The organism is Flavobacterium saccharophilum (genome assembly GCF_900142735.1).
Lineage (GTDB): Bacteria > Bacteroidota > Bacteroidia > Flavobacteriales > Flavobacteriaceae > Flavobacterium > Flavobacterium saccharophilum.
Genome location: NZ_FRBY01000001.1, coordinates 922,742 through 980,412, shown reverse-complemented (window position 1 = coordinate 980,412; position 57,671 = coordinate 922,742). Strand labels below are relative to the sequence as shown.

Annotated in this window: 55 protein-coding genes and 1 tRNA gene (2 of these 56 running past the window's edge); 38 read left to right on the top strand and 18 right to left on the bottom strand. The window is 34.0% G+C overall.

Annotation, left to right across the window (positions count from 1 at the left end):
- Positions 1 to 2,322, bottom strand: the 5' portion of a protein-coding gene (locus tag BUA98_RS04135) for a SusC/RagA family TonB-linked outer membrane protein (protein WP_072970341.1). 651 nt of this gene lie to the left of the window's left edge; the window shows 2,322 of its 2,973 coding nt (coding positions 1-2,322); its start codon is at positions 2,320 to 2,322; the stop codon falls past the left edge of the window.
- 235 nt (positions 2,323 to 2,557) lie between these two features.
- On the opposite strand from BUA98_RS04135, the gene BUA98_RS04130 reads away from it, so the two are divergent.
- From BUA98_RS04130 to BUA98_RS04060, 15 genes are all read left to right on the top strand, one after another.
- A complete protein-coding gene (locus BUA98_RS04130) occupies positions 2,558 to 3,589 on the top strand; it encodes a LacI family DNA-binding transcriptional regulator (RefSeq protein WP_072970340.1) in 1,032 nt (343 codons plus the stop codon).
- Positions 3,590 to 3,767: 178 nt separating this feature from the next.
- A complete protein-coding gene (locus tag BUA98_RS04125; protein WP_072970339.1) occupies positions 3,768 to 5,123 on the top strand; it encodes an MFS transporter in 1,356 nt (451 codons plus the stop codon).
- 15 nt (positions 5,124 to 5,138) lie between these two features.
- Positions 5,139 to 5,792 (top strand): beta-phosphoglucomutase, encoded by a 654-nt coding sequence (gene pgmB, locus BUA98_RS04120; RefSeq protein ID WP_072970338.1) that lies wholly within the window; start codon positions 5,139 to 5,141, stop codon positions 5,790 to 5,792.
- 244 nt (positions 5,793 to 6,036) lie between these two features.
- Positions 6,037 to 8,340: a glycoside hydrolase family 65 protein gene (locus BUA98_RS04115; protein ID WP_072970337.1), complete on the top strand. Its 2,304-nt coding sequence runs from the start codon at positions 6,037 to 6,039 to the stop codon at positions 8,338 to 8,340.
- 20 nt (positions 8,341 to 8,360) lie between these two features.
- Positions 8,361 to 10,475, top strand: coding sequence for a glycoside hydrolase family 97 protein (locus tag BUA98_RS04110; RefSeq protein WP_072970336.1), 2,115 nt, complete (start codon positions 8,361 to 8,363; stop codon positions 10,473 to 10,475).
- A 105-nt stretch (positions 10,476 to 10,580) separates the two neighbouring features.
- Positions 10,581 to 12,455 (top strand): glycoside hydrolase family 13 protein, encoded by a 1,875-nt coding sequence (locus tag BUA98_RS04105; protein WP_072970335.1) that lies wholly within the window; start codon positions 10,581 to 10,583, stop codon positions 12,453 to 12,455.
- A 282-nt stretch (positions 12,456 to 12,737) separates the two neighbouring features.
- The gene (locus BUA98_RS04100; RefSeq protein WP_072970334.1) at positions 12,738 to 14,405 is read left to right on the top strand and encodes an alpha-amylase family glycosyl hydrolase; all 1,668 of its coding nucleotides are present in this window, start codon (positions 12,738 to 12,740) and stop codon (positions 14,403 to 14,405) included.
- 179 nt (positions 14,406 to 14,584) lie between these two features.
- Positions 14,585 to 15,262: a glycerophosphodiester phosphodiesterase gene (locus BUA98_RS04095; protein WP_072970333.1), complete on the top strand. Its 678-nt coding sequence runs from the start codon at positions 14,585 to 14,587 to the stop codon at positions 15,260 to 15,262.
- Entirely contained in the window at positions 15,259 to 16,467 is a 1,209-nt protein-coding gene (locus tag BUA98_RS04090) for a BaiN/RdsA family NAD(P)/FAD-dependent oxidoreductase (RefSeq protein ID WP_072970332.1), read from the top strand. The genes BUA98_RS04095 and BUA98_RS04090 overlap by 4 nt, the downstream gene beginning before the upstream one ends.
- A gap of 3 nt (positions 16,468 to 16,470) precedes the next feature.
- Positions 16,471 to 17,118 (top strand): HAD family hydrolase, encoded by a 648-nt coding sequence (locus BUA98_RS04085; protein ID WP_072970331.1) that lies wholly within the window; start codon positions 16,471 to 16,473, stop codon positions 17,116 to 17,118.
- A gap of 9 nt (positions 17,119 to 17,127) precedes the next feature.
- Positions 17,128 to 17,700 (top strand): Crp/Fnr family transcriptional regulator, encoded by a 573-nt coding sequence (locus BUA98_RS04080; RefSeq protein ID WP_072970330.1) that lies wholly within the window; start codon positions 17,128 to 17,130, stop codon positions 17,698 to 17,700.
- Between the two features lie 62 nt (positions 17,701 to 17,762).
- A complete protein-coding gene (locus BUA98_RS04075) occupies positions 17,763 to 18,440 on the top strand; it encodes an MBL fold metallo-hydrolase (RefSeq protein ID WP_072970329.1) in 678 nt (225 codons plus the stop codon).
- Positions 18,441 to 18,513: 73 nt separating this feature from the next.
- On the top strand, positions 18,514 to 19,236 hold the full coding sequence (locus tag BUA98_RS04070) for a hypothetical protein (RefSeq protein WP_072970328.1): 723 nt from the start codon (positions 18,514 to 18,516) through the stop codon (positions 19,234 to 19,236).
- Complete coding sequence (locus tag BUA98_RS04065) at positions 19,237 to 19,959, top strand: peptidase associated/transthyretin-like domain-containing protein (protein WP_072970327.1); 723 nt, start codon at positions 19,237 to 19,239, stop codon at positions 19,957 to 19,959.
- The gene (locus BUA98_RS04060) at positions 19,960 to 20,706 is read left to right on the top strand and encodes a hypothetical protein (protein WP_072970326.1); all 747 of its coding nucleotides are present in this window, start codon (positions 19,960 to 19,962) and stop codon (positions 20,704 to 20,706) included. It abuts the gene before it with no gap.
- A gap of 83 nt (positions 20,707 to 20,789) precedes the next feature.
- Here BUA98_RS04060 and BUA98_RS04055 read toward each other — a convergent pair whose 3' ends face one another.
- Complete coding sequence (locus tag BUA98_RS04055; protein ID WP_072970325.1) at positions 20,790 to 21,266, bottom strand: TspO/MBR family protein; 477 nt, start codon at positions 21,264 to 21,266, stop codon at positions 20,790 to 20,792.
- A 151-nt stretch (positions 21,267 to 21,417) separates the two neighbouring features.
- Here BUA98_RS04055 and BUA98_RS04050 point away from each other — a divergent pair, with 151 nt between their 5' ends.
- The 5 genes from BUA98_RS04050 (at position 21,418) to BUA98_RS04035 (ending at position 25,926) form a co-directional block, all read left to right on the top strand.
- Positions 21,418 to 22,500, top strand: coding sequence for a diphosphomevalonate decarboxylase (locus BUA98_RS04050; RefSeq protein ID WP_072970324.1), 1,083 nt, complete (start codon positions 21,418 to 21,420; stop codon positions 22,498 to 22,500).
- 49 nt (positions 22,501 to 22,549) lie between these two features.
- A complete protein-coding gene (locus tag BUA98_RS04045) occupies positions 22,550 to 23,488 on the top strand; it encodes a mevalonate kinase family protein (RefSeq protein ID WP_072970323.1) in 939 nt (312 codons plus the stop codon).
- Between the two features lie 237 nt (positions 23,489 to 23,725).
- Positions 23,726 to 24,682: a geranylgeranylglycerol-phosphate geranylgeranyltransferase gene (locus BUA98_RS04040; protein ID WP_072970322.1), complete on the top strand. Its 957-nt coding sequence runs from the start codon at positions 23,726 to 23,728 to the stop codon at positions 24,680 to 24,682.
- 137 nt (positions 24,683 to 24,819) lie between these two features.
- Positions 24,820 to 24,951: a hypothetical protein gene (locus BUA98_RS22580; RefSeq protein ID WP_262987433.1), complete on the top strand. Its 132-nt coding sequence runs from the start codon at positions 24,820 to 24,822 to the stop codon at positions 24,949 to 24,951.
- Between the two features lie 66 nt (positions 24,952 to 25,017).
- Entirely contained in the window at positions 25,018 to 25,926 is a 909-nt protein-coding gene (locus BUA98_RS04035) for a pseudouridine synthase (RefSeq protein WP_072970321.1), read from the top strand.
- Between the two features lie 62 nt (positions 25,927 to 25,988).
- Here the strand turns inward: BUA98_RS04035 and BUA98_RS04030 are convergent, their stop codons facing one another.
- Entirely contained in the window at positions 25,989 to 26,591 is a 603-nt protein-coding gene (locus BUA98_RS04030; protein ID WP_072970320.1) for a DUF937 domain-containing protein, read from the bottom strand.
- Positions 26,592 to 26,874: 283 nt separating this feature from the next.
- Entirely contained in the window at positions 26,875 to 27,375 is a 501-nt protein-coding gene (locus BUA98_RS04025; protein WP_072970319.1) for a DUF456 domain-containing protein, read from the bottom strand.
- 46 nt (positions 27,376 to 27,421) lie between these two features.
- Here BUA98_RS04025 and BUA98_RS04020 point away from each other — a divergent pair, with 46 nt between their 5' ends.
- Positions 27,422 to 27,805: a hypothetical protein gene (locus tag BUA98_RS04020; protein WP_072970318.1), complete on the top strand. Its 384-nt coding sequence runs from the start codon at positions 27,422 to 27,424 to the stop codon at positions 27,803 to 27,805.
- Positions 27,806 to 27,849: 44 nt separating this feature from the next.
- Positions 27,850 to 28,335 carry a hypothetical protein gene (locus tag BUA98_RS04015; protein ID WP_072970317.1) on the top strand — a complete coding sequence of 162 codons (486 nt, stop codon included), beginning with the start codon at positions 27,850 to 27,852 and terminating at the stop codon, positions 28,333 to 28,335.
- 200 nt (positions 28,336 to 28,535) lie between these two features.
- Here BUA98_RS04015 and BUA98_RS04010 read toward each other — a convergent pair whose 3' ends face one another.
- Both BUA98_RS04010 and BUA98_RS04005 read right to left on the bottom strand, forming a co-directional pair.
- A complete protein-coding gene (locus BUA98_RS04010) occupies positions 28,536 to 29,639 on the bottom strand; it encodes a glycosyltransferase family 2 protein (RefSeq protein ID WP_072970316.1) in 1,104 nt (367 codons plus the stop codon).
- Positions 29,636 to 30,562: a hypothetical protein gene (locus tag BUA98_RS04005; RefSeq protein ID WP_072970315.1), complete on the bottom strand. Its 927-nt coding sequence runs from the start codon at positions 30,560 to 30,562 to the stop codon at positions 29,636 to 29,638. Before BUA98_RS04005 ends, BUA98_RS04010 begins: the two co-directional genes overlap by 4 nt.
- 119 nt (positions 30,563 to 30,681) lie before the next feature.
- Between BUA98_RS04005 and ruvC the strand changes: the two genes are divergently transcribed.
- The 8 genes from ruvC to BUA98_RS03965 all read left to right on the top strand — a co-directional run bounded on the left by ruvC (position 30,682) and on the right by BUA98_RS03965 (position 36,556).
- Entirely contained in the window at positions 30,682 to 31,236 is a 555-nt protein-coding gene (gene ruvC, locus BUA98_RS04000; RefSeq protein ID WP_035686340.1) for a crossover junction endodeoxyribonuclease RuvC, read from the top strand.
- Between the two features lie 154 nt (positions 31,237 to 31,390).
- On the top strand, positions 31,391 to 32,548 hold the full coding sequence (hemW, locus tag BUA98_RS03995) for a radical SAM family heme chaperone HemW (protein ID WP_072970314.1): 1,158 nt from the start codon (positions 31,391 to 31,393) through the stop codon (positions 32,546 to 32,548).
- Positions 32,549 to 32,623: 75 nt separating this feature from the next.
- Positions 32,624 to 33,409 carry a cyclase family protein gene (locus BUA98_RS03990; protein ID WP_072970313.1) on the top strand — a complete coding sequence of 262 codons (786 nt, stop codon included), beginning with the start codon at positions 32,624 to 32,626 and terminating at the stop codon, positions 33,407 to 33,409.
- 50 nt (positions 33,410 to 33,459) lie between these two features.
- On the top strand, positions 33,460 to 34,518 hold the full coding sequence (locus BUA98_RS03985) for a DUF4421 family protein (RefSeq protein WP_072970312.1): 1,059 nt from the start codon (positions 33,460 to 33,462) through the stop codon (positions 34,516 to 34,518).
- A gap of 90 nt (positions 34,519 to 34,608) precedes the next feature.
- Entirely contained in the window at positions 34,609 to 35,013 is a 405-nt protein-coding gene (locus BUA98_RS03980) for a GNAT family N-acetyltransferase (protein ID WP_072970311.1), read from the top strand.
- Positions 35,010 to 35,360, top strand: a complete 351-nt coding sequence (locus BUA98_RS03975) for a DUF4260 domain-containing protein (RefSeq protein WP_072970310.1) — start codon at positions 35,010 to 35,012, stop codon at positions 35,358 to 35,360. The genes BUA98_RS03980 and BUA98_RS03975 overlap by 4 nt, the downstream gene beginning before the upstream one ends.
- Before the next feature lie 9 nt (positions 35,361 to 35,369).
- Positions 35,370 to 35,738, top strand: coding sequence for an MmcQ/YjbR family DNA-binding protein (locus BUA98_RS03970; RefSeq protein ID WP_026982718.1), 369 nt, complete (start codon positions 35,370 to 35,372; stop codon positions 35,736 to 35,738).
- A gap of 98 nt (positions 35,739 to 35,836) precedes the next feature.
- Complete coding sequence (locus tag BUA98_RS03965) at positions 35,837 to 36,556, top strand: PH domain-containing protein (protein WP_072970309.1); 720 nt, start codon at positions 35,837 to 35,839, stop codon at positions 36,554 to 36,556.
- A gap of 130 nt (positions 36,557 to 36,686) precedes the next feature.
- Here the strand turns inward: BUA98_RS03965 and BUA98_RS03960 are convergent, their stop codons facing one another.
- Positions 36,687 to 37,787 (bottom strand): DUF4407 domain-containing protein, encoded by a 1,101-nt coding sequence (locus BUA98_RS03960; RefSeq protein WP_072970308.1) that lies wholly within the window; start codon positions 37,785 to 37,787, stop codon positions 36,687 to 36,689.
- 234 nt (positions 37,788 to 38,021) lie between these two features.
- Between BUA98_RS03960 and BUA98_RS03955 the strand changes: the two genes are divergently transcribed.
- Both BUA98_RS03955 and BUA98_RS03950 read left to right on the top strand, forming a co-directional pair.
- A complete protein-coding gene (locus BUA98_RS03955) occupies positions 38,022 to 40,832 on the top strand; it encodes a TonB-dependent receptor (protein ID WP_072970307.1) in 2,811 nt (936 codons plus the stop codon).
- Positions 40,833 to 40,904: 72 nt separating this feature from the next.
- Complete coding sequence (locus BUA98_RS03950) at positions 40,905 to 41,963, top strand: phytase (RefSeq protein ID WP_072970306.1); 1,059 nt, start codon at positions 40,905 to 40,907, stop codon at positions 41,961 to 41,963.
- A 122-nt stretch (positions 41,964 to 42,085) separates the two neighbouring features.
- On the opposite strand, the gene pckA is transcribed toward BUA98_RS03950, so the two are convergent.
- Both pckA and BUA98_RS03940 read right to left on the bottom strand, forming a co-directional pair.
- Positions 42,086 to 43,690: a phosphoenolpyruvate carboxykinase (ATP) gene (pckA, locus tag BUA98_RS03945; protein WP_072970305.1), complete on the bottom strand. Its 1,605-nt coding sequence runs from the start codon at positions 43,688 to 43,690 to the stop codon at positions 42,086 to 42,088.
- Between the two features lie 204 nt (positions 43,691 to 43,894).
- The gene (locus BUA98_RS03940) at positions 43,895 to 44,281 is read right to left on the bottom strand and encodes a DUF423 domain-containing protein (RefSeq protein WP_072970304.1); all 387 of its coding nucleotides are present in this window, start codon (positions 44,279 to 44,281) and stop codon (positions 43,895 to 43,897) included.
- A 194-nt stretch (positions 44,282 to 44,475) separates the two neighbouring features.
- On the opposite strand from BUA98_RS03940, the gene BUA98_RS03935 reads away from it, so the two are divergent.
- Positions 44,476 to 45,840 carry a saccharopine dehydrogenase family protein gene (locus tag BUA98_RS03935; RefSeq protein ID WP_072970303.1) on the top strand — a complete coding sequence of 455 codons (1,365 nt, stop codon included), beginning with the start codon at positions 44,476 to 44,478 and terminating at the stop codon, positions 45,838 to 45,840.
- A 366-nt stretch (positions 45,841 to 46,206) separates the two neighbouring features.
- Here the strand turns inward: BUA98_RS03935 and BUA98_RS03930 are convergent, their stop codons facing one another.
- The 5 genes from BUA98_RS03930 to BUA98_RS03910 form a co-directional block, all read right to left on the bottom strand.
- Positions 46,207 to 47,427 carry a M56 family metallopeptidase gene (locus BUA98_RS03930; protein ID WP_072970302.1) on the bottom strand — a complete coding sequence of 407 codons (1,221 nt, stop codon included), beginning with the start codon at positions 47,425 to 47,427 and terminating at the stop codon, positions 46,207 to 46,209.
- On the bottom strand, positions 47,424 to 47,795 hold the full coding sequence (locus tag BUA98_RS03925; protein WP_026982709.1) for a BlaI/MecI/CopY family transcriptional regulator: 372 nt from the start codon (positions 47,793 to 47,795) through the stop codon (positions 47,424 to 47,426). The genes BUA98_RS03930 and BUA98_RS03925 overlap by 4 nt, the downstream gene beginning before the upstream one ends.
- A gap of 186 nt (positions 47,796 to 47,981) precedes the next feature.
- Positions 47,982 to 48,953 (bottom strand): DUF6624 domain-containing protein, encoded by a 972-nt coding sequence (locus BUA98_RS03920; protein ID WP_072970301.1) that lies wholly within the window; start codon positions 48,951 to 48,953, stop codon positions 47,982 to 47,984.
- A 19-nt stretch (positions 48,954 to 48,972) separates the two neighbouring features.
- Positions 48,973 to 49,395 (bottom strand): toxin-antitoxin system YwqK family antitoxin, encoded by a 423-nt coding sequence (locus tag BUA98_RS03915; protein WP_072970602.1) that lies wholly within the window; start codon positions 49,393 to 49,395, stop codon positions 48,973 to 48,975.
- 268 nt (positions 49,396 to 49,663) lie between these two features.
- The gene (locus BUA98_RS03910) at positions 49,664 to 51,052 is read right to left on the bottom strand and encodes a dipeptidase (RefSeq protein ID WP_072970300.1); all 1,389 of its coding nucleotides are present in this window, start codon (positions 51,050 to 51,052) and stop codon (positions 49,664 to 49,666) included.
- A gap of 108 nt (positions 51,053 to 51,160) precedes the next feature.
- Between BUA98_RS03910 and BUA98_RS03905 the strand changes: the two genes are divergently transcribed.
- Positions 51,161 to 51,242, top strand: a tRNA-Leu gene (locus BUA98_RS03905).
- A gap of 132 nt (positions 51,243 to 51,374) precedes the next feature.
- Positions 51,375 to 52,220, top strand: a complete 846-nt coding sequence (locus tag BUA98_RS03900; protein ID WP_072970299.1) for a hypothetical protein — start codon at positions 51,375 to 51,377, stop codon at positions 52,218 to 52,220.
- Positions 52,221 to 52,287: 67 nt separating this feature from the next.
- On the opposite strand, the gene BUA98_RS03895 is transcribed toward BUA98_RS03900, so the two are convergent.
- Complete coding sequence (locus BUA98_RS03895; protein ID WP_072970298.1) at positions 52,288 to 52,521, bottom strand: hypothetical protein; 234 nt, start codon at positions 52,519 to 52,521, stop codon at positions 52,288 to 52,290.
- Between the two features lie 87 nt (positions 52,522 to 52,608).
- On the opposite strand from BUA98_RS03895, the gene BUA98_RS03890 reads away from it, so the two are divergent.
- From BUA98_RS03890 to BUA98_RS03880, 3 genes are all read left to right on the top strand, one after another.
- Positions 52,609 to 52,839 carry a helix-turn-helix domain-containing protein gene (locus BUA98_RS03890; protein WP_072970297.1) on the top strand — a complete coding sequence of 77 codons (231 nt, stop codon included), beginning with the start codon at positions 52,609 to 52,611 and terminating at the stop codon, positions 52,837 to 52,839.
- 64 nt (positions 52,840 to 52,903) lie between these two features.
- Complete coding sequence (locus BUA98_RS03885; protein ID WP_072970296.1) at positions 52,904 to 53,329, top strand: hypothetical protein; 426 nt, start codon at positions 52,904 to 52,906, stop codon at positions 53,327 to 53,329.
- 116 nt (positions 53,330 to 53,445) lie between these two features.
- A complete protein-coding gene (locus BUA98_RS03880) occupies positions 53,446 to 54,102 on the top strand; it encodes a 3-keto-disaccharide hydrolase (RefSeq protein ID WP_086065141.1) in 657 nt (218 codons plus the stop codon).
- Between the two features lie 190 nt (positions 54,103 to 54,292).
- Here the strand turns inward: BUA98_RS03880 and BUA98_RS03875 are convergent, their stop codons facing one another.
- From BUA98_RS03875 to BUA98_RS03865, 3 genes are all read right to left on the bottom strand, one after another.
- A complete protein-coding gene (locus BUA98_RS03875) occupies positions 54,293 to 54,949 on the bottom strand; it encodes an HAD family hydrolase (protein WP_072970295.1) in 657 nt (218 codons plus the stop codon).
- Between the two features lie 259 nt (positions 54,950 to 55,208).
- Positions 55,209 to 56,792, bottom strand: coding sequence for an MFS transporter (locus BUA98_RS03870; protein ID WP_072970294.1), 1,584 nt, complete (start codon positions 56,790 to 56,792; stop codon positions 55,209 to 55,211).
- Between the two features lies 1 nt (position 56,793).
- Positions 56,794 to 57,671, bottom strand: the 3' portion of a protein-coding gene (locus BUA98_RS03865) for an HlyD family secretion protein (RefSeq protein ID WP_072970293.1). The gene runs 175 nt beyond the window's last position; 878 of the gene's 1,053 nt are visible here — the last part of the coding sequence; the start codon falls outside the window, past its right edge — the gene reads right to left on this strand; the stop codon is at positions 56,794 to 56,796.

The following is a 57,671-nucleotide window of genomic DNA, read 5'->3' as shown; positions in this document are numbered from 1 at the left end:
AACTAATCCAGGTCCAGAAATATAACCTGTATTAATAAACGAATAATTATAACGGTCATTTCCTAAAGCAATAACTTCTTGTTTGTTTTGAGTATACACTACTGTTGTACTCCAGCTAAAGTCTTTACCATCAACTACTTTACCAGTCAAAGTTGCTTCAATACCAGTATTTTTCATTTCTCCACCATTAATAAAAGTAGTATTTGAGAAATTTGTTTCAGTTGGAACGTTTGTATTAGCAATCAACATATCAGTAATTTTTTTACTGTATAATTCAACTGACCCACTTAATCTGTTATTAAATAAACCAAAATCAAGTCCAAAGTTGGTCTCCGTATTTTGATCCCATTTTAAATCAGGATTAGCATTGTGATTATAACCATAAGCTACTAATCCACCTTGAATAGAAGGTCTAACTGCTAAATCTTTAGCATCAACTGGTAAATTACTATTTCCAGAAATACCCCAGCTTCCTCTGAATTTTAATAAATTCAATGCGCTTACGTTATCTCTAATGAAGTTTTCGTTAGCAATATTCCATGCAACCTGAACTGATGGGAAGTAACCCCATTGCTCGTTCTCTCCAAAAATAGATGAACCATCTCTACGAATCATTCCTGTCACGTAGTATTTAGATTGAAAGTCATAAGTTGCTCTTGCAAACATACCAATGTCTTTACGCTCATTTTTATATGAAGTCAAGTTACCCAAAACAATAGTTTCGAAATTTTGAAAATTATCAGAACCTAAAGTATTAGAAGTAGAGTTGTTAGCTTCCATAGCAAAACCATCACTTCCGGTCGTTCTATAAGAGTAACCTCCCAATAATGTCACATTGTGCGAATCAGCAAATGTAGTTTTGTACGTTAAAGTAGCCTCAACTAAACCTTGCTCCCAATTCGCATAAGATCTTTTTCCATATCCTAAATAAATTGGAGTTTCAGTAGTACCTGTAAAAACATAGTTGTAAGTAGGCTCAAAATAAGTACTTTCACTATCGTTTCTTAAATAACTACCAGAAACTTTACCTACTAACCCTTTTGCAAACTCATAAGACAAACCTAAATTACCAGAAAGGAATTTAGCATCTCTATTGTTCTCAATATTATTAATTGATTGCATTGGATTATAGTAATTATTTGTCCCCGGTGCTTCAAATAAAGCTCCATCAGCTCTGTAAACCGGATCGGTTGGTAGCCTTTGAAAAGCTTGATAAATCACCTGATCTTTTCCATCAGTTCCATAATTTACATAGTCATTGTGTTCTATAGTAGCCGAAAGCCCCATATCGAAAACTAACTTGTCGTTGAATGCTTTTTGAGTTAAGTTTAATCTACCAACAGTTCTCTTTTTTCCTGAGTTTCTAATAACTCCTTCAAAATCACTATTCGAAATAGATCCTCTGTAATTTCCTGTCTCACTTCCTCCAGAAACAGCTAAACTATTAACTTTAGTAAAACCGGTTCTGAAAATTTGATTTTGCCAGTCTACATTTCCACCATTATCAGTAAAATCGATACTTGGATGTGCTGCAATATAATCTCTATATTGACCTGCAGAAATAAAATCTTGCTCATTAGCAACCTGATCTGTAGCTATAGATGAATTAAATTCAATTAATGTTTTTCCTGATTTTCCTTTTTTAGTTGTAATGAAAACCACTCCATTTGCTCCATCAGCACCATAAATTGCAGTCGAAGCCGCATCTTTAAGGATATCATAAGAAGTAATATCATCTGGAGAAATCGTTGTAGGATCAACACCTCTAACGCCATCAACTACATATAAAGGTGAACCTCCGGCAGCAAAACCAGCAGCTCCACGAATACGAACATCAAAACCTTTATTTGGGTCACCCCCTTGTTTTGTGATCGAAACCCCTGCTGCTTTACCTTGTAATCCCTGGATAGGATCAACTAAAGTTCCCTGATTTAGGTTTTCAGCAGTAACTTTAGATACCGCACCTGTTACATCCTTCTTTTTTGTAGAACCGTAACCTACCTGAACTACAACTTCTTTAAGTTCATTTGCATCTTCTTGTAAGGTTACAGTTAAATTTTTCTGTCCATCATAGATAACGGAGTATGTTTTGTACCCAATGAAAGAAACTACAACTTTGTCTCCTTTTTTTACATTAGGTAACTGAAACTTCCCGTCGAAATCTGTAGAAGCACCTCCTGGCGTGCCCTGAACACTTATATTTACTCCTGGAATTGGTTGTCCGGACTTTTCGACAACAGTACCACTTAGCGTACTTTGAGCGAGTACAGTAAACGGCAGCAGTAGGAATAAAAATAACAACTTTTTGTAAATTGTTTTCATACTTTTTGTTTAAATTAGTTTGAGTTTGTGATTGTTAGTTAAGTTTTTAATTTTACTTCGAATTTCAAAATTAGGAATATTTTAACACGCCCAACAAGAGGCAATTTTAATTGGTTTACGAAAACGTGATAGTGTTGAAAACTTTCTATTTTTTGTAATCTTTTAAGTCAAAAAATGCTAAATCATAAAATAAAAGATATCTTTATTATTAATTAGATTTTTTTCAATACTACATATGAAACGTAAAATCACGCTAAAACAGATTGCAAAGGAACTGGACGTTTCTATTTCAACTGTCTCAAAATCACTAAGAAACAGCTTAGAAATAGGGGAAGAAACACGCTTAAAAGTGCAGGCTTTTGCCAAATTTTACAACTATAAACCCAACAATATTGCCCTTAGTCTAAAAAACCGGAAAACCAAAAGTATTGGTATTATCATTCCGGAAATTGTACATTATTTTTTCTCTACTGTAATCAACGGAATTGAGCAGGTTGCCAACGAAAATGGTTATAGTGTTGTGATTTGTTTATCTGATGATTCTTTCGATAAAGAAGTCCTAAATATGGAGATGTTGGCCAACGGAAGCATCGACGGTTTTATCATGTCACTTTCTAAAGAAACCCAGTATAAAGGTGACTTTCATCACATTACCGAGGTTATAAATCAGGGAATGCCGGTTGTAATGTTCGACCGTGTAACCAATGATATTTTGTGCGATAAAGTTATTATAGATGATAAAGCTGCGGCTTATGAAGCAGTTCAGAGCCTGATTGATAATGGACGAAAAAAGATCGCATTAGTCACTACTGTCGACTATGTAAGTGTTGGAAAATTAAGAACCGATGGTTACGAAAAAGCGCTTTTAGACAACGGATTACCTTTCAACGAAGATTTAATTATCAAAATTGAAGATGTAGATACTTGTGAAATTACAATTAGCCAGCTTTTGCATGACAGAGCATTTGATGCTGTTTTTGCTGTAAATGAACTTTTTGCAGTAACAATTATCAAGACTGCAAGCAAAATGGGACTTAAAGTTCCTGAAGATTTGGCTGTAATTGCTTTTACTGACGGAATTATTTCTAAATACTCAACACCAAGCATTACAACCGTAAGTCAAAGTGGTGAAAAAATGGGAAATAAAGCTGCTAAAATGCTAATTGAAAGGCTTGAAGCGGAACACGACGATGATGACGAGGAAAACGAAAATTACACTACAGAAGTTATAGAAACACATTTAATAAAAAGAGAATCTACTGACTAAAATTCTTAAAATCAACCCTTTCTAAAGCCATAAAAAATATTTATGGCTTTTTTGTTAGCATTTATCTAAAAATAATTTATACTTTTACGGCCGTCAAAGCTTTTACTTTTACTTCGAAAAAACAGTAAGTTTTGATAAGCAAAGCGCTTATCGTCTAATTAATGATTTAATTACGATAATGGAAAAGCGTAAATTAAGTTTCTGGGAAATTTGGAACATGAGTTTCGGTTTCTTAGGAATACAAATGGGGTTTGCACTTCAGAATGCAAATGCCAGTAGAATTCTCCAAATTTTTGGTGCCGACGTACATGAATTATCATGGTTTTGGATTATTGCTCCCCTTATGGGATTGATAGTACAACCTGTTATTGGTCATTACAGTGATAAAACCTGGGGACGATTTGGAAGACGAAAGCCCTTTTTTCTTGTTGGTGCAATTTTAGCTTCAGTTGGATTAATTTTAATGCCTCAGGCTAACATTTTTATTTCTGTATTACCAGCTTTATGGGTTGGAGCCGGAATGTTAATGATTATGGATGCTTCCTTCAACATCGCTATGGAGCCGTTTCGTGCTCTAGTTGGTGATAATTTAAGAACAGATCAACGTACTGCAGGTTTCAGTATTCAAACTTCCTTAATTGGTTTTGGAGCTGTAATTGGTTCAGCTTTGCCTTATGTTTTAACAAAGTATTTTCACATCTCAAACAATGCTGTTCCTGGAAGTATTCCTTTAAATCTGAAATTATCATTTATCATTGGAGCTGCAGTTTTAATTGGATCAATTCTGGTAACACTTTTTACAACAAAAGAATATACTCCGGAAGAATTAGCCAATTTTGAAGATCCGCAAAGTGAAATTGATATTCCTTCTGACGAAAAAGCAAAACTAACAGACATTTTTTCTGATTTTGCAAAAATGCCAACTACTATGCGTCAGCTTAGTTGGGTTCAGTTTTTTTCCTGGTTTGGATTATTTGGAATGTGGGTATTTACAACTCCTGCAATCGCACATCACATTTACGGATTGCCATTAAATGACACCTCAAGTCAAAAGTATCAAGATGCTGGTGACTGGGTCGGAATTTTATTTGGCGTTTACAATTTAGTTTCCGCTATTATCGCATTGTTTTTCTTACCGTATATCGCTAAAAAAATCGGTCGTAAATCTACTCACGCAGTATCACTTATCATTGGAGGAATCGGATTAATTTCTATTTATTTTATGCCGAATGAAGATTGGGTTGTACTTCCTATGATTTTAATTGGAGTTGCCTGGGCAAGTATTTTAGCTATGCCTTACGCTATTCTTGCAGGATCTATTGCTCCTAAAAAAATGGGCGTTTACATGGGGATTTTCAACTTCTTTGTTGTTATTCCACAAATTGTAAATGCACTTATTGGAGGTCCAATTGTAAAATATCTTTACAATGGCGATGCAATTTATGCCTTAATAACAAGTGGTGTAAGTTTTCTAATAGCCGCTCTTTTAGTCTACAAAGTGAAAGATGTAGACGACACTATTCAAAAATCATAAATAAGAATTTCCCTTATAATGAAAAAAGCATTCATATTCGATCTTGATGGCGTAATCGTTGATACCGCCAAATACCATTTTTTAGCCTGGCAAAAAATAGCTCAGTCTTTAAATATAAATTTTACGCATGAAGACAACGAACTTCTTAAAGGTGTGAGCCGTGTACGTTCGTTAGATATTATACTTGGATTAGGAAATGTTCAGGCTTCGCAGGAAGACAAAGACAAATGGCTAATTCAAAAAAACGAAGATTACTTATCTTATTTAGTTGATATGGACGAAAGCGAGATTCTTCCTGGAGTTTTTACAATTCTGCAACTATTAAAAGATAAAAACCAGGGAATTGCATTGGGTTCTGCGAGTAAAAATGCCCGACCAATTCTTGAAAAAACAGGAATCCTTTCGTATTTCGATGTTATTGTTGACGGAAATGATGTTACCAATGCAAAACCGGATCCGGAAGTTTTCTTAAAAGCGGCTCAATTATTAAATATTGATCCAAAAAATGCAATTGTTTTTGAAGATTCTGTTGCCGGAATTCAGGCAGCAAACATAGGAGAAATGGTAAGTGTTGGAATTGGTGAGGAAACAATTTTACATGAAGCTGATTATATTTTTAAAGATTTCACTGAAATAAACACAGCGTTTATCGAGAAACTAATTAATTAGAAAATGTGCCAATTAGAAAATGAGATAATTCTCCAAACTTGAATTTTCTAATTATCTAATTGACTGATTATCTATTTGGTTTGAAAATATAAATCAACTAATTAAAAAAGTAAAATAGTACAAACGAGCAATTAATCAGATAAATCGAAAAAGAGAGCCAAAGAGGTAATTATCTAATTATCAAATTGACACATTTTCTAATTAAAGAATTATCTAATTGCCCAATTATCTAATTAAAGAAAAAATGAATCAAGATTATATAAAACCAGACAATTGGTCCATCATAGAAGAAGGATTTGATGTAGAAAGAGTAAAATCGTCTGAGAGTCTTTTTAGTATCGGGAACGGTGCTATGGGACAACGTGCCAATTTTGAAGAAACATACTCTGGTGAAACTTTTCAGGGAAGTTATATCGCCGGAATTTATTATCCGGACAAAACTAAAGTGGGTTGGTGGAAAAACGGCTATCCAAAATATTTTGCAAAAGTATTAAACGCTCCAAACTGGATTGGAATTGACGTTAAAATCAACGAAGAAAACTTAGATTTAAATACTTGTACAGAGGTTAAAAACTTCCGTAGAGAATTGAATATGAAAGAAGGATGGTATAACCGTTCTTTTGAAGCGACATTAAAAAACGGAACTGAAATTGCAGTAAACATTCGCCGTTTTCTTTCTTTGGATTTAGATGAAGCCGGAATTATCAAATACGAAATTACGCCTTTAAACAAAGATGCTAAAATTGTTTACAAACCTTATATCGACGCAGGAGTTACCAATGAAGACGCCAACTGGGAAGAAAAATTCTGGGAACCTCTTGAAGTAAAAAAAGGTGCAAATGAAGCTTTTGTAACCGCGCAAACTTTTAAAACGCATTTTAAAGTTACGACTTTCATGCACAATACGATTTTTGCAAACGGAGAAAACGTAAACATTTCGCCTTCAACAATCGATTCAACAACAGATAAAGTTCAGTTTACTTACGGAACCATTATCGCTAAAGGACAAACCTCATCTATTCAAAAAATTGGTGGATATACCGTTTCTTTAAATCACGAAAATACTTTGGCTGCAGCCGAAAAAACAATTAAAGCTGCCGTTACTTTAGGATATGATGCCTTACTTCAAAATCAAATTGACTCCTGGAGCAAAATCTGGGAAATGTCAGATATTACCATTGATGGCGACGTAAAAGCACAACAAGGAATTCGTTTCAACATTTTCCAGTTAAATCAAACCTATTTAGGAAAAGATTCTCGTTTGAACATCGGGCCAAAAGGTTTTACCGGAGAAAAATACGGTGGTTCGACTTATTGGGACACTGAAGCTTATTGTATTCCGTTTTACATGGCGACAAAAGATCAGCAAGTTGCAAGAAACTTATTGACGTACCGTTTCAATCAATTGGATAAAGCAATTGAAAACGCAAAAGACAATTTAGGTTTCAAAAACGGAGCGGCGCTGTATCCAATGGTTACCATGAATGGAGAAGAATGCCACAACGAATGGGAAATCACACACGAAGAAATTCACCGAAATGGTGCGATTGCTTTTGCCATTTATAATTACCACCGCTTTACCGGAGATTACTCTTATATTCCTGAAAAAGGTCTGGAAGTTTTAATCGGAATTGCACGTTTTTGGCATCAGAGAGCTTCTTTTTCTAAAGAAAAAAATCAATATGTGATCTTGGGCGTTACAGGTCCAAACGAATATGAGAATAACATCAACAATAATTTCTATACCAATTATATTGCAAAATGGTGTATCGATTATGCATCGGAACAAATTAATAAAGTGGCGCTGGAATATCCTTCTGATCACAAACGTGTTCTTGAAAAAGTAAAATTATCTGCTAATGAAATTCAGGAATGGAAAAAAGTAGCTAATGACATGTACTTCCCTATTTCAAAAGAATTGGGTATTTATTTACAGCAAGACGGTTTCTTAGACAAAGATTTAGTTCCGGTAAAAGACTTAGACCGTTCACAAAGACCAATCAATCAAAAATGGTCTTGGGATCGTGTTTTACGTTCTCCTTATATTAAACAAGCCGATGTTTTACAATGTTTCTATTTCTTCGAAGATCATTTTTCTAAAGAAGAATTAGAACGTAATTTCGATTTTTATGAATCATTTACAGTTCATGAAAGTTCACTTTCGCCTTGCGTTCACTCGATTCAGGCTGCCCATTTAGATAAAATGGATATGGCCTATACTTTCTATTTAAGAACTTCTCGTCTGGATTTAGATGATTATAATAAAGAAGTAGAAGAGGGCTGTCACATCACGTCAATGGCGGGAACATGGATGAGCATTGTAGAAGGTTTTGGAGGAATGCGTGTTAAAAATGACCAGCTTCATTTTGCTCCGAAAATTCCAAAAGAATGGAAAGGCTATTCGTTTAAAATTAATTTCAGAAATCAAATTTTGAAAGTAGCTGTAAATCACAACGAAACAACTTTTACCGTAGACGGAGACCAGGATTTAACTATTGTAGTTAACGGGAAACCTGAAATTGCAGGTAAATTTGCACAAATAAATTAATACTCTTAAAATCAAAAAACATGAAAAACTTATTTTTCGCAAGTTTAATCTTGTTTGCTTTTAGCTCAATTGCAAAAGCACAACAATTAAAATCTCCCGAAGGAAAGTTCGTAATGGAATTTTCGCTTCAAAACGACGGAACGCCAACTTACAGCTTAAAATACAAAAACAAAGAGGTAGTAAAAACAAGTAAATTAGGTCTTGAACTTAAAGATGACAAAAAATCTTTATTGAATGACTTTACTGTTGCTGATACAAAAACTTCCACTTTTGATGAAACATGGAAACCGGTTTGGGGAGAAGTGGATAATATTAGAAATCATTATAATGAATTGGCTGTTACTTTAAATCAAAAAGGAACGGACAGACAAATCGTAATTCGTTTCCGTTTGTTTGATGACGGACTTGGATTTAGATATGAATTCCCAACACAAAAGAACCTTACGTATTTCGTAATCAAAGAAGAAAGAACCCAATTTGCAATGGCGGGCGACCACACGGCATTTTGGATTCCAGGGGATTATGATACGCAGGAATACGATTATACAAAATCGAAATTATCTGAAATTAGAGGTTTGTCTCAGAAAGCATATACAGCAAACGTTTCTCAAAAGAACTTTTCTCCAACAGGAGTTCAGACTTCTTTGATGTTGAAAACAAATGATGGTTTATACATCAACTTACACGAAGCAGCTTTGATTAATTATTCTTGTATGCATTTGAATTTAGATGACAAAAACATGATTTTTGAATCGTGGTTAACGCCAGATGCAAAAGGAGATAAAGGTTATATGCAGGCACCGAGCCATTCGCCGTGGAGAACGGTTATGGTTAGTGATGACGCAAGAGAAATCTTAGCTTCAAAAATGACTTATAATTTAAATGATCCATCAAAAATTGATAATACTTCATGGATTAAGCCCGTAAAATATATTGGTGTTTGGTGGGAAATGATTACAGGAAAAAGCTCTTGGTCGTACACAAACGATTTTCCAACAGTACAATTGGGCGTTTCTGATTTCTCAAAAGCAAAACCAAGCGGAACACACGGAGCGAACAATGCTAACGTAAAAAAATACATTGATTTTGCTGCTGCAAATGGTTTCGACGCTGTTTTGGTTGAAGGATGGAACGAAGGCTGGGAAGACTGGTTTGGACATTCAAAAGATTATGTTTTTGATTTCGTAACGCCTTACCCGGATTTTGATGTGAAAGGTTTGCACGAATATGCAAAATCTAAAGGAATCAAAATTATCATGCACCATGAAACTTCTGGATCTGTTCGTAACTACGAGCGTCATATGGACAAAGCGTATCAATTCATGAAAGACAACGGATACGATGCTGTAAAAAGCGGTTATGTTGGAGATATTTTACCTCGCGGTGAAAACCATTACGATCAATGGATTGTCAATCATTATCAATATGCAATCGAAAAAGCAGCTGATTATAAAATTATGGTGAATGCTCACGAAGCCGTTCGCCCAACCGGAATTGCGAGAACGTATCCAAATTTAATTGGAAACGAAGCGGCAAGAGGAACAGAATACCAGGCTTTTGGAGGCTCTAAACCCAATCACGTTACGGTATTGCCTTTTACGCGTTTAATTGGAGGTCCAATGGATTACACTCCTGGAATCTTCGAAATGGACATCAGCAAAATGAATCCTGATAACAAATCACATGTAAACAGTACTATTGCAAATCAATTGGCTTTATACGTTACGATGTACAGCCCATTGCAAATGGCGGCTGATACTCCAGAGAATTACAACCGTTTTCCAGATGCTTTCCAGTTCATTAAAGATGTGGCTGTAGATTGGTCTGAAAGCAAATATATTGAAGCTGAACCAGGCGATTTTATTACAGTTGCACGTAAAGCAAAAGGAACAAACAACTGGTTCGTTGGAAACGTAAACGGAGAAACTTCTCGTACTTCAAACATCGATTTCAGTTTCCTTGAAAAAGGTAAAAAATATACTGCAACAATTTATGCTGATGCAAAAGATGCGCATTACAAAACTAATCCGCAAGCTTATACGATTAAGAAAATTGCCGTAACAAATAAATCAAAATTATCACAGTTATCTGCTCCGGGAGGAGGTTATGCAATTAGCATAATTGAAACTAAATAATTTTAATTAACACTATAAGAATGTAAGTCCATTTAAATAGAAATCTCCCCAATTTTTATCTTAGATGTTCTTACATTTCTTATATAATACAAATTCATCTTTACTATGAACATCCAAAAAACAGCATTTCAAACCAACCACATTTTCTACAAAATACTCCTATTTGTTCTACTATTTTCCGCTTCCGCGAAAGCGCAAATTCAGAAAGTTGAACCGCCATTTTGGTACGCGGGAATGAAAAATCCGGAGTTACAGATTATGTTCTACGGAAAAAATATTGCACAATATGAAACTTCGGTTTCTAACAATGTGGCGATTAAAAATGTCGAAAAAACAGAAAATCCAAATTATCTTTTTGTTACAATTGACACTCAAAATTTAAAAGCTTCTGAATTGGTTTTCTCTTTTAAAGCCAATAACAAAGTCGCTTTTACTCAAAAATATTCCCTTAAAGAAAGAAGAGCGAATTCGGCTGACCGAAAAAGTTACGATTCTTCAGACCTGATTTACCTAATCATGCCGGATCGTTTTGCTAATGGAAATCCGAAAAACGACAGCAATGCTTCTTTAACTGAAAAAGCAAATCGCACAGAACCAGCAGGACGTCACGGTGGAGATATTGAAGGAATCATCAAAAACTTAGATTATATTTCGTCTCTGGGTGCAACCACAATCTGGAACACGCCTTTATGCGAAGACAACGACAAACAGCATTCTTATCACGGATATGCACAGTCTGACGTTTACAAAATAGATTCGCGTTACGGAACGAATGAAGATTACGTTCGTTTGTCATCAGAAATGCACAAAAAAGACATGAAACTGGTTATGGATTATGTTACGAATCACTGGGGAATTACCCACTGGATGATGAAAGACATACCAACAAAAAACTGGTTCAATCAATTTGAAAATTTCACGCAAACACACCACAGACGTGAGGTTATTACAGATATTCATGCTTCAAAAATAGATCAGGAAGTTTGTGTTGATGGATGGTTTGTACCTTCTATGCCCGATTTAAATTTGAGAAATCCTTTAGTGGCTAAATACTTAACTCAAAACGCCATTTGGTGGATTGAATATGCTAATCTTGACGGTTTTAGAGTAGATACTTATAATTACTCTGACCAAACGGCAATGGCCAATTGGGCAAAATCAATTACAAATGAATATCCTAATTTCAATATTGTGGGTGAAATCTGGATGCACAATCAGGCGAATTTAGCGTATTGGCAAAAAGACAGTAAAATTGGTGCCATCGAAAATTACAATTCGAATTTACCAAGTGTAATGGATTTTACACTTCAAAGTCAGGTTACTTCTGCATTTAATGAAAGTGAAGGAACTTGGGACAATGGAATGATTAAATTCTACAACAATTTTGCAATGGATTATTTATATCCAAATACGAATAACATTTTGGTTTTTGCTGAAAATCACGATACCGATCGTATGAATGATAAGTTTAAATACGATTTTCCTAAATACAAACTGGCAATGACTTTATTGGCTACAGTTCGTGGAATTCCACAAGTTTATTATGGTTCAGAAATTGGAATGGGCGGTGACAAAGGTAAAGGCGATGCAGATATTCGCAGAGATTTCCCTGGCGGATGGGGTGGCGACAAAAACAATGCCTTGACAAAAGAAGGAAGAACAGCTGAACAAGCGCAATATTTCGATTTTACTTCAAAATTATTCAACTGGAGAAAATCAAATGAAGCTATTCATACCGGTAAAATGACACATTATATTCCGGAAAACAACACTTATGTTTATTTCAGATATAATGATAAGAAAACCGTAATGGTGGTTTTCAATAACAATGCAAAAGCACAAACGGTGAAGACAAATCGTTTTAAAGAAAACATCAAAAATTTTAAATCAGGAAAAGATGTTTTAACCGGAAAAACATTTGATTTAGCTACTGAAATTACATTGGAACCAAAATCGGCTTTGGTTTTAGAATTGGAATAAATATTTATTTAAACACAGAGAGACATAGTTTTTGACAGTTTAAAAAAGGCATTTCACTTGCATCAAAACACATAGCTATGTGTGAAATGATTTGTCATTTTTTTCAACCTTTTCAAAAGAATGAAAACCTATGTTTCTATGTGTTTAAAATTTAAGCAACTATTTTTCCGCCACAAATTCACGAATTATTATTTACCATCTTAATGAAGAAAATAAATTCGTGAATTCGTGGCTATTTTTTTGCATTAATCAAATTATAAATCTTCGTTAAATTCAGAATAAATGAAAAAATACACTTTCCTTTTTTTACCTTTAGTATTCTTAATCACGAGTTGTTCTGGCTCAAAATCAGTTTCAATGAATAACGAAAATACTTCGAAAACACCTTTCGTTTGGGAAGGAGCAAATGTTTACTTTTTACTTACCGATCGTTTTTATAATGGAAATACCGCCAACGATGTAAATTTTAACCGAACCAAAACTCCCGCAAAACTACGCGGATTTGAAGGCGGAGATATCATCGGAATTACAAAAAAAATTGAATCAGGCTATTTTGAAAAACTAGGAATAAATGCCATTTGGCTTACGCCGATTGTAGAGCAAATTCACGATGGCGTTGACGAAGGGACGGGTTTGACTTATGGCTTTCACGGTTATTGGGCAAAAGACTGGACGGCTTTGGATCCTAATTTTGGAACTAAAGAAGATTTAGCAAAATTGGTTCAAAAAGCACACGAAAAAGGCATCCGAATTATCCTGGATGGCGTTATCAATCATACCGGCCCTGTAACGCCTGAAGATCCTGTTTGGCCTTCGGATTGGGTTAGAACCGGAGTAGTTTGCGATTATAAATCGTTTGAAAACACAACCATGTGCACTTTGGTTGATAATCTTCCGGATGTCAGAACAGAAAGTACACAAGAAGTTCAGCTCCCTCCTTTTTTAATTGAAAAATGGAAAAAAGAAGGCCGTTATGAAAAAGAAATAGCTTCGTTGGATGAGTTCTTCAAAAGAACGAATTATCCAAGAACACCAAAATATTACATCATAAAATGGCTGACAGATTATATTGTTGAATTCGGAATTGACGGTTATAGAGCTGATACTGTAAAACACACTAACGAAGACGTTTGGGCTGATTTTAAAAAAGAATGTGATTACGCTTTCGAAACCTGGAAGAAACATCATCCGTTACAAGTTTTAGATCAAAACCCGTTTTATACGATTGCTGAAGTTTATGGTTACGGAATCAGTGGTGGACAGGATTATGATTTTGGGGATAGAAAAGTAAATTACTTTCAGAATGGTTTCAACAGCATGATCAATTTTGAATTCAAATGGAACGCCGCTCAAAACAATTATGAAGGTTTATTTTCTAAATATTCGAATGCATTAAACAATGAATTAAAAGGATATTCTGTTCTTAATTATATGTCGTCACACGATGACGGTCAACCCTTTGATGCCAACAGAATGAAAGGTATCGAAGCCGGAACAAAACTATTATTGTCTCCGGGAATGTCGCAAGTGTATTACGGAGATGAATCTGGAAGATCTTTAGTTATAGAAGGAACTAACGGCGATGCAACTTTACGTTCCAACATGAATTGGGATGATATTCTGAACAATCAGGAAACCAAAAAAACACTTTTGCATTGGCAGAAATTAGGGCAATTCAGAAAAAATCATCCTGCAATTGGCGCTGGAATTCATCAGCAAATTAGTTCTGAATTTTATGTTTTCTCCAGAATTTTTATAAAAGGAACTTTCGAAGATAAAGTCGTTATTGGTTTAGATTTACCAAAAGGTAAAAAAGAAATTCCAGTAAATGCTATTTTCGAAAATGGTACAAAATTAAAAGACACTTATTCTGATCAAAACGTTGAAGTTATTGATGGAAAAGTTAGTATTGATAGTGATTTCGATGTCGTTTTATTGGAACGTACTTAACCGCAAGGAGCGCAAAGTTTTACGCTAGGTTCGCAAAGTTTTTTCGCCACGAATTCACGAATTTAAATCTTCAAAGATTTTCAAAAAATAATTCGTGAATTCGTGGCTATTTAATTTTTACATAATCCTTGCGACCTTTGCGTAAAACTTTGCGACCTTTGCGGTTAAACTCTCTAGACATGCTCAAGATTGCACATCGCGGTGCCAAAGGCTACGAACCCGAGAATACTTTACAAGCCTTTCAGAAAGCATTAGACTTAAATGCTGACGGAATCGAGCTCGATGTTCACTTAAGCGCTGACGGGCATATAATTGTCATTCATGACGAAACCATCAACAAAATGACCAACGGAAAAGGTTTTGTAAATACCTTATCTTTGCCGGAATTAAAATCGTTTTTAATTGCAGAAAAGCATGAAATTCCAACTTTAAATGAAGTTTTTGATTTGGTAAACAAAAAATGTTTCATCAATATAGAATTGAAAGATGCAAATACTTTAACAAAGGTTGTCTCTCTTATTGATGAATATGTTTCAGAAAAAAACTGGAGTTACGATCATTTTATCGTTTCTAGTTTTGATTGGAATGCTTTACAGGAAGTTCATAATTTCGATTCTAAAATTCCGATTGGCGTTTTGACAGAAACCAATCTTGATTTAGCTTTGGCTTTCGCCGAAACAATAAAAGCAAAAGCCATTCATCCTTATTATCATTTACTGAATGAGGAAAACACTAAGGAAATTCAAGCAAAAGGATTTCTGGTTTTACCCTGGACAGTAAATATTGAAGAAGACATTCAAAAAATAAAAAGTTTAAAAGTAAACGGAATCATTACTGATTTTCCAGATAAAATATGACTCAAAATTTCGACATCCTAATTGTTGGCGGAGGCGCTGCAGGTTTTTTTACCGCGATAAATATTGCAGAGAAAAACCCGAAACTGAAAATTGCCATTTTAGAAAGAGGAAAAGAAGTACTTTCTAAAGTCCGCGTTTCCGGTGGCGGAAGATGCAACGTAACGCACGCTTGTTTTGAACCAAATGAATTGGTCAAATTTTATCCGCGTGGAGAAAAAGAACTTCGCGGTCCATTTCATCAATTTTGTTCGGGAGATACGATTGAATGGTTCGAAAAACATGGCGTTGAATTAAAAATCGAAGACGACGGAAGAATGTTTCCGGTTTCTAATTCTTCTCAAACCATAATCGATTGTTTCTTGAAAGCAACCGAAAAATTAGGTGTAAAAGTATTGACGGGTCAAAGCGTACAATCGATTTACAAAGCAGAAGATCATTGGAAAATCGACACACAAAGCGATAAATTTATAGCTGAAAAATTAGTTCTGGCAACCGGAAGCAATCCTAAAATTTGGGAAATGCTTCAGGAGAAAGGGCATGCGATTATCAGTCCTGTTCCTTCCCTATTCACTTTCAACATCAAAGATTCTCGCATTAAAGAATTACCTGGTGTTGCGGCACAAGTTACCGTAAACGTAAAAGATACCAAACTGGAATCCACCGGACCTTTATTAATCACCCATTGGGGAATGAGCGGTCCTGCTATTTTGAAGCTTTCAGCCTGGGGCGCCCGCACTTTATTCGACAAAAATTATCAGTTTACGATTTTTGTGAATTGGCTTAATGATGTGGATACGGATGATGCAGAAAAAATTCTAAAAGACTTAAAACAAGAACACGCCAAAAAAGCCGTTTCAAAAAAATCTCCTTTCGACTTTCCGAATCGTTTATGGGAAAGTTTGGTTTTAGCTTCTGAAATTGAATCGGAAACCAAATGGGCTGATTTATCTAAAATTCAATTACAAAATTTAGCTTCCCAACTCACAAAAGCAAAATTTCAGGTCAACGGAAAAAGTACTTTTAAAGAGGAATTCGTTACAGCCGGGGGAATCGATTTAAAGGAAATCAACTTTAAAACCATGGAAAGCAAATTACATCAAAACCTTTATTTTGCAGGCGAAATTGTAAATATTGATGCCATTACCGGAGGGTTTAATTTTCAGAATGCCTGGACAAGCGGGTTTATTTTAGCCAATACTATTTAAGAGATGAAATACAAAGGAATTATTTTTGATTTAGACGGAACCTTAGTCAACTCATTAGAAGACATTTCAGATGCAATGAATACTGTTCTTACCAATCTAAATTATCCAACACATACTTATGATGCTTACCAATATTTTATTGGAAGTGGATTAAGAAATTTGGTCAGCAAAGCTTTGCCAGCATCAAACAATTCAGAGAATGAAATCGAAGTTTGTTTCGAAAATATGATTGCGGAATATCGTGAAATTTGTACGCTGAAAACAAAACCTTACGCAGGAATTGTTGAATTGCTAGATAATTTAGTTTCAAGAGATATCAAATTAGCCGTTTTCTCCAACAAAGCAGATGAACTAACGAAAAAGATAGCATCGGAAATATTCCCGAATTATTTTAACACTGCCGTTGGTTTAAGCAGTGAAACACTTAAAAAACCAAATCCGTTTGAAGCCCTTGAAATAAGCAAAAACTGGAACTTAAAAACAGAAGAAATTATTTTTATAGGCGACTCCGATATCGATATGTTGACAGCAACTAACGCCAATATGTTTCCACTTGGGGTTTCATGGGGTTATAGAACTGAAGATGAATTGCTTGCAAGCGGTGCCAAATTGGTAATAAATACACCTTCAGATTTAATTGAGATTTTATAGAAATTCATTATGAATCTTTCCCTAAAAAAACAAATAATAGCGATTGCCTCTTTTTCTGAAAATGAAATCGAAAAAATCAATTCTTGTTTTGAATATGAAAAATTTGATGCTAAAATGAATCTTTCGACCATTGGAAAAATCAGCAACAAGATTTTTTTTATAATTGAAGGTTTGGCACGTGTTTATTATTTAAAAGACGGAAAAGAAATCACCACTTATTTAAGCTGCGATGAAGGCTTTATCGCTTCGTATTCCAGTTTTATAAATCAATCGGCTTCTTTTGAAAACATACAATGTATAGAAGACTGCGAAGTTCTTTCCATCAGTTTTGAAAAAATGCAATATTTATATACTCAAATTCCGAATTGGGAACGCGTCGGGAGAATTCTTGCTGAACAAAATTATCTTTGTATGGCAGATCGGGTATTAAAACTTCAAATGATTCCTGCAAAAGAAAAATATCTTACTTTTTTAGCATCGGCTCCAGCCAAAATAATTCAGCGAACACCTTTAATTTATATTGCTTCATTTTTAGGAATAACCCCGGAATCTTTAAGTCGAATTCGACAAAATATTTCTTAACATTTATCAAGTAGATTTAAAATCTGAATGCAAATCTTTGTCAAAATAAAATTTGAAAAAAGATGAAGAATATTGCCAAAGACGTTTACCAAATCCCTTTATTTCCACGCAGCGGGATTAATTGTTATCTAGTTGAAGATATGTTAATTGATGCCGGAATAAGGAGTTCGGGAAATATAATTTTGAAAGCCTTAAAACACAAAGACGTCTCCAAACATGTACTCACTCACGCGCATGCCGATCATCAGGGAAGCAGCAAAATTATTTGCGAAACACTCAACATTCCTCTTTTCTGCAGTGAACTCGAAAAACAAGCTGCTGAAAACGGAAATGTCACTTTTGAATATCCAAATCCGAATCATTTTATATCTAAATTTCAAAAAAAATTCTGGGCAGGAAAAGGGCACCAAGTTTCTGATATTTTAAAAGAAGGCGATCAAATTGGCGAATTTACCGTTATTGAAACGCCAGGGCATTCTAGTGGTCATTTGTCTTTTTTCAGGGAATCAGATGGAGTTCTGATTGTTGGAGACGTTCTCACAAATATAAATTTGCTTACCACCAAAGTTGGCCTCCACGAACCACCAAATTTATTTACTGCTGACAAAGAAACCAATAGAAAATCCATTTTAAAATTAGCATCTTTAAAACCAAAAATACTTTGCTTTGGACATGGACCTGTTTTAAAAAACAATGGAGAATTCGAAAAATTTGTTCAAAAACTCAAATTACATTATTAACAAGAATTTACATATTCGGTAAGTTTTCATTAAGACTATTCTAATAATTTTACTCTCAACTAATTAACCATATATGAGAGTAAAATTACTTACCACAATTTCCTTTTTCACGTATCAGCTTAGTATTTCTCAAACCGAAAAAGTACTTCACGGAAAAGTTATTTCTCAAAATCTAGTTCTTAAAGATGTTGAAGTCATTAATAAAACGGCCCAAACAAGTACAAGAACAAACACTTTAGGAGAATTCACAATTTCAGTAAAAGTGCAGGACAGTTTAATTTTCTATTCGAAAGATTATTTCTTTACTAAATTAAAAATCACCACCAAAGATATTGATAGCAACAATTTCCTCGTTAACATGATTCTGAAACCTGAAGAATTGAATGAAGTTGTGATAAATCAGGTCGAATTTGATAAAGTTAAGATTAGCGCTGATGATGTTGCAGATGTATTAATCAGTAAAAAAGCCAAAGATTTATTCTGGAATACAGGAGTTAGTGATAATTCAATTAGAGAAGCGCTTCGAATTTCATTTCCTTTAAAAGGTAAGCAGAAGAAAACAATTGAAGTTGCCGACGACCGTCTTAAGAAACTGATTATTGCTATTTGTCCTCCTGATTTCTTTCTAAAAAATTTAAAAATAAAACCCGAAGAAAAAGAACTATTCATTGAATTCTGCGACGCTGATCCAAAATCTAAGACACTTTTAGAACATCCTAATGTTTTGGCAACAATGGATTTTTTGTATGCTAAAAATGAAGAATTTAAGAAATTGGAAACGAAAAACATTAATTAGATGAAAGTAAAATTACTCACCACAATTTCTTTTTTCACTTACCAGCTTTCTATTTCCCAAACCGAAAAATTACTTCACGGAAAAGTTGTTTCTCAAAACAACGCAATTAAAGGTGCTGAAGTCATTAATAAAACAGCAAAGACAAGTACCACTACCAATGATTTGGGAGAATTTTTAATTTCAGCAAACGTAAAAGACAGTTTGTTTTTTATCTCTAAAGATTTTTTTACTTCAAGATTAAAAGTGACCTCTCAAAATATTGAAACCAGCGATCTGGTAATAAATATGATTCTTAAACCTGAAGAATTAGAGGAAGTCGTGGTTTCAAATATAAAATTTAAACCGATCCAGCTTACATCTCAAGAAATTGAAGAAATTAAACTTAATTCTGGCAGACCTACAGGATTTGGAACAATCACAAACGGAATTGATTTTATCCATATCGGAAAAAAAATATACGCTCTCTTAGCAAAAGAAAAAGAAATCAAACCTAAAACGCCCGAAGTTGATTTTAAAAAACTCATTGCAATATCTGTCTCTCCCGATTTTTTCACAAAAGAACTTAATTTAAAATCCGAAGAAAAAGAACTTTTCCTTGAATTCTGTGACGCCGATCCAAAATCTAAGACACTTTTAGAGCATCCAAATGTTCTGGCTACAATGGATTTTTTATACGCTAAAAATGATGCTTTTAAGAAACTAAAAACAAAAAGTAATAACTAAATGAAAGTAAAACTACTCACCACAATTTCTTTTTTCACTTATCAGCTTTCTATTTCCCAAACAGAAAAACTACTTCACGGAAAAGTTGTCTCGCAAAACAATGTCCTAAAAGGTGTCGAAGTCATTAATAAAACAGCCAAAACAAGTACCACTACAAATGCGTTAGGAGAATTTGCTATTTTGGTAAATGTCAAAGACAGTTTGATTTTCTTTTCTAAAGATTATTTCTTTTCAAGATTAAAAGTAACCTCCCAAAACATTGAAATTAATAATCTGGTCGTTAATATGGTCTTAAAACCAGAAGAACTGGATGAAGTTGTCATAACCAAAATTAAATTCCCAAAAATTGAGTATGATGCAGAAGCGATTGCCGAAATAAACATGGAAAAACAGGCCAAAGATTTAAGACGCTTTATTCCGGTTTACGATGGCTCAATACCAAACGGAATGAATTTTGGAGCAATTGGTGGTGGGCTTTTTGGGTTATTAAAAAAAGACAAAGAAGAGCCTAAAAAGAAAATCCCTGAAATGGATTTCAAAAAACTCATTGCGACTACAGTTCCTGAAACTTTTTTTATAAAAGACCTAAAATTAACTTCCGAAGAAAAAGAACTATTTCTTCAATTTTGTGATGCCGATCTAAAATCTAAAATGCTTTTAGAGCATCCAAATATTCTGGCAACAATGGATTTTTTGACTGCTAAAAATGATGAGTTTAAGAAGTTGAAAACGGAACCCAAAAACTAAACATCTCATCTACAAAAGAATTCTAACACGAGCCTCAGCCGAATTATCAAAGTAAACCTAAAAACCTGAAACCTGAAACTAAACTATTTATTCAACCACCAAATACTCGCATTCAAAACCGCTGCAAAAGCAACCCAAGCCATATAGGGAATTAGTAAATAACCCGCTGTTTTATTGATTTTGATAAATTTCAAATACGTTTCATAAATCATCAGCCATAAAAGTGCAATTTCGATTAAAGCCAAAAGCGGATTTTTTAATCCGAAGAACAAATAAGACCAAATCGCATTCAGGGTTAACTGAATAATAAAGAAAAGAAGTGCTTTTTTTACGGCGTCATTTTGTTCTTTGATTTTATCCCAAACTAATCCGGCAGCAACTGCCATTAAAATATAAAGTAATGTCCACATTGGCATGAAAATCCAATTTGGCGGATTAAAAATTGGCTTTATTAAAGTTGGATACCACGTTTCTACACTTGGCCTTGTTACTGTACTGGCAGAATACCCTACTGCTAAACAAACCAATAAGGCTATTGCAATTTTTATGTATTTATTCATTTTATTAAATTTTGAATCAAAAATAGTCAAAAGAAAAATTGTACGCTATATAAGTATTACAAGTTCATTTAGAAAAGCAGCTTTATATTTTCTTATATAACTTATATGGTGAAAAAATTTAAAAACTATCTTTGCCAAAATTTTATAATTCATGTTTACAGCAGCTGATTTTATTCCAAATAAATATACTTCAACAATCGAAAACGGAAATTTTGAGTGGAGCGCTCCCAGCAATATTGCACTAGTAAAATATTGGGGAAAAAAAGACAATCAAATTCCGGCAAATCCTTCAGTAAGTTTTACTTTAAATAATTGCAAAACAATTACCAAATTAGGATTTGAAAAAAGAGAGAACCAAAATTCTTTCTCTTTTGATTTATTATTTGAAGGAAAACCAAAAGAAGATTTCAAACCAAAAATTCAGAAGTTTTTAGAGCGAATTGAAATTTATCTTCCGTTTTTGAAGGAATATCACTTTACAATTGATACTCAAAATACTTTCCCTCATAGTTCAGGAATTGCTTCTTCGGCATCTGGAATGGCGGCTTTGGCAATGAATTTTATGAGTTTAGAAAAAAAGCTGAACCCTGAAATGACAGAAGACTATTTCTATCAAAAAGCTTCTTTTTTGGCTCGTTTAGGCTCTGGAAGTGCTTGTAGAAGTGTAAAAGGAAATGTTGTAGTTTGGGGGAATCAGGCAAATATAGAAGGAAGTTCAGACTTCTTTGGGGTTGAATTTCCATACGCTATTCATGAAAATTTCAAGAATTACCAGGATACTATTTTATTAGTGGATAAAGGCGAAAAACAGGTTTCGAGCACGGTTGGACATGATTTAATGCACAATCATCCCTATGCTGAAAGACGTTTTGCGCAGGCACATGAAAATTTAGATCAGTTGATTACCATTTTTGAAAATGGAAATTTAGAGGATTTTATTAAAGTTGTTGAGAGCGAAGCGTTGACTTTACACGCGATGATGATGACTTCGATGCCGTATTTTATTTTGATGAAACCAAATACTTTGCAAATCATCAATGCGATTTGGAAATTCAGAAACGAAACCCAGATTCCGGTTTGTTTTACGCTTGATGCCGGTGCAAATGTTCATGTACTTTATCCCGAAAACGTTAGCGCTAAAGTATTACAATTTATTAAGGACGAATTAGTTGTATTTTGCCAGAATGGTCAGTACATTTGCGATCAAATTGGAGAAGGATCAATTGCATTGTAATTTTCCGTATCTTTAATTAAAATTTAGATTTTTAGACTTAAAATACATTATGAAAGGACCATTATTTTACTCAAAAATATTACTCTTTGGAGAATACGGAATCATTCGTGACTCTAAGGGACTTTCTATTCCTTATAATTTTTACAATGGTGCTTTAAAGAAATCTGAAGAACCTTCAGCAGAAGCTTTGGCATCTAACGCAAGTTTAAAACGATTCGCATCTTACCTTGAAACTTTACAGACAGAACAACCAGAATTGGTTGCTTTTGATTTGACTGCTTTAAAAAATGATGTTGAAACCGGAATGTATTTCGATTCTAGTATTCCGCAAGGTTACGGCGTTGGAAGCAGCGGTGCTCTTGTTGCTGCGATTTACGATAAATATGCGACTCACAAAATAACAGTTTTAGAGAATTTAACTCGTGAAAAACTATTACAACTAAAAAATATATTTTCTCAAATGGAGAGCTTTTTTCACGGAAAAAGTTCTGGTTTAGATCCTTTAAACAGTTATTTGAGCATTCCGATTTTAATCAATTCTAAAGACAATATTGAAGCAACTGGAATTCCGACTCAAAGTTTTGACGGAAAAGGTGCTGTGTTTTTATTAGATTCAGGAATTGTAGGCGAAACGGCTCCAATGGTAAACATTTTCATGGAAAACCTAAAAGACAAAGGTTTCCGTGCGATGCTTAAAAACCAATTCGTAAAACATACTGATGCTTGTGTAGAGAATTTTTTACACGGCGACATGAAATCTTTGTTTACCAATACTAAGAAACTTTCAAAAGTTGTTTTAAATAACTTCAAACCAATGATTCCGGAGCAATTTCACGGAATCTGGCAACACGGAATTGACACAAACGATTATTATTTAAAACTTTGTGGTTCTGGCGGTGGCGGTTATATTCTTGGTTTTACCGAAGACTTAGAACGTGCTAAAGCTTCTTTAAAAGACTATAAACTGGAAGTAGTTTATCAGTTCTAAAAATCAAAGTTTCATTGCGAAATAGGTTTCTTTAAATATTGTAAAAAGATATTTAAATAACATTTTATCGTGATTACTTCTTATAGATTTAATTGTTTTAGGACCAATAATTTTATTGCTTGGTAATTTAGAAACGAATTAGTAATCGTCTCCAAATTGTTAAAATTAACTTTAACTAAAATAGAACTTCAGCAAAAAGTCTTAAATTACGTCCTAATCCCAAACTTAAATTTTAAAATGTTAAGCAGACAGCACAAACTTTTAGTCATGAAAATTATTAGTTTGTTCTCTGTGGTAAGAGGTTACAACATTCCGATTATTGTTTTAGCGCAATATTTATCTGCTATCTTTATATTGGCGCCGGAGAAAAGGGCACTCGACATTTTACTTGATTTCAATTTATTTCTGATTGTTTTTGCTTCTGCAATTACCATTGCTTCGGGTTATATTATCAATAATTTTTATGACAGTCAGAAAGATCTAATCAACAGACCAAACAAATCAATGCTGGATCGTTTGGTAAGTCAGAAAACAAAACTTTCTGTTTATTTTACTTTGAATTTCGTTGCTGTTTTAATGGCATTCGTTGTTTCCTGGCGCGCCTTTTTATTCTTTTCGGCTTATATTTTCCTGATTTGGTTTTACTCGCACAAAGTAAAAAAATATCCGCTTGTTGGTAATTTGATGGCGGCGTTTTTGGCTGTTATTCCCTTTTTTGCGATTCTGCTGTATTTCTACAACAAGATTTCGTTTGAGGAAATTGAAGATCATATGAGTCATTTTATGGTGATTTCGGCACATGCGGTTTTCTTATTTTTATTATTGCTTATTCGCGAAATGATAAAGGACCTGGAAAACTTAAAGGGTGATTTAGCCAACGATTACAGAACGATTCCTATACTTTATAATGAAACGGTCTCTAAACAAATTATTACTGCATTGACCATTTTGACTGTACTTCCTGTCTATGTTTTAATCAACATTTATGATGTTGGTTATATGGACATTTACTTTTATGTATGCTTTGGTGTTTTGCTATTTTTCCTTCTTTATTTATGGAGATCAAATTCGAAAGGACAATATTTATTACTTCATAATGTTTTGAAATTCCTGATTGTGTCGGGCGTTTTTTGCATTGTTTTGATTAATCCTAGTGTTTTATGGCACGGAAAAGCTTTAATTTCTAAGTTCTAATAGGTTATTCCACAGAGATTCACGGAGAATTTCACAGAGGTACATCAAGAATTTTAAAAAAAGCTTTGCGTAGCTCTGCGTTAACTTTGTGTATCTCTGTAAAATAATTGTAATTCAAAATGTTTAAAAGGAGCCAATTGTTTGAAACTAGCCCTGATAGAGGCGATATCCTCGTAATGAAATGGAGAGATAAAGCCGAAAGCAGGAAACCATGCCTGAAAAAAGCCAATTGTGATGCTCCTGAAACCCCAAAAAACGATAGCTATTAATCTAAGAACAATGAACTTAAGATTATTTAGCAAGAATAAACTATCTTTGCACAAATTACAGAATTTATGAACAATAAGGAAGGCAATAATAAAAGAGGCGGTTCGAGACCAAACAGCTCGAAATCAAACTCTAGCAAGCCAAAACCTCCTATGGCGAAGCGTGCGCAAGGGCCAAAAAAAGTGAAGCCGGCTGTGAAAGCTGCTGAAGAAGAAAAAGCAGAAAAAATTAAAAAACAGAATCAGGCTCCTAAAAGACAGAAAGCAGCAGACGAGATACGTTTGAACAAGTACATCTCTAATTCAGGTGTTTGCTCACGTCGTGATGCCGATATATACATTCAGTCTGGAAACGTTAAAGTAAATGGCGTTCCGGTTACTGAAATGGGTTATTTAGTAAAATTAAACGATGTTGTCAATTTTGACGGTGTTACTTTGACTCCTGAAAAGAAAGAATACATCTTATTGAACAAACCTAAAAACTTTACAACTGCACTTGACGAAGGTCAGGAATATCGTAACGTTCTGGAACTTGTTCGCGGTTCTACAACAGCAAAGATTGCTCCGATTGGAAGAATGGACAAAAACACGACTGGTTTGTTGTTATTCACCAACGATACAGATATGATTCGTAAATTTACTTTACCGAGTCAGAAATCGTCTAAAATTTATCAGGTTTCTCTAGACAAAAACTTAAAATTTGAGGATTTAGAAAAAATCAGCAAAGGTTTGGTTCTTGACGGACACCGTGTATTTGTTGAAGAGGTTAGTTATATTGATAATGAACCAAAGAGCGAAGTTGGGCTTAAATTACGTTCATCGAATGTAAAAGTGGTTCGCGCTATTTTCGAAAACTTCGAATATGATGTTTTACGTATAGATCGTGTATCATTTGCAGGTTTAACCAAAAAGAATTTACCAAGAGGTAACTGGCGCTTTTTGACTGAGCAAGAAATTATCAATTTGAAAAACGTTTAATAAACGATTCAAATTCAATAATATAAATCCTGTTTTACTTTTGTAAGATGGGATTTTTTTATTTAGAAGCTGAAAAAGTTGTGTCCAAAAAGGGTAAAAATAGATCTTCCCATAGATTGGTTTTTGTCTTCCACTACTTCATGACATGAAAATCCTAAGATAATTTTGATTCCGGGTTGAATACTGTTTAAAATTTCTCTTTTTTGTTCTTCAAGAAGTAATTTTAAACTGTCTAGTAATTGCATGTTGTTCTTAAGGTAAGAAACTACTAGTAAAGCTGAGAAGTTAAGTATTTCTCTTGCGGTTTCGCTTTTGATTCCGACTTCGTTTGAGATCATTTCAGAGATTCTTCCTTTTTTTTCTGTGAAGATTCCTTTCAATAAAGCATTTCCTTCTATACGGTAACAGTCATCGACTGATAAAATTCTTCCTGATGTAAAATCGACTTCCTGGTAAAAAGTGGAGTCATCTGCGATCATTGAAGTTAATTCTTTATAAAAACCAGATTCGCCGGCCCTATTATACAATCCCATTAAAACGGTTCCGATCGAGACATCGATTCCTTTGATTAAGAGTGCATCATTTTCAAAATAAAACTTGTTCAACTTGGAAACAACATTAGAAGAAATAAAACGTCTAAGTTCAATTTGTAGGTTAGGAGTCATACTTAATTTATTTAAAAAATTATTTATACTTATTCAAAATAACCGACAAAAGGGGCGTTTTTATCGTTTATCAGGATAAAAATATAAAATATTTTAACATTTCCAAAGATTAAGTTAAAAATATAATGGTGGATTTAACATTTATTTTTGTCAAAAACTTCGCATCCCCACTAAACATAACCCTTTTGTAATCAAAATAAAAAGGAAATATTTTTAAAAAAAATCAAATTTTTCTGTAATAGTTCTCAAAAAATAAGAAAAAACTTAGCTCAATGTTACATAATTAAAACAATATGTTTCGATATTCCCATGTTACGCGTAAAAAAATACCTAGAAAAATAATACAAAACATAAAATTGATAAAACTCGAAGCCAGAAAACCAAGCAAAGATCCGGTTGCGGCTTTTAAGGCTCTTTTATGGTTTTTAGAATCATAAATAAGTTCGCCAATAAACGCACCAACAAACGGTCCGATGATAACACCAAACGGAATTGGAGCCAAAATTCCAACCACCAAACCAATATTGGTTCCCCAAATTCCGTACGAACTGCCGCCAAATTTTTTGGTGCCTTTTGCCGGAATTACATAATCGAGAATTGTGATTATAATGGTTATTAAAAGCGTAATTCCAAGAACCCAATAGTTGTTTTCGACCGCTTTTGTTAAATACAACAATAGCAATCCCACCCAACAACTTGACAAACCCGGTAAAACAGGCAAAAAACTACCAAAAATCCCAATAATAGCGCATATAAATCCAAGTGCGAACAGTAGTAAATCCATATATTTTTTTGTAAATTTGTCTTGCAACCGTCAGAAAAATTAGACAATGCATAGACTTTTAAAATTATCTTTTATTTGTTTTTTGATTTTTTCAATCAACGATAGTGCTTATGCACAAGTTAAAAAACTAGCTGTCGATGATCAAATACTTCAGGACAGTATTTATAAAAGTAATAAGAAAAAAGTATTAAATTTTTCCATGAAGGAATTTGACGAGCTTTTCTTCGAATATTTTAATCGAAAAAATGACCCGAATATTACTTTAACAAAAACCGAGTTTTACAATTATACGGTTCAGATTGCTACTTTTTCAGATCGTTTGGCTCATTTGTATCCTGATCAAAAGGAAATTGCTGCGACAAACAAAGAAAAATGGCTTTCAGAAAGCTACGAAGAATATTTGCAATACAAAGCTTCTCAAAAAAAATAATCGTATTTTTATAATCTAATTAGTTTACAATCAATATTAAAGCCTTGAAGCAGTTTCCTATTTTTTTAGTTTTCATTATTTTCAATTCTTGTCAATATTTTGACAAGCAGATTCCGTCTGAAAAAGAATTACTTCAAAAAGAGTTAAAAGCAATTAACTGGAAAGAAGTTGACGAATATCCGTCAGTTGCTGAATGCGAAAAAATAGCCGACAAAAAACTGCGCCAGCAATGTTTTTTTGAAGTTATGGGACAACTTATTGAGGCAAAACTAGACATTGATACTTTATCAATCCTTTATCCTGAATTGGATACCATCGAAGTAAAAGTAACCGTTTTCCCGAACGCAACGATGAAATTCGAACCGCAGTTTCCTAAAGATACTGTTGCTTACGATACCATTAAAATTGATAGTATTCTACACGCCCGTTTAGTCGATTTCCCAAAAGTAAATCCGGCAATCAAACGCGGCATTCCGGTAAAAACACAATTTATTCTGCCTGTTATTATTAAGGCAAAAGATCAGAAATAAATCATCAGAATTTTAAGGAGCTATTTCCTGCTGTCCTTCCAATCTTTTGCGCCGAACCCCGGCACAAAAGGATTTTCCCTCCCATCAGGGCTAGGGCACTCATTTTCAAAAGACGCTTTGTCTATTTTTATTCCAAGGAACGAGGTATCACAAAATTGAGATTACATATTTTGGAATTTGGAATTTGCAAAAATTGGAATTTATTTCCCAAACCTTCTTCCCTTCCATTCATAACTTCCAAACAAGCTATACAAAGCCACAGCCGAACTAAAAAAAGGATAAAGCAAACTACTCAAGAATAGACTTTTTATTCGGCTTCTTGTCAGGAATTGATTCGTGATGTAAAGCAAAACAAAGTCAATTCCAAACTTACAAAAGGCGAACAAGACAAATATTGGGTAAGACCAAATTCCGAACAGTAAAAAGATAAATCCAATTACAAAACTCAGATTTCCGAAGAAAACAATCAATCCTAAAAACTTTCCGAAAGTACTTTTGTACGAACTTGTTTTTGCCGCCCAACGCACTCTCTGATAGAATAAGGCTCTCCAGGTTTCTGTTGGTTTGGTTATTACAATCGCTTCTTCCGCTTTTAAATAATGGACTTCTTTCGGGAATTCTTCTACCGCTTTTTGCAATAAAAAAACATCATCGCCGCTGGCAATTTTATTATTTCCGTCAAATCCATTCAGTTTTTCAAACAAAGATTTGGTGTAGGCAAAATTGGCTCCATTGCACATAAAAGCTTTATTTAAACCAAAACTTCCTATTGTCGCGCCTTGTAAACTCGTTAAATCCAATTGCTGAAAATGATGCAAAAACGAATTCTCACATTCATATGAAACGGCTCCGGCCAACATCGAAACCTGATTTTCCTGTATATAATTATCAAACGTTAAAAGCCAGTTTTCAGGCACAATACAATCGGCATCTGTCGTAATTACCCAATTGGTTTTTACGTGCTGCATAGCTATTGTGATGGCGTCTTTTTTAGGTGAATTTGAAACGCGAAGGTTATTGACAATCCTTATTTGGAATTTGGAATTTAAAATTTGGAATTTTTCTGCAGAGCTATCATCAACTAAAATTACTTCGAATAAATCTGTTGGATAATTTAGATTTGAAAAGCTATTTAAAAGATTCGGAAGATTCTCGGCTTCATTCCGAAACGGAACTATAATCGTGAAATTTGTTTTTGGCTGTAAACCTTTCTCTTGATATTTTTTTATTCGGCTAAAGCCAAAAATCAACAGACTTATACTGACGAAATAAATGGCTAATATGGCAAATAAAGTCAAAATCATTCGGCAGCTTTAGTTTTAAAATTCAGCACATAATAACTTCCCCAAACCACTGGTAAAACCACGTTTAAAAACCACATTAAAGTAGTCACGAAAACCACAATCCATTCGTTTACATGTAAAACTCCGAAGAAATAAACCGCAACACTTCCTTTTACAGCAAAATCTAAAAACTGAAAAGTGGGTAACGACGAAGCCAAAAAGTAAACAACCGCAATCGTTGAAATCAAAGTCCAATAAGGCAAATCGACATCAAAAGCCAAAAACAAAAAGTAATATTGATGGGAGAAAACCAAATAACGCAAAACTCCTAAAAGAATATTTCTACGATGAATTGGTTTTGGAATTTCATTGATTTTCTGAATTAGCTTTTCAATTGAGTAGCCTTTGATTTTTATACTTTTTAAGAAGAAAGAGGCAAGAAGCAAGATGAAAGATACTGCGATAATTGTTAGAACCCATTTCCAGTATCCTAGAAAAAGTAAACCGATTGTTCCAAAAATCACTGTCAAGATCATTTGGATTCCGTTGCAGATTAAATTCAGAAATACGACATTTTTAGCCTCTGATTTTGGATAATACAACGCTTTTCCGGCGTACTCTCCTACTCCATTTGGCGTAAAAATTCCAGCAGTTAAAGCAGCTAAAACTTGTTTTGTGGCTTCTCCTAAAGAAATTTCGTGAATAACTTTTGCCAGGTTCTGCCATTTTAAAATCTCAAAATACCGATTCAAAACACTCAAAAGCAATATAAACCCAATTCCTAAAACCGATTGATTTTTACGAAATAAAATAAGGAACTTCTGCCAATCGAGTTTATCGTTGTTTGCGAGCTGATTGTAAATAAAATAAAATGCACCGCCTACAATCAAAAGTTTGATCAGAAGAACTAGGAATTGCTTAGCTTTGTGAGGAATTGAAATCATGCCGCAAAAGTAATCAATTTGAAAATGTGGCAATGAGAATGTGCCAATTAGAAAATTAGAAAATGAGTCAATTTTCTAGAGCTGAAACTTGAAACCTGAAACTTGAAACAAAAAACTCCTTGACAAAAGAACGCATCATATTAGGAATCGACCCCGGAACCACAATCATGGGTTTTGGACTGATTAAAGTCATCAACAAAAAAATGGAGTTTTTGCAGTTGAACGAACTGCAATTGTCCAAATATGATAATCATTACCAAAAACTAAAAATCATTTTTGAGCGTACCATCGAATTAATCGAAACGCATCATCCTGACGAAATTGCGATTGAAGCACCTTTCTTCGGAAAGAATGTTCAGTCGATGTTAAAGCTTGGACGCGCACAGGGTGTTGCTATGGCCGCCGGACTTTCCAGAGATATTCCGATTACAGAGTACGAACCAAAAAAGATAAAAATGGCGATTACCGGAAACGGAAACGCCAGTAAAGAACAAGTAGCCAAAATGCTGCAACAACTTTTAGGCTTGAAAGAATTGCCTAAAAACCTCGATTCAACTGATGGTTTGGCAGCGGCAGTTTGTCATTTCTTTAATTCAGGAAAAATCGTTGCCGGGAAAAGTTACTCGGGTTGGGATGCTTTTGTGAAACAAAATGAAGACAAAATCCGTAAATGAGAAAATGTGTCAATTAGACAATGTGTCAATTAGAAAATTAGATAATTCTTGGATTGAGAATATTACATTATCTCTTTATCAAATTTCTAATTTTCCCATTATATTGACCATTTACATCATTATCTAATTGTCACATTATCTAATTATCTAATTAATGAGCGGTATCTACATCCATATCCCTTTTTGCAAGCAGGCTTGCCACTATTGCGACTTTCATTTTTCGACTTCGATGAAAAAGAAAGATGAAATGGTTTTGGCTTTGGCCAAAGAAATAGGCATGCGTAAAAATGAATTTGAACTTCTCGACTCCGCTCGAAGTGACAATCAAATTGAAACCATTTATTTTGGCGGTGGAACTCCTTCAATATTATCAAATGAAGAAATAAACTTTCTAATCTCAGAAGTCTATAAAAATTATAAAGTCTCAGAAAATCCCGAAATTACATTGGAAGCCAATCCGGATGATTTGTCTTCAGAACGAATTTTAGAATTGTCAAAAAGTCCAATAAACCGTTTGAGCATTGGTATTCAGTCTTTTTATGAAGAAGATCTGAAAATGATGAATCGCGCTCATAATTCGGCGGAAGCCAAAAAATGTTTAGAAGAAGCGACTAAATATTTTGACAATATCTCGCTGGATTTAATTTACGGGATTCCAGGATTAACTGATGAAATGTGGAAACAAAATATTGAGACCGCTTTGAGTTTTGGTGTTCCGCATATTTCGAGTTATGCCTTGACCGTTGAACCCAAAACAGCTTTGAGAAAACTAATTGACACCGGAAAAATTGCTGAACCACAAGATGAAGTAGCTTCAAATCATTTTATGATTTTGGTCGACACCCTTCAAAAAAATGGCTTTATTCATTACGAATTGTCCAATTTTGGAAAAGAGAATTATTTTTCCAGAAACAATTCGGCGTATTGGCTGGGTAAAAAATATATCGGAATCGGACCTTCGGCGCATAGTTATGATGGCGAAAAAAGAGGCTGGAATATTGCCAATAATTCACTTTACTTAAAATCAATTCAGGATAATATTTTACCGATTGAAACCGAAGTCCTATCAAAGTCCGATCGTTATAACGAATATATTATGACGGGATTACGAACGATTTGGGGCGTTTCCTTAGAACGAATTGAAAAAGAGTTTGGTTTGGAATATTTGAACTATCTGCAAAAACAAAGTCAGAAATTCCTAAACGATGATTTACTTTCAATTGAGAATAATATTTTAAAACCAACTGCAAAAGGAAAATTCTTAACAGATGGAATTGCTTCAGATTTATTTTATTTAAATTTGGAAGACTAAATTCGCCACAAAGACACAAAGGCAGAAAGAATAAACTTTGTGACCTCGAGCCTTTGCGGCATAAAAACCTTATTTGTGTTAGCAAAAATCAACAACTTCGAAATCGACTTATCAAAACCCATTGATATCTCCATTTCGTTAACCAATACAGAAGAAAACCCGATTGCCTGGTATATCGAAAAACCAGTTATTGAACCTGTTGTTTTTGGTGATTGGATTGGGAAAGTTTCTGAAGGAAAATCTTCGACGAATTTTAATAATATATTTTTCAACCCGCATGGGCATGGAACGCATACGGAATGTCTGGGGCATATTACGAATGATTTTTACAGCGTCAATCAGGCTTTAAAACAATTCTTCTTTTTTGCCAAATTAATCACAGTTGAACCTGAAAAGATTGGTGAGGATTTAGTTATTACAAAAGATCACATTTCGACTTCGCTCAATGTGACAAATGCTTCAACTTTACTTACTGAAAAAACGGAAGCCATTATTATCAGAACTCTTCCAAATCAAAAAGATAAGAAATCTAGAAAATACTCCAATACAAATCCGCCTTATTTATCCGAAGACGCAGCGACTTTCATCCGCGAAAGCGAAATTCAGCATTTATTGATTGATTTACCAAGCGTAGACAAAGAACATGACGAAGGAAAATTATTGGCTCACAAAGCGTTTTGGAATGTAAAAGACACACATCAGTTAAATGCCGACGCACGCTTTGAAGCAACGATTACTGAAATGATTTTTGTTTCTGATGAAATTCCAGATGGAAACTACGTTCTAAATTTGCAAATTGCTTCTTTTGAAAATGATGCAAGTCCGAGTAAACCAATTTTATATTCTATAGTAAATTATTGATTATTAATTAGTAGTTTTATATTAGTACTAATTAAGTAACTATTTTTGAATTGAAAACAGCTACAAAACAAAGCACAAATCAGAACAATAAGTATACACTTATATGTGTTTTTCTGGTGACTTTTTTCCTGAATTTCTCCTCACTTTATAGCCAAAATGAGAAATCTCAGGACACCGCTAATTTCATCTATTATCCTGATAAAATAATGATCAGGACCAATTTGAGCACTCAAAGTGACAACTATTTGCTCAATAATAAAAAGGGAGCAAATCTTGACTTAGAAACCAATAATAGCTACAAACTATTCCTAAGTGTCGATTATAAATTTATAGGTTTTAGTTATGGTTTTTACCCAAAGTTTTTTGGCGGAAATAAAGACGAAGATTTAAAAGGAAAATCTACTTTCTCTGATTATAATTTCCGTTTCTTTTTAGGACGCTGGCTTCAAACGGTAAATTACAGCAAAACAAAAGGCTATTATGTAGCTAATATGAAAGATTTTGCACCGGATTGGGTGGAAGGAAAAGATCCTTATCTTCAATTTCCTGATTTTAAAACCTTGCAATTAGGAATGTCGACCTCTTATATTTTCAATCCTAAATTCTCTCTTAAAAGTATTACCACATTTACAGAATGGCAGAAAAAAAGTGCCGGAAGTTTCGTTCCGTCTTTAATTTATAGTTACAATACCATTCGGTCAAAATCAGACGATATTGACGGTAAACAAAAAGAATTTGATCTTCGTCTTGCCGCAGGATATTATTATAATTTCATTATAAACAAAAGATTTTATGTGGCTTCCCATTTATCACCTTCTTTAGGCGTAAAATTCATGAAGGACAAAAGCATAGATTCGGGAGTTGAAACTATTGAGAAAGACACTTATTTCACGAGAAACCTTGATGGTGGCTTAAAAATGGGATATAATTCAGACCGTATACTTTTTGGCGCCAGTTTAAATTTCAGTGTCAGTTCTTATAATCAGGATAAATCTACTGTTATCAGTAATGACAAAATTTTCGGATTGTTGTATTTTGGCTACCGATTTGATGCACCCGGCTTTATTGCAAAACCCGTTGAAAAAATTGACGACAAAATTAAAATGTAGTAAAATAAGTTGCTAAGGTTCTTAGATACTAAGAAGCTTAGTTTCCTTAGTATCTAAGAACCTTAGTACCTCAGAACCTATTCAAAAAAAATGAATCAAATTACCGTTTCTACTGATAAAAACAAACTTGATGTTCAGTTCATACAAAACTTTCTAAAAGATATTTATTGGGCAGCCGGCCGAACTATTGATGAAGTTCAAACTACTATTGATGCTTCGGTTTGTTTTGGAATCTATCTCGATGATAAACAAATTGGTTTCGCACGTGTCATTACAGATTATGTGGTTTTTGGATATGTAATGGATGTTTTTATTACTGAGGAACATCGCGGCAAAGGCTACTCCTCTATTTTAATTGAAAACATGATGAACGAACCCATTTTAAAAAACATTCAAATTTGGAGATTGGCCACAACAGATGCCCATTTTTTATATGAGAAATTCGGTTTTAAAACTTTAGAGCATCCTGAAAAAATGATGGAGAAGAAATTATGAAAACAATAATAAAACTTGAAGAATTAGGTTTATTTATATTTGGAATCTATTTGTTTAGTCTTTTAAATTATCAATGGTGGTGGTTTTTAGTCTTAATTTTAGCACCCGATTTTTCGATGCTTGGTTATCTCTTTGGAAATAAAAGTGGTGCTTTTTTATATAATATATTTCATCATCGGGGAATTGCAGTTTTGTTGTATATTTTAGGCTGTTATTTTAAAGTTGAAATATTACAACTTACAGGAATTATTTTATTTTCACATTCAGCAATGGATCGATTTTTTGGATACGGTTTAAAATATGAAAGTGGTTTTAAATACACGCATTTAGGCGAAATTGGTAAATAATAAGGAATTATGAATCTAGAAACGTATTACGAATATTGTCTTTCTAAAAAAGGTGTCAGCGAACATTTCCCTTTTGATGAAGACACTTTGGTTTTTAAAGTGGGCGGAAAAATGTTTGCTTTATCTTCCTTATCACAATGGGAAAAGAATGAGCCTTCAGTCAATTTAAAATGCGATCCGGAACGCGCACAGGAACTACGAGCCGAATATGATGAAATAAAACCAGGCTTTCATATGAGCAAAGTACACTGGAATACTATTGCGCTGAACGGCAGTTTATCGACCGCTTTTATAAAAGAACTTATCGATCATTCGTATGAATTGGTTTTCAAAAGTTTGACAAAGAAAATTCAGAACGAAATTATCGACCCGAGGTAATTTTTTACCGAACAGGCGGAGCAATTAGAAAATTAGGCATTACATTTGCAGCATCAGTCAAAAACTTAGCAACTCAGTTACTTAGCAATTTATCAAACATGAAAGAACAATTTAAAAAATTTCTAAACGAAGAACAAGATCCAAAAGCGATTGAAAAAATCACTTCAAAACTCAATGATTTATTGATGAAGGGTGAGGAAGTTGGATATATCGCGGTTCAAAAAAAACCTGCAATTACTGTTTTTCCAGATAGTATTGTATTAACAAACAAAAGAATTATTATCTGTAAACCTAAAAACTTAGGTCTTTCAATGGACTTTACGGATTATACCTGGGATGAAATCGTGGGGACTTTTGTAAAAGAAAATATATTAGGATCAGAGTTCTCTTTTTCTACAAAAACAGACATTCAGGTTTCAATAGATTATATTCCTAAAATTCAGGCAAGAAAAATTTATACGTATGCTAAAGAGCAATTGGATATCTTGAAAAACCCAGTTGTCACTGCAACACCAATTCAGGAAGTTATTGAACCAGAATACGAATATGAAGAGGTAGAAGAAGCAATTGAAGAAGTAGAAACTGAAGAAGTAACGAATTATGCTGAAATTATGCCAGCTGTTACCCCTTCTCCATCTTATGAAACATATGAACCAATTCAACCTACTCCAACTTCAACAGGAGAACGTAAATTAAGTGAATTATCCAAAGAAGAACTTTTTGATAAATTACAGAATTATAAAAAACTTCTTGATAACGGATTGATCATGCAAGGTGAATATGATGCTTATAAAAAAGAGATTTTAAGTTATATGTAATTTAGTCGAAAGTCATAAAGTCGAAAGTTTAAAAGTCATTCACTTTATATAAAAAAGAAAGCCAGAAATAGAAATTTCTGGCTTTTTAGTTTTTCAGACTTTAAGACTTTCGACTTTCAAACTTTATGACTTAGAGAGTAGCTTTCTGTTTTTCTACAAAACTATTCGACTGTAATTCTAATAATTCTTTTGCATTTTTACGTTGCAGATCGTATAAACTTTTATCCTCAGCAATATCAGCATAAACCCTGTCGTGCATTTGAGCACTCGTTTTCTTAAGTAATTCGCGTTGGTATTTGTTTTGTTCCAATGTCGCTTTCATCGCTGTTTCCGCTTCTTCCTGTTTAAAGTCGAATTCGCCTTTTGGCGCTAACAATTTGGCAATAATTGGAGAGGTTTCGATCGCCAAAAACAATAACATTATAAAGAAAGAAGGCAGCCATGGTAATTTATTCAAAGCGTTAATCCTGGCCATTAAACCATCAAAACCTTCAATAATCGGTTGTGTTTGTGAAACTTTTTTATCTAAATCGGCTTGCAATTGTTTGCCTGCTTTTTCTTTCTCGGCAATTTTTGCTTCGTTAGTTGTTTTTAAGGTTTCGAATTCTTTTAAGATGGCATCGTGTTTCTCGCGTTTCTCTTTATAGACAGGACCCTTCCCTAACTTTTTAGTTCCGGAAGTTCCTTCTGCTTCTGTAATGTAAGTTGAATATAAAGCGTTTACTTCTTTTTCTTTCTTTAGTATATCTGCCTTTAAAGCTACAATCTCAGCTTTATTTTTATCTAAATCCGATTTGAAATAGGTTCCAATTTGTTTTTTATTGGCCAATTCCATTTCGTTTTTTTCCTTCAATAAAACAGTATTGATTTCTTTTTCGAAAATTTTAATTTCTAATGGTTTTGAAATTACGATGGCAATAATAATCGCCAGCGCAATACGGGGAGTCGCTTGCAGAAATTCATCCATAAATCGATCTCTCTTTTTGATAGTCGAAACAATAAATCGGTCTAAATTGAAGATCAATAAACTCCAGACAAATCCAAAAATAAGGGCAGGATAAATAGAATCAAAAACAGTAAAAAGCGCATAAGCACTGGCCAGAAAAGCCATAACTGCAGTAAAAAAAACGGTGGCCCCAATACCAACATATTTGGTTTGTTCACCTTCTGAACAGCCTTCGAGTAGATCTCGGTCGGCTCCAGAACAAAGGATAAAAAATTGTTTTAACATGATTGATGATTTTTGATTGATTGATAAGGCAAATTTAACGCCAAAAAATTAATTCTGAGGTAAATAGTTGATTTGTTTTTACTTGACAATAAAAAATTTGTTCTAAATAAATGTTATTTAAACATTAATAACTTTCTCTTTTTCGCAAGAATCATAACAGTATGTTAATTTTTTTAAAGGCTTTTAGTAATACTAAGGTTCTAGTTTCGCAACCAAAATCAAACTAAAAAACTAATGAAAAAAATTTATTTATTACTAATGTTTGCATTATTAACCTTTTCCGGGTATGCTCAAAAAGCAATTATCTCAGGAAAAGCATTAGATGCAGACGACAAGCTTCCTTTACCAGGAGCAATGATTCAAATTGTGGGTGAAAACAAATACACCGTTTCGGACTATAATGGTCGTTTTGAATTGCTTAATATTAATGAAGGAACTTATCAAATACAAGTAAAATATATTGGATATACGACAACAACTCAGGAAATCAAAGTAGAAGCAGGCAAAAATAATGTTCTTGATTTTGCACTTAAAACTTCGGGAACTGAGTTAAATGAAGTGGTGGTTGGAGACATTTTAAAAGGTCAGGCCAAAGCGCTGAATCAACAAAAAAATAATAAAAACATCGGAAACGTAATTTCATCTGACCAAATGGGTCGTTTTCCTGATGCCAACGTTGGAGATGCTTTAAAACGTGTTCCAGGTATTACCATGCAAAATGACCAGGGAGAGGCTCGTAATATTATTATTAGAGGTTTGGCTCCGTCATTGAACTCGGTAACTTTAAATGGTGACCGAATTCCATCTGCAGAAGGAGACAACAGAAACGTACAAATGGACTTAATTCCGTCTGATATGATTTCGACTATCGAAGTAAACAAAACCTTAACATCAGACATGGATGCTGATGCCATTGGAGGTTCTGTAAATTTAATTACAAGAGCAACTCCAAACGGCGAAAGAATTTCTGCAACACTAGCGGGAGGTTATTTGCCAATTCGCGAGCATGCTTCTTATACAGCCGGATTGGTTTATGGAAATCGTTTTTTCGACAATAAATTAGGAGCAGTTTTCAGCGGATCGTATAATAATGTAGATTACGGATCTGATAATATTGAAAACGAATGGGTAAAAGATGATTTCGGAAATGAATATTTACAGGCTTCTGAAGTTAGAAAATATGATGTTCAACGTATTCGCCGAAGTGGTTCTGTTGCTTTAGATTATAAATTTGACGAAAACAATACCATTTTTGCCAATGCCATTTATAACTGGAGAGATGATAGAGAAAACCGTTTCAGAACTACTTATGATGATATTGAACCTCTTTACAATGGAGAAGAAATTATTGGTTTTGAAGGTCGTGTAAAACGCCAGACAAAAGGTGGGGTTGACAACGACAGAAACAAAAACAGAAGATTAGAAGATCAGCGTGTTCAGAATTACTCAATTCGTGGAGAACATTTGATCAACTCTAAATTAGATTTAGACTGGTCTGCGAATTATGCAAAAGCGAGAGAATATCGTCCGCAAGAGCGTTATATCGAATACCGTCAGACAGGTTTGGAAATGATGGAAAATTTATCTGATCCTAGATTTCCTTTAATGACAACGGTTGGTGAATCTACAGATGAATTCGAATTTGATTCGGTTACAGAAAATACAGATGAGACAAGCGAAAGTGAATTTGGTGCAAAAATCAACATTCGTTTCCCTTTCACCGTTATTCCTTCGGAAAAAGGAAGACTTAGAACGGGGCTTAGATTGCGTTTGAAAGAAAAAGAAAGAAATAATATGTTCTATTCTTATGAGCCAATCAATGACGGAATGGGATTATTATCTGAAGTCCCAACAAGTTATTATGACGGAAAAGGATTCAATTCAGGAAGCAAATATGTACCAGGAACTTTTGCATCTGCCAATTTCTTAGGAAGTTTAGATTTGAACAATTCAGCGTTATTTGACAAAGAAGCAGATCCGGCAGAATATTTAGCAGTTAATTACAATGCTAAAGAAAATATCTATGCGGCTTACGTAAGATGGGATCAGGATTTTAACGACAAACTTTCCATGGTTTTAGGTTTCCGTTTAGAGAATACTCATATCGATTATACAGGAAACAGAGTTTTGGATGAAGAGGAATTAGAAAGTGAAATCAACACTACAAACTCTTACACTAATTTATTACCAAGCATTTCATTTCAATATAATGCAACGAAAGATTTGGTTTTAAGAGCGGCTGCAACAACAGCTTTGGCTCGTCCAAACTATTATGCACTAGCTCCTTATGTAAACAATATTGCTGCAGATAAAGAAATTACAGCTGGAAATCCAGATTTGGATGCAACGTATTCTTATAACTATGATTTCATGGCTGAGAATTATTTCAAATCAGTTGGTTTGATTTCTGGTGGTGTTTTCTACAAAAGATTAAATGATTTCATTTACAATTACAGCGATAATCAATACGACAGCGTAAAATTTGCTAATGATTTTCCAAATCAGATCAACCCAATTCCGGTTGGAGAAAACTGGTCATTTGTACAATCAAGAAACGGGGATAAAGTTGACGTTTACGGATTTGAAGTGGCTTTTCAACGTCAGTTAGATTTCTTGCCAGGTAAATTCTTAAAAGGATTTGGAATCTATCTGAACTACACGTACACAAAATCAAAAGCAAAAGGAATTGCTGACGAAGATGGAAATGAAAGAAATGACATTAGCCTTCCGGGAACAACACCACATATGTTTAATGGTTCATTGTCCTGGGAAAACAAACGTTTTTCAGCCAGAGTTTCAACCAATTTCACATCAGATTATTTAGATGAATTGGGTTCTGAGTCTTACAAAGACAGTTATTATGACAAGCAGTTTTTCTTAGACGCCAATGCTTCTTTCAAAATTACAAAACAACTTCGCGTTTTTGCTGAAGCCAACAACTTAACAAACCAACCGTTGCGTTACTACCAAGGAGTTGAAGCGCACACCAAACAAGCTGAATACTATCAGGCCCGTTACAATTTGGGATTGAAATTTGACTTGTAATAACCAATTTTAAAATTCTTAAATTAGACAGGACTTTGGGGTTCTGTCTAATTTTATTAAATAAAAATCAGAATGAAAAATAATTCTATAATCGCTTTTTTACTTTTAAGTGTTTTATTCATTTCCTGTAAAGATGATAAATTAGCGCCCGTTGCTGCAAACGCAGTTAAACCAACAACCGTTACTGAAGCTTTGCCTCACGATACTGATGATCCTTCTATCTGGATTCATCCAACCGATTCTACAAAAAGCATTATTGTTGGAACCGATAAAGACACTGACGGTGGTTTGTATGCTTTTGATTTAAATGGAAAAATTGTCGGTAAATCAGAAGTTTTAAAACGCCCGAACAATGTTGATATCGCTTACGGATTAATCATCGATGGAAAAAAAGTTGACGTTGCCGTTACAACAGAACGCGAAAGCAACAAAATCAGAATCTTCAGTTTACCCGATTTAAAAGCCATTGATAACGGAGGAATTCCCGTTTTTGAAGGCGAAGAATTACGTGATCCAATGGGAGTTGCCGTGTACACACGACCAAGTGACAACAAAATTTTTGCTGTTGTAGGAAGAAAGTCAGGGCCATCAGGAAGTTATTTATGGCAATATGAACTTTCCGGAAACGGGAAATTTGCAACCGCAAAAGTAGTACGCAAATTTGGCGCTTACAGCGGAAAGAAAGAAATCGAAGCTATTGCGGTTGACAATGAATTAGGAACGATTTTATATTGCGACGAGCAATTCGGAATCAGAAAATACAAAGCTGATCCTGCTTTAAATGACAATAAAGAAATGGCTCTTTTCGGAAAAACGGGTTTCAAAGCCGATAATGAAGGAATCGCGATTTACAAAAAAACAGATTCTACCGGATATATTTTAGTATCAAACCAACAAGCCAATACCTTTATGGTTTATCCAAGAGAAGGCGCAAAAGGCGACCCGAATAATTATCCTTTATTGGCAGAAATTCCAACTTCAACAATTGAATGCGATGGTGCTGATGTCACCAGTATTAATTTAGGAGGAAAGTATAAAAATGGTCTTTTTGTAGCCATGAGCAACGGAATGACGTTTCATTATTACACCTGGGATTTGATGCAGCAACGTATTGATGCCGCTAAAAAATAATATTTTAGGTTTTCAGCCGCAGGTTTCAGTGTTTTATTTATTTTTTTTTACTGCGGTTGAATACCAAACAAAAAAGCTGTTCATAACGAACAGCTTTTTTTAGTTTGAATTAGTAATTTTCCTTATTCCGTTTTTGGCGCTCCGGCCAAGATTTCTTCGTTTGCAAATTCTTCAAATTTGGCAAAATTAGCTTTGAATTTCGCAGCTAATTCTAACGCTTTTTTATCGTATAAATCTTTGTCTTCCCAAGTGTTTCTCGGATTCAAAATTTCTTCTGGAACATTAGGGCAAGATTGTGGTTTTGCAATTCCAAATACGGCATGATTTTTAAATTCTACGTTATCCAGTTCTCCGTTTAATGCAGCAGTAATCATGGCACGAGTATATTTTAATTTCATACGACTTCCTGTTCCGTAAGGTCCACCTGTCCAACCTGTGTTGATTAACCAAACTTTTACGCCTGCATCTTTCATTTTTTTAGTTAGCATTTCTGCATAACGTGTTGGGTGCAAAGGCATAAATGGCGCTCCAAAACAAGCTGAGAAGTTAGGTTGTGGTTCTGTTACACCCGCTTCAGTTCCCGCAACTTTTGCAGTATATCCTGAAATAAAGTGGTAAGCAGCCTGACCTGGCGTCAATTTTGAGATTGGAGGCAAAATTCCGAAAGAATCTGCCGTTAAGAAAAATATATTTTTTGGATTCTGACCAATAGAACCTGGCTGAATATTATCAATATGTGTTATTGGGTAACTTACACGTGTATTTTGAGTGATAGAAACATCATCATAATCTACTTCGTTTGTTCCTGCTTTGAAAACCACATTTTCTAAAAGTGCTCCTTTTTTGATCGCTCTAAAAATGTCCGGTTCATTCTCTTCAGATAAGTTGATTACTTTAGCATAACAACCACCTTCAAAATTAAATACTGTATTTTCAGCAGTCCATCCGTGCTCGTCGTCACCAATTAATTTACGTGCAGGATCTGCAGATAAAGTAGTTTTTCCTGTTCCTGATAATCCGAAGAAAATAGCAGTATCTCCAGCTTCACCAACATTAGCACTACAGTGCATTGGTAATGTATTTTCGAAAACTGGTAAAATGAAATTCAAAGCAGAGAAAATACCTTTTTTCATTTCTCCTGTATATCCTGTTCCTCCAATAAGCGCTACTTTTTTAGTAAAATCTAAAATAGCAAAATTAGACTGACGTGTTCCGTCTACAGCAGGATCTGCCATAAAACTTGGTGCACAAATTACTGTCCATTCTGGAGTAAAGTTAGCTAACTCAGACTCTTCTGGTCTTAAAAACATATTGTAACAGAACAAATTAGACCAAGCCGTTTCTGTTACTACACGAACATTTAATCTATAATTAGCATCTGCACAAACGTATGAGTCACGTACAAATACTTCTTTATTAGATAAAAACTGTGTTACTTTATTATATAATTTTTCGAAAGCTTCTGATGAAAACGGAATATTTACATTTCCCCACCAAACCTTATCTTCAGTAATACTATCTTTTACGATAAAACGATCTTGTGGAGAACGTCCTGTAAACTCGCCTGTATTGATCGCCAATGCTCCTGTAGAGTTTTCGACACCTTGTCCTGATTGCACTGTAATAGCATGCAGTTCATCTGCAGATAATTGATAGTGAACTTTTGCATTTTCAATTCCTAATTCCTTTAACGAAATCGATTGCGAGAAAAGTGTGTTAGTGTCCATAAATTTGTAGTTGTGTATATTTATTTTTTAACTGAAAACATTTTTTACTCCTGATTTTTAATCACTTATATTTATGATATTGAATTGTTATATTTTTTATTGATACCAACAAAAAAGAATAAAAATTCACAGAAGTAAAGTTTTATGTTATTTATGAGACAAAATTAAAGATTAATTCTTAGATAGAATTTTTTATTCTGTATTTTATGATTTTTGCTTAAAAATATTAACAAATAATGCCAACCAAGCGAGAATTAATAAAAATCCACCCAAAGGTGTTGCGAATACGATAATTTTAGAATCGAATAATGTAAGGTTTTTTGTAGCTAATAAATAGATAGAACCACTAAATAAAATTACCCCTGCAATTGTTAAATTATAGATTGTTTTTAATGCTTTTGGAGTAAACTCTTTTCGGGTTGAAAGAAAAAGCAAAAAGAAAGCATGATACATCTGATAACGAACTCCGGTTTCAAAAGTAACCAACTGCTCTACTGATAAGTATTTTTTGAGAAGATGTGCTCCAAAAGCCCCTAAAATAATAGCCAGCATACCTATAAATGCACCAGTCAGTATAATTCTTCTTTTCATAATCTTCTAATACTTTTAATTTTAAAGCAAAAATACTTCAAAGTATTCAAAAAGCTTTTTACTTTCTACAATCTTTTTTTGAGAAAAGGAATTCTTTAAAGTTTTATCTGAAATAAAATACATTTCATTTTTTTAAATCAATTCAATTGTTATATTTGTAACAAATTAATATATTTGTGTTACATATTTAAAACATGAGAAGAATTTTAATTATCGGAGCTGGAAGATCAGCATCATCCTTGATACGTTATTTACTATCAAAGTCAGAAAGTGAAAATCTACATCTTATTGTAGCTGACCTTTCTTTGGCCCTGGCCGAAAAAAAGACAGAAAAACATCCCAATGCTACTCCTATTGCTTTAAACATATTTGATGCCGATGAAAGAAAAGCTGCGATAGAAAAAGCGTCTATCGTGATTTCGATGTTACCGGCTCATTTACATATAGAAATTGCAAAAGATTGCCTTCAATTCAAAAAACATCTTGTCACAGCTTCTTATATAAGCGATGCTATGCAGGCACTTGATGAGGAAGCCAAAAAGAACAATTTGATTTTTATGAATGAAATTGGTCTTGATCCCGGAATTGATCATATGAGTGCCATGAAGGTTATTGACGAAATTAGATCGAAAGGTGGTAATATGCTGCTTTTTGAATCGTTTTGTGGCGGCTTGGTTGCTCCTGAATCAGATAATAATTTGTGGAATTACAAATTTACCTGGGCACCAAGAAATGTAGTATTGGCGGGTCAGGGTGGCGCAGCAAAATTTATTCAGGAAGGTACTTATAAATACATTCCGTACGGAACTTTATTTCGCAGAACTGAGTTTCTTGAAGTAGAGGGTTACGATAAATTTGAGGCCTATTCCAACCGTGATTCGCTTAAATATCGTTCTATTTATGGTTTAGATGATATTCTGACTTTGTATCGCGGAACGATCAGAAGAGTTGGTTTTTCGAAAGCATGGAATATGTTTGTGCAACTCGGAATGACAGATGACAGCTACATTATGGAAGATTCTGAAAATATGAGTTACCGTCAATTTACAAACTCATTCTTACCTTATCATCCAACCGATTCTGTTGAAATTAAAACGCGATTGATCTTAAAAATTGATCAGGACGATATTATGTGGGATAAACTTTTGGAACTGGATTTATTTAATCCTGACAAAAAAGTGAATTTACCAAATGCTACTCCTGCTCAAATATTAGAAAAAATATTATCTGACAGCTGGACTTTAGCGCCAGACGATAAAGATATGATTGTGATGTACCATAAATTCGGTTATGAATTGTATGGTGAGAAATCGCAAATCGATTCAAAAATGGTTTGTATAGGAGACGATCAAACGTATACAGCAATGGCAAAAACAGTAGGGCTTCCGGTTGCTATGGCGACCTTATTGATTTTGAATGGAAAAATCACAACTCCCGGTGTACAGCTTCCTATTAAAAAAGAAGTGTATCTGCCTATTTTAAAAGAATTAGAAGAGTATGGTGTCGTTTTTAACGAACAAACCATGCCTTACTTTGGATATAATCCGGACCTATTTTAGTTCTGATTACTTTTTTTTGAGAATTTTTTTTTAGTTTTTAATTTTATCCGCTTCAAGTTCCAGAAGCGGATTTTTTTTTTTGAAGGGACAAAGGTTCAGAGCTACAAAGGGACAAAGGTTTATCCCCAGTAAACCTTTTTCCGAGGGTACAAAGGCCCAAAGCGACAAAGGAACAAAGGTTCCATTGAAGATTATTTACTCCAACTTAAACCTTTGCCCCTTTGCTCCTATGTTCCTTTAAACCTTATCATCAGCTTGTATGATTTTTTTTCAAAGCACAAAGATTCAAAGCGAGCAAGGGACAAAGGTTTATTCCCAGTAAACCTTTGCCCCTTTGTACCTTTGCAACTTTGTACCTACTTTTCTTTATTTTTCAGCCTGAATCGTAATTGGCAGACTGTACATAACACGTACCGGTTTTCCATTTTCAGAAGCGGGAATCCATTTTGGAGAAAGTTTTAAAACCCTGATTGCTTCATCTGCTGAACCATATCCCAAATCTTTCACCACTTTAAACTCAGACAAACTCCCGTCTTTTTCAACCATAAATTCCAGAGCCAATTTCCCATCAATCTTTTGTTTTGAAAATTCTTGCGGAATTTTAAAATTCTGCCCCATAAACATATAAAACTTTTCTATACCGCCCGGAAATTGAGGCTCTTTTACATTTGCCGAAACATAATTAATTTTATCATTTTGATTTATTAGATTATTGCCTGATTGTGCCAAAGCGCCTGTATTAAAGGCAAATAAGGATACAATATATACAGCAGTTACAGAACTGATTTTTAAAAATATTTTTGATGGAGATTCTTTTTTTGTCATCATCAGTAAACGTTTTTTAGTTATTAAATAATTAATATTACTTGCCAAAGAAATTGTATGCTTTTGAGAGGCAAAACCAAGTAAAAGGTTTTGATAATTTCGAACCTCTCCAAATTGTTTATTGACCGCTTCATCAGCCAAAAATTCGTGATTGAGCTTTATTGCCTTTTTGTATTGAATAAAAATTGGATTAAACCAAAATAAAATCTGCAAAACCTCAACAAAAAGAATGTCTAAAGTATGTTTTTGCTCTAAATGTGCTTTTTCATGCGCAATTAGTTCTGATGGAATTTTACCATTTTTAAAATCTTCGTAATTGACAAAAACGGCATTCCAAAAAGAATGTGGCAAAATACTTTCTTTAGTCAAAACCATTTTCTGTCCATCAATGATCTCCACTTTGCATTTTTTTATTTGGTTATAAAAAGAATACACATTTCGCACAAAACGAAAAATCAAAATACCTGCAATAACAGCATAACTTATGCTTAGAAAGTTCATTATAATTTCGTTATAATTTACCTTATCCAAAATCGCCCTATTCGTTACAATCATAATTTCATCCAATTGAATGACTTTAATTTTATTTAAAAAAATCGATTCGATCGAAAACAATTGCAACGGAATGATCAAACCAAAAATCATACTACCAAGAAGATAAACACGATTAAAACGAAACATCTTTTCGTTTTCTAAAAGCAATTTATACACTGCAAAGAATATTAAAAGCAGTACTCCGGATTTTAAAAGATACGTTATCATTTTTTCTTCTTTTTAATTTCTGAATCGATTATTTTTTTGAGCTCTTCTAATTCCGAAGTGGATAAGTCGGTTTCGGTGGTAAAGAAAGAAGCAAACTGTGAGGCTGAGTTATTAAAGAAACTGCTAATTAATCCGTTTACGTGTTTGGAGAAATAAGCTGTTTTTTTAACCAACGGATAATATTCACGAGAATTTCCGAATTCATTGTAAGCGACAAATTTCTTGTCGATCATTCTTTTTAAAAGCGTTGCAACGGTTGTAGTCGCAGGCTTTGGCTCTGGATACGCTTCAAGCAAATCTTTCATAAAAGCTTTTTCAAGCTTCCAAAGATGTTCCATTAATTGCTCTTCTGAGTTTGATAATTGCATTTCTCTAAGGTTCTAAGTTACTAAGATTCTGAGACACTAAGGCTCTAAGATACTGAGATTCTAAGTTTTTAAGGATATTCTTTATTCTTTATTCTTTATTCTTTATTCTTTATTCTTTATTCTTTATTCTTTATTCTTTATTCTTTATTCTTTATTCTTTATTCTTTATTCTTTATTCTTTATTCTTTATTCTTTATTCTTTTTCTGATTTAATAGTTTTTCAATTTCAGGAAGTTCTTTTTTATACGCTTCAACATCCCAGGTCGCATTCCAATATTTAAGATAATCTGACATTGTCCCTAATCCTACAGAAGCTCTTCTTTTATCAACATTATCAGGGTCTTCAAGCGGAAAAACAAACGGTATCTTAGTAGTTGGATGATTGGAAACCTGACTTCCGTAAATTTGTTTTTTACCTTCTCTCAGGGCAACTCTGTCTTCAAGTAAGGCCAAAGAACCTGCTTTTGCATTCCCTTTTTTAACAGCATCTCTCATCATTGGTAAATACTTTTGCTGGTATTTTAAATCAGAATGCTGAATAACATAAAATAAAGTTTGATTGGCCTGCGATCCCACAACATCTTTTCCAACCCAGCCTCTTTCATCTAAAATCTTCATTACTCTGATCAGATTGATGCTGTCTTTTTTGCCAATTAATTTACCAATGCTGTCGATTTTCTTTTTATCAGCGTTAGGTGTTTTATAAATTTTCATATAATCACCACGAATTCCCTGATCCTCTGCATAAATATCCAAAAGTTCCTTTTGAAGGGGCTTGTCGTAATTAGCGCTCAAAATATCCATTTGTTTCTGAAGCTTATCTATTGTTTTTGTCCATTCTTTTTTACTGTGCAATGATTCTAAATCATTATCTATTTTTATGTGGGCAATGTCTTCATAACCATTATCAATTGCTAAATCCAGCCACTTAAAAGCTTTCTCATCATCATTGTTTAAAGCTGCAGCGCACGCACCATTATATAAATCTGTAGCTGATTTGTGTTCCATTTTAAATGCCTTGTCATAATAGCCAACAGATGCTTTATAATCTTTCGCTTTATAAGAATCATCCCCTTTTGCAACAAATTCTTTATAGGTTTGAGACTGCATCAATCCAATATTCATTGTAATAAAAAAGATAGCAATTAGTTTTTTCATAAATTAAATCGTTTAGTGGTTATTTTATTTTTTGTTCCGAGATTAATTCTCCGTTATTATACTTTTTGATTTCGGTTAATTTTCCTTTATCGGAATAAAATTTCCAATCTCCAAAGTAAAACCAATGTGTTTCTTTTGAATTACTTTCCATTTTCGTTTTTCCTGTTGATTGCACTTTTCCGTTTTCATAATAATATTTGACAGTACATATTCCGTTTTTGTATTTCTCCGTTTTGTAGATTTTTCCTCCAATGTAGGATTTCCACTTTTTTACAGGTTCATCGTGTTTGTAATATTCAAACGATTTGTACCTGACATTATCCTGCGTGTAATCGTCCATCCAAACACCTTCTTTTTTGTGATCGATCTTCTGATTGATGGGTTTGCTTTTACAGCCGGAAAGCATAATTCCACAAAATAATAAAACAAATATTGGACGCATGTTTTTTGGTTTTGTCTCTACATTTATAGATGTTGCTCTACAAATGTAGAGATTAATTTTAAATGTGCAAATTTTTTTTTGCCACAAAGACGCTAAGACGCAAAGTTTTTTTAAGGTATCCGCTTGCAGCGGAAAATTTTGACAAAAAAAATCCGCTCATTTCTGAACGGATTTATATATTTGAAAGTAATCTTTGTCAAAGTTTAGAACTTTGACAAAGAGCTGAAATTTAAAAAACTTTGCGTCTTAGTGCCTTCGTGGCAAATTCTTACTTACTTAACTCCACAAAATACTTGTAAAACAACGGAATAGTTTCGATTCCTTTTAAGTAATTGAAGATTCCAAAATGCTCGTTTGGTGAGTGAATGGCATCAGAATCTAAACCGAATCCCATTAAGATGGTTTTGCTTTTTAGTTCTTTTTCAAACAAAGCCACAATTGGAATACTTCCTCCTGAACGAACTGGAATTGCAGGAACTCCAAACGTTTCTGTGTATGCTTTGTTTGCTGCCTGATATCCAATACTGTCAATTGGCGTTACATAACCCTGACCTCCGTGGTGTGGCGTCACTTTTACGGTAACTCCAGCCGGAGCAATGCTTGTGAAATGTTTAGTGAAAAGTTCTGTGATTTCATGCCAATCCTGATTTGGAACCAAACGCATTGAGATTTTGGCAAAAGCTTTGCTTGCAATAACCGTTTTTGCTCCTTCACCCTGATAACCTCCCCAGATTCCGTTTACGTCTAACGTTGGACGGATAGAGTTGCGTTCGTTGGTTACATATCCTTTTTCGCCATAAACATCGTTTAAGTCTAAGGCTTTTTTATATTTTTCTAAACTGAAAGGTGCTTTTGCCATTTCAGCTCTTTCTTCAGCAGATAATTCCTCAACTTTATCGTAGAATCCCGGAATCGTAATATGATTGTCTTCATCATGCAATGAAGCGATCATTTTTGCCAGAACGTTAATAGGGTTTGCCACTGCTCCACCGTATAAGCCTGAATGCAAATCACGATTCGGACCTGTAACTTCAACCTCAACATAACTCAAACCTCTTAAACCTGTTGTAATTGACGGCTGTTGGTTTGAAATCATTCCGGTATCTGAAATTAAAATAACGTCATTTTTCAGTTTTTCCTGATTGCGTTCTACAAACCAGGCTAAACTTGCTGAACCAACCTCTTCTTCTCCTTCGATCATGAATTTTACGTTACAAGGCAAAGTATTGCTTTGTACCATATATTCTAACGCTTTTACGTGCATGTACATTTGACCTTTGTCGTCGCAGGCACCACGCGCGAAGATTGCTCCATCAGGATGGATCTCAGTTTTTTTGATAACAGGTTCGAATGGTGGCGATGTCCATAATTCCATTGGATCTGGCGGCTGAACATCATAATGTCCGTAAACTAAAACGGTAGGTAAATTTGGGTCGATTATTTTCTCTCCGTAGATAATTGGGTAACCCGGAGTATCGCAAGTTTCGACAAAATCGCAGCCTGCTTTTGATAAACTTTCTTTTACAGCCTCTGCTGTGTCGATAACATCTTGCGAATATGCAGTGTCGGCACTTACCGACGGAATTTTTAATAATTCGATCAACTCATTGATAAAGCGATCTTTATGTTGTTGAACGTACGACTTAATATTTTCCATTTAAAAGATTTTTATAGAATTTCAAAAATACAAAAAAGAGAATTAATATTTTTTTTCAAAAATGCTTTGAAAATTCGAAGTTATGCTTATCTTTGCACCCACAATTACGCGGATATGGTGAAATTGGTAGACATGCCAGACTTAGGATCTGGTGCCGCAAGGCGTGTAGGTTCGAGTCCTATTATCCGCACTGAAAAAAGCTTCTGAGATAACTCAGGAGCTTTTTTGTTTTTGATATACTTTTGAGTTTACTTTTATACTTTTGATAACTTACACGAGTTTTGCGCACTTTGAATTCTAACCTCACAATAATCAACTTAATATGAAAAAACCTCTAGTTATCATAAAAGATCATTTACTAATGCCAATACTTGCTACTGAAACAAGGGTTCATGAAATTAAAAAAGAAATAAAAACAGACACAACAAATGTTGTACTAAATGGACTTTTTTTAATGCTTGCTTCATATAATGAATCAATGAAAAAAGAAGTTGTTAAATATTATTTGAAATATCGACCTGAAAAAATATCTGATAAAACTATTATTATTGATAAAATGACATTAGTTAATAGCGAAGATTTTAATTTATCCGAAAGTATAATTGATGACTATCTGGAAAAAATAAAATATTGGGAATTATCAAAACTATTTTATAATCTTCTTTCAATAGAAAAACCCGCAAATGAAAATATAATTCAAAAAATTGTAGATAGAAGAAATGAACTTATTCATAAAAATTTAAAGATAAATTTTAAACATAAAGAAATTCTACAAGATTCTATAGATGAATTATATTTAACAAATTGTCTCAAAGAATATGAAAAATACTTAATTGATATTAAAACTAAAGTTTCTACAAATTTTATTGCATTTAGTAAACTTCGTGCATTAGAGAATTTATGGCATCACACTTTTCAAACCCCACTTTGCTCAAACTTTTCGGATTATTGGTATATTGATTCCGAAAAGGATTGCATAAGTGGATGTAAACATCCCGAAATTGTAGATAATTTATCATCAAGCGAGAAATTTATGCTTGGAATTTGGCAAAGTCAAGTATGTGGAGCAAAAGTGGATTTTCCAAACATGGCATCTCTTAGCAAACGAACTCAAAACAATCTTTATTTATTTTTAAAATTATCTAATGACCTTTTCTTTTATAGTTAATACCTAGCAATCTCTTAGTTTAACTCAGATAATTAAACAATCCAATTCTCATATTACAAAAAAAACTTCACTCACCATCCAAATAAGGATCCAAAACCTCCGCCAACTTATTTAGCCAATAAAAATTATCTTCAAGATTGTTGAATTCAGTTTCTACAGTTTCGCAGCCTCTAATTGCGCATAACGAAAGAACATAATTTACTTGTCGTATTGTCTTTGCCATTTCTTTAGGATCAATTGTCTTTGTAAAAAATTCTATTAATCTGTTTTCTGTTTCTTTGGAAAGCTTTTCTGTAGCCATTGTCTTATTTTTTATATCCTTCAAATATAATACTTTTGGACACAAATTTGTGTCCTTATAAAAAATAAATCTTATGACTTTTGAAATATGGATATTTCAGAAGAAACTTTTATTACAAATCTTGGAATTCACATTAGACAATTACGTGAAAAGAAGAATATGTCTCAGCAAGATTTAGCTAATGATTGTGATATACCTAAAAATCAAATAGGCAGAATAGAAAGAGCTGAAATTAATACAAGTGTAAAAGCTCTTGTAAAGATTGCCAATGCTTTAGATGTTGAACCTAAGGAATTGTTTGATTTTTCGATTAAATAAGAATTTTTTAACTGATTCTTTATTTTTAAATTTACAATGAAGTTAATCACGTAAAAAAGCAATTTTGAATATTCTACCTATAAAAATAGAGCTAATTTCAAAATGGATGAAACTCTATCCATACAGTGTTTGCTTAGATGAAATCTACTTTAGAGAAAGAGACAATAACGGTAATTTAGTTTATGAGCTAGTACTGAGTACGCATCAATTTGAATTTATAATTAATCATTATTATTCAAATTTTAGAGAACTGAATCCAGAAAGTCTAATATATAAATATCATATAAAAGGTTATGAAAACTGGAATGATTCTGAATCAAAAGAAGAAGAATGCAATAGAGTTAAAGAATTTTATGAGCAATTAATAAACATTAAAGAAAAAGTAGTTCAAGAAACAAGTGATGCTATAGAAGCGCTTAATGAGTTATTAAAGATTTGTGAATCTGTAATGAAGAATAAAAATAAATTTTATTCTTTTAGCGATTATTAATAGAACTAAAGCTTTTCCTTTTTTCAAAACATAAATTTTATACTAACCTGTATCGCTATTTTTACTTTTTACTAAATCATCAATCAAATCAATCTCTTCTTTTTAAACTCATCGTCATGTTCAAAAAATCAACTTTTGCAATTATTCTTCTTTTTGTTTTAAACTCCTGTCTCGTTCAGCGAAAAGTTTTACAAATGGACGATTGGTACGCTTTTACTAAAACCAATACAGCACAACAACAACCCTCCGATATTTATGAGTTTAAAGACGGAATGATTCGCATGCATGGAAATGACAATAGCTGTTTGATGACCAAAAAAAGCTATAAAAATTTTGAACTTGAATTAGAATACAGATGGAATCTGGAAGAGCAATACAAAACAACCAACACAAAAAACAGCGGTGTGATGTATAATATTCCTTTAGATACTTCTGACAAAATCTGGCCAAAAGGAATTCAATTTCAAATAAAAGAAAATACTACCGGCGATTTTATTTTCCTGGATCAGGTAACTGCAAAAGTAAATGGTAAATTAATTGAAGCTGGTGCAAGTGTTGTTTCTCCTACGTTTTTAGCCAATGAGAATCCGTATGGCGAATGGAACATCGTAGTTATTAAATCTTTCAACGGGAAAATTAAGCAATACTTAAACGGGAAATTGGTAAATGAATGCACGGATGCTTCTTCTACAGAAGGGAAAATTTCTTTGAATTATGAGCGTTCGCCAATTGATTTCAGGAATATTACGATAAAAGAGATTTCTAAAGAATAGAACTAAATTCTTTTAGTTTGTCATTCCGACGGAGGAGGAATCCCCGCAAGAAACTCGCCAACAGTGCGTGCTCAGCGTGTGGGGATTCCTCCTCCGTCGGAATGACAAACTTTGTGGTTACAGAATTGTAAAAAAAACCTTTGTCAAAGTTTTAAACTTTGACAAAGGTCTCTCGTATAGTTGGAATTTATTATCCCAATAACTCAATTATCTTATCCACATTAACCTCACTATAATCATTGATATAAAAATCACACGGAGGTAATTGTTCTTTTGTATGCGTACTTAAAACACCAACCACTTTCATTCCGGCATTTAATCCAGCTGTAACGCCCGAAAAGGAATCTTCGAAAACAACACAATCCGAAGGAGAAACGCCAACTCGTTCTGCCGATTTTAGATATACTTCCGGATTTGGTTTATGCTGTTTTACATCTTCGCTTGATAGCATCGAATCCATTTTTTCATCTAGTTTTAAAACATTGGCAATTAAATCCAGATTCGCACGTGGCGCAGATGTTGCAACAGCCGTTTTAAAACCACGAGACCTCAATTCACTTAAAAAATCCAAATAATGCGGAATAGTTTCGACTTTGTCTTTATAAACTTCACGAAACATTCCTTCTTTTTCATCTTCCAGTTTTATAAGTTCTTCTCCGGTAATGGGACGCTTAAAGAAATGCGACATGATATAACCGTTATGTTTTCCGTACATATGTTCTTCAAATTCCTGTGCTGAGTGCGGAATTTCATATTTATCGAAAAACGCCTGGAAAGCTTTTGCATGATGTGGATTGGTGTGACAAATCACGCCATCCATATCAAAAATTACACATTGCTGCTTCATTGTATGTTTTGTTTTTTAACGGCTGCAAGATAGGGTAATAAAGGGTTATTTCACAGAGAATCGCGGAGGTCTTTCGCAGAGATTCGCAGAGTTTTTTTTGAATCGCGCAATCCCGATAGCTATCGGGAGCAGAGTCGCAAAGTTTTTTTGTCTCTCGCAGATTTAGCAGATTTGGCAGATTTATTTAAAGGATTAAATATCTGCGGAATCTGCTAAATCTGCGAGAAAAAACTTGAAACCTGAAACTTGAAACAAAAATTTACCCAATCCAAATCTTACTTTTAACCAAAGTCATCGTTTGTTTTAAATGCTGATTTAATGCAATAAGAATGATCAAAACCACCAAACCATAACCCACAATCGTATAAATTTCCATATCAGCCAATAAAGTGGCTTGTTTGGTAATCGTTCCGAAAACTTTTTTCAAGGCCAAAGTATTCGCATTGTCTGCGGAATATCCTTTTGCCATAAAACTCTGTGCTGTTGATGCTATCGTTTGTTGTGCTTCGGGGCTTTCGCCGGTTACAAACTGACTTAGTTTTAAAAAGTGCTTTTTGTTCAGGAATACCACTGCATTCTGCATCACACAAAACCCAATTGTGCTTCCCCAAAAACGCCCTGAAACGCCGACAATTCCAGAAGAAACGGCCATTTTAGCCGGAACGGACGATGTGGTAAACAAGATTAGCGGAACGAATAAAAATCCAACTCCAATACCTTGTAATACATACGGAATGATAATATCGGATAAAGCCACATCTGGCACAAACAGAAACGTAAACCAGAAATGGAACAACGCAATAAGCGAAAAACCAATGATAAAAATGATTTTAGTTGAAACGGATTTCATTAAGAAATAAGCAGCCAAAATCAATCCAATTACATTTCCAAGTCCGTTAATGTATTGCACGCCCGCAACACGCGACGGATCCCAATTCCAAATCGAGAACATCACAGAGTGACAAAGGCTCAGTGTTGCTCTGCTGATATAAAAAAGGAAGAACAATAGAAACCCAATGCGCAAATTGGCGTATTTAAAAACTTCGAAGTTAAATGTCGGCCTTTTTACTAAAAGCTCTTTAAAGATAAACAAACCTCCTGTTATCAGGGAAATGATCAGCATTAAAACCATTTCAGAAGACTGAAACCAATATTTTTTCTCTGCATAAACAAAGAAGTAAGCACCACAAAGAATGGCTGTCAAAACCAAAATATAACTCAGCCAGTCGATTTGATACAGCGGAATTTTCTTTGTGATTCTATGTCCACGAAAAGTCACTAAGATCAAAAATACATTCAAAACCTGAAGTCCGCCTGAAACATACAGCATGTATTTCCAATCGTAATGATCCAGAAACCAAACGGCAATATTCATAATAAATGGCGTTGATAACAACAGCGAACCGTAATAAAAGGAGAAACCAATTATAATGGCATTTTTAGAATTAAACTGCTCAATCAACAATTGTCTGATCGTAATTACCGGAAGCGCCATTAAAATTCCCTCAACAACTCTCAGCAATAAAAACAGATAAAAATTGGTAATATAGGCTGATGAAATAATCGTAATTCCGATTACGGAATAAACCGCCATCAGATAATTTTTTGCCGGGAAAAAACTCGAAAATCGGCTTTCGATCAAAATCGTGGCCAGCAAAGTTCCGTACGTTACACACATTGCGAACTGCAAATCTTCTGGCTCGATATCCAGAAAACTTGCCGCGTAGGTTACGTTTGAAGTATAAACTCCCAATAAAATCATGGAATGCAGCAAACAGACAAACAAAATAATAATGATTGCCCATTTGGGAACCCAGGATTTAAAAATACTTTTATCTTCCATTTTAGTGGTGTTCGGCGATAACGGTGATATTCATTCCGGCTCTTAAAAAGTCGGCTTGCTTGTCGTTGTCTTTTAACTGAATTCTAACCGGAATTCTTTGTTCGATTTTTACGAAGTTGCCTGTTGCATTATCCGGAGGAAGCAAAGAAAATCTGGCGCCACTTGCCGGAGACAACGAAGTGATAATTCCTGTAAATTCTTTATTATTTATTGCGTCGGCCTCAATTCTAACTTCCTGCCCAACGGTTAAATATTGCAATTGTGTTTCTTTAAAATTTGCCGTAATCCATTTTTCTTTACTTACTATAGAAAGCAACGATTGACCCTCTTTCACCAATTGTCCCGGTTGTAAAGTTCGTTTTCCAACCCAGCCATCATAAGGCGCTGTGATAATCGTGTACGAAAGAAATAATGCCGCATTATCAGCCACAGCTTGTCTGGAAGCAATATTAGTCTGCGTTGTGGGTACATTTGCTTCCGCAACGGAGGTGCTTAAATTAGAAGAATGAATTCTTTCTTTCATTTCCTGAAAATGCGCCTGCGCCGACTCGTAATCTGCTTTTACTTTCTCTAATTGCTGAGATGTTGCCGCTTCTTCTTTTACCAAAGCTTTGTATCTTTCGTATTCTAATTTTGTTTTCCAAAGATTCGATTTCGAAGCTTCTAATTGCGATTCCCCAATGGCCGTTGTACTGGCTGTTGTCGCTACATTTTTCTCGGCCACAACACTACTTTGCTGCGCGCTTTGAACATCGGCAAGCGCCACATTCAATTTCGATTTGTATTCTCTGTTATCAATCACAACCAATGTATCGCCTTTATGCACAAACTGATTTTCATCAAAACGAACTTCCTGTACATAACCCGTAATTCTCGACA

Coding starts and splice junctions, on each gene's coding strand:
- BUA98_RS04130 (WP_072970340.1), top strand. CDS start 2,558: ATGAAACGTAAAATCACGCTAAAACAGATTGCAAAGGAACTGGACGTT.
- BUA98_RS04125 (WP_072970339.1), top strand. CDS start 3,768: ATGGAAAAGCGTAAATTAAGTTTCTGGGAAATTTGGAACATGAGTTTC.
- BUA98_RS04115 (WP_072970337.1), top strand. CDS start 6,037: ATGAATCAAGATTATATAAAACCAGACAATTGGTCCATCATAGAAGAA.
- BUA98_RS04110 (WP_072970336.1), top strand. CDS start 8,361: ATGAAAAACTTATTTTTCGCAAGTTTAATCTTGTTTGCTTTTAGCTCA.
- BUA98_RS04105 (WP_072970335.1), top strand. CDS start 10,581: ATGAACATCCAAAAAACAGCATTTCAAACCAACCACATTTTCTACAAA.
- BUA98_RS04100 (WP_072970334.1), top strand. CDS start 12,738: ATGAAAAAATACACTTTCCTTTTTTTACCTTTAGTATTCTTAATCACG.
- BUA98_RS04095 (WP_072970333.1), top strand. CDS start 14,585: ATGCTCAAGATTGCACATCGCGGTGCCAAAGGCTACGAACCCGAGAAT.
- BUA98_RS04090 (WP_072970332.1), top strand. CDS start 15,259: ATGACTCAAAATTTCGACATCCTAATTGTTGGCGGAGGCGCTGCAGGT.
- BUA98_RS04085 (WP_072970331.1), top strand. CDS start 16,471: ATGAAATACAAAGGAATTATTTTTGATTTAGACGGAACCTTAGTCAAC.
- BUA98_RS04080 (WP_072970330.1), top strand. CDS start 17,128: ATGAATCTTTCCCTAAAAAAACAAATAATAGCGATTGCCTCTTTTTCT.
- BUA98_RS04075 (WP_072970329.1), top strand. CDS start 17,763: ATGAAGAATATTGCCAAAGACGTTTACCAAATCCCTTTATTTCCACGC.
- BUA98_RS04070 (WP_072970328.1), top strand. CDS start 18,514: ATGAGAGTAAAATTACTTACCACAATTTCCTTTTTCACGTATCAGCTT.
- BUA98_RS04065 (WP_072970327.1), top strand. CDS start 19,237: ATGAAAGTAAAATTACTCACCACAATTTCTTTTTTCACTTACCAGCTT.
- BUA98_RS04060 (WP_072970326.1), top strand. CDS start 19,960: ATGAAAGTAAAACTACTCACCACAATTTCTTTTTTCACTTATCAGCTT.
- BUA98_RS04055 (WP_072970325.1), bottom strand. CDS start 21,266: ATGAATAAATACATAAAAATTGCAATAGCCTTATTGGTTTGTTTAGCA.
- BUA98_RS04050 (WP_072970324.1), top strand. CDS start 21,418: ATGTTTACAGCAGCTGATTTTATTCCAAATAAATATACTTCAACAATC.
- BUA98_RS04045 (WP_072970323.1), top strand. CDS start 22,550: ATGAAAGGACCATTATTTTACTCAAAAATATTACTCTTTGGAGAATAC.
- BUA98_RS04040 (WP_072970322.1), top strand. CDS start 23,726: ATGTTAAGCAGACAGCACAAACTTTTAGTCATGAAAATTATTAGTTTG.
- BUA98_RS04035 (WP_072970321.1), top strand. CDS start 25,018: ATGAACAATAAGGAAGGCAATAATAAAAGAGGCGGTTCGAGACCAAAC.
- BUA98_RS04030 (WP_072970320.1), bottom strand. CDS start 26,591: ATGACTCCTAACCTACAAATTGAACTTAGACGTTTTATTTCTTCTAAT.
- BUA98_RS04025 (WP_072970319.1), bottom strand. CDS start 27,375: ATGGATTTACTACTGTTCGCACTTGGATTTATATGCGCTATTATTGGG.
- BUA98_RS04020 (WP_072970318.1), top strand. CDS start 27,422: ATGCATAGACTTTTAAAATTATCTTTTATTTGTTTTTTGATTTTTTCA.
- BUA98_RS04010 (WP_072970316.1), bottom strand. CDS start 29,639: ATGATTTTGACTTTATTTGCCATATTAGCCATTTATTTCGTCAGTATA.
- BUA98_RS04005 (WP_072970315.1), bottom strand. CDS start 30,562: ATGATTTCAATTCCTCACAAAGCTAAGCAATTCCTAGTTCTTCTGATC.
- hemW (WP_072970314.1), top strand. CDS start 31,391: ATGAGCGGTATCTACATCCATATCCCTTTTTGCAAGCAGGCTTGCCAC.
- BUA98_RS03980 (WP_072970311.1), top strand. CDS start 34,609: ATGAATCAAATTACCGTTTCTACTGATAAAAACAAACTTGATGTTCAG.
- BUA98_RS03975 (WP_072970310.1), top strand. CDS start 35,010: ATGAAAACAATAATAAAACTTGAAGAATTAGGTTTATTTATATTTGGA.
- BUA98_RS03970 (WP_026982718.1), top strand. CDS start 35,370: ATGAATCTAGAAACGTATTACGAATATTGTCTTTCTAAAAAAGGTGTC.
- BUA98_RS03965 (WP_072970309.1), top strand. CDS start 35,837: ATGAAAGAACAATTTAAAAAATTTCTAAACGAAGAACAAGATCCAAAA.
- BUA98_RS03960 (WP_072970308.1), bottom strand. CDS start 37,787: ATGTTAAAACAATTTTTTATCCTTTGTTCTGGAGCCGACCGAGATCTA.
- BUA98_RS03955 (WP_072970307.1), top strand. CDS start 38,022: ATGAAAAAAATTTATTTATTACTAATGTTTGCATTATTAACCTTTTCC.
- BUA98_RS03950 (WP_072970306.1), top strand. CDS start 40,905: ATGAAAAATAATTCTATAATCGCTTTTTTACTTTTAAGTGTTTTATTC.
- pckA (WP_072970305.1), bottom strand. CDS start 43,690: ATGGACACTAACACACTTTTCTCGCAATCGATTTCGTTAAAGGAATTA.
- BUA98_RS03940 (WP_072970304.1), bottom strand. CDS start 44,281: ATGAAAAGAAGAATTATACTGACTGGTGCATTTATAGGTATGCTGGCT.
- BUA98_RS03935 (WP_072970303.1), top strand. CDS start 44,476: ATGAGAAGAATTTTAATTATCGGAGCTGGAAGATCAGCATCATCCTTG.
- BUA98_RS03930 (WP_072970302.1), bottom strand. CDS start 47,427: ATGATAACGTATCTTTTAAAATCCGGAGTACTGCTTTTAATATTCTTT.
- BUA98_RS03925 (WP_026982709.1), bottom strand. CDS start 47,795: ATGCAATTATCAAACTCAGAAGAGCAATTAATGGAACATCTTTGGAAG.
- BUA98_RS03920 (WP_072970301.1), bottom strand. CDS start 48,953: ATGAAAAAACTAATTGCTATCTTTTTTATTACAATGAATATTGGATTG.
- BUA98_RS03915 (WP_072970602.1), bottom strand. CDS start 49,395: ATGCGTCCAATATTTGTTTTATTATTTTGTGGAATTATGCTTTCCGGC.
- BUA98_RS03910 (WP_072970300.1), bottom strand. CDS start 51,052: ATGGAAAATATTAAGTCGTACGTTCAACAACATAAAGATCGCTTTATC.
- BUA98_RS03900 (WP_072970299.1), top strand. CDS start 51,375: ATGAAAAAACCTCTAGTTATCATAAAAGATCATTTACTAATGCCAATA.
- BUA98_RS03895 (WP_072970298.1), bottom strand. CDS start 52,521: ATGGCTACAGAAAAGCTTTCCAAAGAAACAGAAAACAGATTAATAGAA.
- BUA98_RS03890 (WP_072970297.1), top strand. CDS start 52,609: ATGGATATTTCAGAAGAAACTTTTATTACAAATCTTGGAATTCACATT.
- BUA98_RS03880 (WP_086065141.1), top strand. CDS start 53,446: ATGTTCAAAAAATCAACTTTTGCAATTATTCTTCTTTTTGTTTTAAAC.
- BUA98_RS03875 (WP_072970295.1), bottom strand. CDS start 54,949: ATGAAGCAGCAATGTGTAATTTTTGATATGGATGGCGTGATTTGTCAC.
- BUA98_RS03870 (WP_072970294.1), bottom strand. CDS start 56,792: ATGGAAGATAAAAGTATTTTTAAATCCTGGGTTCCCAAATGGGCAATC.